This is a genomic window from Streptomyces sp. NPDC020681, from assembly GCF_044334895.1.
GTDB lineage: Bacteria > Actinomycetota > Actinomycetes > Streptomycetales > Streptomycetaceae > Streptomyces.
On sequence record NZ_JBIRTX010000003.1, the window covers coordinates 57672 to 113886 of the forward strand.

General features: G+C 70.0%; 52 protein-coding genes, 1 pseudogene and 1 riboswitch (1 of these 54 running past the window's edge). Of the genes and pseudogenes, 15 read left to right on the plus strand and 38 right to left on the minus strand.

Annotation, left to right across the window (positions count from 1 at the left end):
• Nucleotides 1-21: 21 nt before the first annotated feature.
• Both ACH4YL_RS07420 and ACH4YL_RS07425 read left to right on the plus strand, forming a co-directional pair.
• On the plus strand, nt 22-1071 hold the full coding sequence (locus ACH4YL_RS07420) for an aldo/keto reductase (protein ID WP_398505711.1): 1050 nt from the start codon (nt 22-24) through the stop codon (nt 1069-1071).
• Between the two features lie 97 nt (nt 1072-1168).
• Complete coding sequence (locus tag ACH4YL_RS07425; protein WP_398505713.1) at nt 1169-2335, plus strand: PQQ-dependent sugar dehydrogenase; 1167 nt, start codon at nt 1169-1171, stop codon at nt 2333-2335.
• A 194-nt stretch (nt 2336-2529) separates the two neighbouring features.
• Here the strand turns inward: ACH4YL_RS07425 and ACH4YL_RS07430 are convergent, their stop codons facing one another.
• From ACH4YL_RS07430 to ACH4YL_RS07465, 8 genes are all read right to left on the minus strand, one after another.
• Nucleotides 2530-5592: an AAA family ATPase gene (locus ACH4YL_RS07430; RefSeq protein ID WP_398505715.1), complete on the minus strand. Its 3063-nt coding sequence runs from the start codon at nt 5590-5592 to the stop codon at nt 2530-2532.
• Between the two features lie 48 nt (nt 5593-5640).
• A complete protein-coding gene (locus tag ACH4YL_RS07435) occupies nt 5641-5814 on the minus strand; it encodes a hypothetical protein (protein ID WP_398505717.1) in 174 nt (57 codons plus the stop codon).
• Nucleotides 5815-5980: 166 nt separating this feature from the next.
• Nucleotides 5981-6787: a GNAT family N-acetyltransferase gene (locus tag ACH4YL_RS07440; protein ID WP_398505719.1), complete on the minus strand. Its 807-nt coding sequence runs from the start codon at nt 6785-6787 to the stop codon at nt 5981-5983.
• Nucleotides 6788-6893: 106 nt separating this feature from the next.
• Nucleotides 6894-7445 (minus strand): hypothetical protein, encoded by a 552-nt coding sequence (locus tag ACH4YL_RS07445; protein WP_398505721.1) that lies wholly within the window; start codon nt 7443-7445, stop codon nt 6894-6896.
• A gap of 58 nt (nt 7446-7503) precedes the next feature.
• Nucleotides 7504-8061 carry a GNAT family N-acetyltransferase gene (locus tag ACH4YL_RS07450; RefSeq protein WP_398505723.1) on the minus strand — a complete coding sequence of 186 codons (558 nt, stop codon included), beginning with the start codon at nt 8059-8061 and terminating at the stop codon, nt 7504-7506.
• A 28-nt stretch (nt 8062-8089) separates the two neighbouring features.
• Nucleotides 8090-10294 carry an MMPL family transporter gene (locus tag ACH4YL_RS07455; protein WP_398505725.1) on the minus strand — a complete coding sequence of 735 codons (2205 nt, stop codon included), beginning with the start codon at nt 10292-10294 and terminating at the stop codon, nt 8090-8092.
• 324 nt (nt 10295-10618) lie between these two features.
• On the minus strand, nt 10619-12721 hold the full coding sequence (locus ACH4YL_RS07460) for a phosphocholine-specific phospholipase C (protein ID WP_398505727.1): 2103 nt from the start codon (nt 12719-12721) through the stop codon (nt 10619-10621).
• Nucleotides 12722-12888: 167 nt separating this feature from the next.
• Nucleotides 12889-13473, minus strand: coding sequence for a TetR family transcriptional regulator (locus ACH4YL_RS07465; RefSeq protein ID WP_398505729.1), 585 nt, complete (start codon nt 13471-13473; stop codon nt 12889-12891).
• A gap of 130 nt (nt 13474-13603) precedes the next feature.
• Between ACH4YL_RS07465 and ACH4YL_RS07470 the strand changes: the two genes are divergently transcribed.
• The 3 genes from ACH4YL_RS07470 (at nt 13604) to ACH4YL_RS07480 (ending at nt 16128) form a co-directional block, all read left to right on the plus strand.
• A complete protein-coding gene (locus ACH4YL_RS07470; RefSeq protein ID WP_398505731.1) occupies nt 13604-14464 on the plus strand; it encodes an oxidoreductase in 861 nt (286 codons plus the stop codon).
• Entirely contained in the window at nt 14461-15078 is a 618-nt protein-coding gene (locus ACH4YL_RS07475; protein ID WP_398505733.1) for an NAD(P)-dependent oxidoreductase, read from the plus strand. The genes ACH4YL_RS07470 and ACH4YL_RS07475 overlap by 4 nt, the downstream gene beginning before the upstream one ends.
• A 147-nt stretch (nt 15079-15225) precedes the next feature.
• A complete protein-coding gene (locus ACH4YL_RS07480) occupies nt 15226-16128 on the plus strand; it encodes a hypothetical protein (protein ID WP_398505735.1) in 903 nt (300 codons plus the stop codon).
• Nucleotides 16129-16194: 66 nt separating this feature from the next.
• Here the strand turns inward: ACH4YL_RS07480 and gatB are convergent, their stop codons facing one another.
• From gatB to ACH4YL_RS07520, 8 genes are all read right to left on the minus strand, one after another.
• Nucleotides 16195-17706, minus strand: coding sequence for an Asp-tRNA(Asn)/Glu-tRNA(Gln) amidotransferase subunit GatB (gene gatB, locus ACH4YL_RS07485; RefSeq protein ID WP_398505737.1), 1512 nt, complete (start codon nt 17704-17706; stop codon nt 16195-16197).
• Between the two features lie 16 nt (nt 17707-17722).
• Nucleotides 17723-17965 (minus strand): hypothetical protein, encoded by a 243-nt coding sequence (locus ACH4YL_RS07490; RefSeq protein WP_398505739.1) that lies wholly within the window; start codon nt 17963-17965, stop codon nt 17723-17725.
• Nucleotides 17962-19455, minus strand: coding sequence for an Asp-tRNA(Asn)/Glu-tRNA(Gln) amidotransferase subunit GatA (gene gatA / locus ACH4YL_RS07495; protein ID WP_398505741.1), 1494 nt, complete (start codon nt 19453-19455; stop codon nt 17962-17964). Before gatA ends, ACH4YL_RS07490 begins: the two co-directional genes overlap by 4 nt.
• A 1-nt stretch (nt 19456) precedes the next feature.
• Nucleotides 19457-19753: an Asp-tRNA(Asn)/Glu-tRNA(Gln) amidotransferase subunit GatC gene (gatC, locus tag ACH4YL_RS07500; RefSeq protein ID WP_016642027.1), complete on the minus strand. Its 297-nt coding sequence runs from the start codon at nt 19751-19753 to the stop codon at nt 19457-19459.
• A 239-nt stretch (nt 19754-19992) separates the two neighbouring features.
• Complete coding sequence (locus ACH4YL_RS07505; protein WP_398505743.1) at nt 19993-22119, minus strand: putative bifunctional diguanylate cyclase/phosphodiesterase; 2127 nt, start codon at nt 22117-22119, stop codon at nt 19993-19995.
• A 316-nt stretch (nt 22120-22435) separates the two neighbouring features.
• Nucleotides 22436-24619: an NAD-dependent DNA ligase LigA gene (gene ligA / locus ACH4YL_RS07510; RefSeq protein WP_398505745.1), complete on the minus strand. Its 2184-nt coding sequence runs from the start codon at nt 24617-24619 to the stop codon at nt 22436-22438.
• A 31-nt stretch (nt 24620-24650) separates the two neighbouring features.
• Complete coding sequence (locus ACH4YL_RS07515) at nt 24651-25646, minus strand: methionine synthase (protein ID WP_398505747.1); 996 nt, start codon at nt 25644-25646, stop codon at nt 24651-24653.
• A complete protein-coding gene (locus tag ACH4YL_RS07520) occupies nt 25643-26332 on the minus strand; it encodes an SDR family oxidoreductase (protein ID WP_398505749.1) in 690 nt (229 codons plus the stop codon). The genes ACH4YL_RS07515 and ACH4YL_RS07520 overlap by 4 nt, the downstream gene beginning before the upstream one ends.
• A gap of 62 nt (nt 26333-26394) precedes the next feature.
• On the opposite strand from ACH4YL_RS07520, the gene ACH4YL_RS07525 reads away from it, so the two are divergent.
• Nucleotides 26395-26733: a DUF427 domain-containing protein gene (locus tag ACH4YL_RS07525; protein WP_398505751.1), complete on the plus strand. Its 339-nt coding sequence runs from the start codon at nt 26395-26397 to the stop codon at nt 26731-26733.
• Nucleotides 26734-26800: 67 nt separating this feature from the next.
• The gene (locus ACH4YL_RS07530; RefSeq protein ID WP_398505753.1) at nt 26801-27598 is read left to right on the plus strand and encodes an alpha/beta fold hydrolase; all 798 of its coding nucleotides are present in this window, start codon (nt 26801-26803) and stop codon (nt 27596-27598) included.
• A gap of 29 nt (nt 27599-27627) precedes the next feature.
• Here the strand turns inward: ACH4YL_RS07530 and mnmA are convergent, their stop codons facing one another.
• Entirely contained in the window at nt 27628-28752 is a 1125-nt protein-coding gene (mnmA, locus tag ACH4YL_RS07535) for a tRNA 2-thiouridine(34) synthase MnmA (RefSeq protein ID WP_398505755.1), read from the minus strand.
• A gap of 222 nt (nt 28753-28974) precedes the next feature.
• Between mnmA and ACH4YL_RS07540 the strand changes: the two genes are divergently transcribed.
• On the plus strand, nt 28975-29691 hold the full coding sequence (locus ACH4YL_RS07540; RefSeq protein ID WP_398505757.1) for an N-acetylmuramoyl-L-alanine amidase: 717 nt from the start codon (nt 28975-28977) through the stop codon (nt 29689-29691).
• A 21-nt stretch (nt 29692-29712) separates the two neighbouring features.
• Here the strand turns inward: ACH4YL_RS07540 and ACH4YL_RS07545 are convergent, their stop codons facing one another.
• From ACH4YL_RS07545 to ACH4YL_RS07555, 3 genes are all read right to left on the minus strand, one after another.
• Nucleotides 29713-30876, minus strand: a complete 1164-nt coding sequence (locus ACH4YL_RS07545; RefSeq protein ID WP_398505759.1) for a cysteine desulfurase family protein — start codon at nt 30874-30876, stop codon at nt 29713-29715.
• A 102-nt stretch (nt 30877-30978) separates the two neighbouring features.
• The gene (locus ACH4YL_RS07550; protein WP_398505761.1) at nt 30979-31293 is read right to left on the minus strand and encodes a DUF4190 domain-containing protein; all 315 of its coding nucleotides are present in this window, start codon (nt 31291-31293) and stop codon (nt 30979-30981) included.
• Between the two features lie 21 nt (nt 31294-31314).
• Complete coding sequence (locus tag ACH4YL_RS07555; RefSeq protein ID WP_398505763.1) at nt 31315-31467, minus strand: hypothetical protein; 153 nt, start codon at nt 31465-31467, stop codon at nt 31315-31317.
• Between the two features lie 103 nt (nt 31468-31570).
• Between ACH4YL_RS07555 and ACH4YL_RS07560 the strand changes: the two genes are divergently transcribed.
• The gene (locus ACH4YL_RS07560; RefSeq protein WP_398505765.1) at nt 31571-32185 is read left to right on the plus strand and encodes a TetR family transcriptional regulator; all 615 of its coding nucleotides are present in this window, start codon (nt 31571-31573) and stop codon (nt 32183-32185) included.
• 50 nt (nt 32186-32235) lie between these two features.
• Here ACH4YL_RS07560 and ACH4YL_RS07565 read toward each other — a convergent pair whose 3' ends face one another.
• The 12 genes from ACH4YL_RS07565 to ACH4YL_RS07620 form a co-directional block, all read right to left on the minus strand.
• Nucleotides 32236-33087, minus strand: a complete 852-nt coding sequence (locus tag ACH4YL_RS07565; protein ID WP_398505767.1) for an SRPBCC family protein — start codon at nt 33085-33087, stop codon at nt 32236-32238.
• Nucleotides 33084-33401, minus strand: a complete 318-nt coding sequence (locus ACH4YL_RS07570) for an ArsR/SmtB family transcription factor (RefSeq protein ID WP_398505769.1) — start codon at nt 33399-33401, stop codon at nt 33084-33086. Before ACH4YL_RS07570 ends, ACH4YL_RS07565 begins: the two co-directional genes overlap by 4 nt.
• Before the next feature lie 66 nt (nt 33402-33467).
• Nucleotides 33468-34313, minus strand: coding sequence for a thioesterase family protein (locus tag ACH4YL_RS07575; RefSeq protein ID WP_398505771.1), 846 nt, complete (start codon nt 34311-34313; stop codon nt 33468-33470).
• A 40-nt stretch (nt 34314-34353) separates the two neighbouring features.
• Nucleotides 34354-35013 (minus strand): trimeric intracellular cation channel family protein, encoded by a 660-nt coding sequence (locus tag ACH4YL_RS07580; protein ID WP_398505773.1) that lies wholly within the window; start codon nt 35011-35013, stop codon nt 34354-34356.
• A gap of 107 nt (nt 35014-35120) precedes the next feature.
• Nucleotides 35121-36335, minus strand: a complete 1215-nt coding sequence (locus ACH4YL_RS07585) for an ABC transporter ATP-binding protein (protein WP_398505775.1) — start codon at nt 36333-36335, stop codon at nt 35121-35123.
• On the minus strand, nt 36332-37459 hold the full coding sequence (locus tag ACH4YL_RS07590) for an ABC transporter ATP-binding protein (protein ID WP_398506612.1): 1128 nt from the start codon (nt 37457-37459) through the stop codon (nt 36332-36334). Before ACH4YL_RS07590 ends, ACH4YL_RS07585 begins: the two co-directional genes overlap by 4 nt.
• 145 nt (nt 37460-37604) lie before the next feature.
• Entirely contained in the window at nt 37605-38603 is a 999-nt protein-coding gene (locus ACH4YL_RS07595) for an ABC transporter permease (RefSeq protein ID WP_398505777.1), read from the minus strand.
• 131 nt (nt 38604-38734) lie between these two features.
• Nucleotides 38735-40507: an ABC transporter substrate-binding protein gene (locus tag ACH4YL_RS07600; protein ID WP_398505779.1), complete on the minus strand. Its 1773-nt coding sequence runs from the start codon at nt 40505-40507 to the stop codon at nt 38735-38737.
• Between the two features lie 131 nt (nt 40508-40638).
• Entirely contained in the window at nt 40639-41643 is a 1005-nt protein-coding gene (locus tag ACH4YL_RS07605) for an ABC transporter permease (RefSeq protein WP_398505781.1), read from the minus strand.
• A 444-nt stretch (nt 41644-42087) separates the two neighbouring features.
• On the minus strand, nt 42088-42876 hold the full coding sequence (locus ACH4YL_RS07610; protein WP_398505782.1) for an enhanced serine sensitivity protein SseB C-terminal domain-containing protein: 789 nt from the start codon (nt 42874-42876) through the stop codon (nt 42088-42090).
• 120 nt (nt 42877-42996) lie between these two features.
• The gene (locus ACH4YL_RS07615) at nt 42997-43767 is read right to left on the minus strand and encodes an enhanced serine sensitivity protein SseB (RefSeq protein ID WP_398505784.1); all 771 of its coding nucleotides are present in this window, start codon (nt 43765-43767) and stop codon (nt 42997-42999) included.
• 121 nt (nt 43768-43888) lie between these two features.
• Entirely contained in the window at nt 43889-44557 is a 669-nt protein-coding gene (locus ACH4YL_RS07620; protein ID WP_398505786.1) for an AAA family ATPase, read from the minus strand.
• A 150-nt stretch (nt 44558-44707) separates the two neighbouring features.
• Nucleotides 44708-44805, plus strand: a riboswitch (glycine riboswitch).
• Between the two features lie 149 nt (nt 44806-44954).
• On the opposite strand from ACH4YL_RS07620, the gene gcvT reads away from it, so the two are divergent.
• The 5 genes from gcvT to ACH4YL_RS07645 all read left to right on the plus strand — a co-directional run bounded on the left by gcvT (nt 44955) and on the right by ACH4YL_RS07645 (nt 49920).
• On the plus strand, nt 44955-46070 hold the full coding sequence (gene gcvT, locus ACH4YL_RS07625; RefSeq protein WP_398505788.1) for a glycine cleavage system aminomethyltransferase GcvT: 1116 nt from the start codon (nt 44955-44957) through the stop codon (nt 46068-46070).
• Between the two features lie 61 nt (nt 46071-46131).
• Nucleotides 46132-46506, plus strand: coding sequence for a glycine cleavage system protein GcvH (gcvH, locus tag ACH4YL_RS07630; RefSeq protein WP_398505790.1), 375 nt, complete (start codon nt 46132-46134; stop codon nt 46504-46506).
• 22 nt (nt 46507-46528) lie between these two features.
• On the plus strand, nt 46529-47788 hold the full coding sequence (gene glyA / locus ACH4YL_RS07635; protein WP_398505792.1) for a serine hydroxymethyltransferase: 1260 nt from the start codon (nt 46529-46531) through the stop codon (nt 47786-47788).
• A gap of 151 nt (nt 47789-47939) precedes the next feature.
• Nucleotides 47940-49307, plus strand: a complete 1368-nt coding sequence (locus tag ACH4YL_RS07640; RefSeq protein ID WP_398505794.1) for an L-serine ammonia-lyase — start codon at nt 47940-47942, stop codon at nt 49305-49307.
• Nucleotides 49308-49509: 202 nt separating this feature from the next.
• Entirely contained in the window at nt 49510-49920 is a 411-nt protein-coding gene (locus ACH4YL_RS07645) for an STAS domain-containing protein (protein WP_398505796.1), read from the plus strand.
• A 47-nt stretch (nt 49921-49967) separates the two neighbouring features.
• On the opposite strand, the gene ACH4YL_RS07650 is transcribed toward ACH4YL_RS07645, so the two are convergent.
• Nucleotides 49968-50183: an EF-hand domain-containing protein gene (locus tag ACH4YL_RS07650; protein WP_398505797.1), complete on the minus strand. Its 216-nt coding sequence runs from the start codon at nt 50181-50183 to the stop codon at nt 49968-49970.
• A 112-nt stretch (nt 50184-50295) separates the two neighbouring features.
• On the opposite strand from ACH4YL_RS07650, the pseudogene ACH4YL_RS07655 reads away from it, so the two are divergent.
• Nucleotides 50296-50943 (plus strand): annotated as a pseudogene (locus ACH4YL_RS07655) (GNAT family N-acetyltransferase).
• Nucleotides 50944-50984: 41 nt separating this feature from the next.
• Here ACH4YL_RS07655 and ACH4YL_RS07660 read toward each other — a convergent pair.
• The 5 genes from ACH4YL_RS07660 to ACH4YL_RS07680 all read right to left on the minus strand — a co-directional run.
• The gene (locus ACH4YL_RS07660; RefSeq protein WP_398506613.1) at nt 50985-52184 is read right to left on the minus strand and encodes a YncE family protein; all 1200 of its coding nucleotides are present in this window, start codon (nt 52182-52184) and stop codon (nt 50985-50987) included.
• Nucleotides 52185-52593: 409 nt separating this feature from the next.
• Nucleotides 52594-53097, minus strand: a complete 504-nt coding sequence (locus ACH4YL_RS07665) for an ATP-binding protein (RefSeq protein ID WP_398505799.1) — start codon at nt 53095-53097, stop codon at nt 52594-52596.
• Between the two features lie 262 nt (nt 53098-53359).
• Nucleotides 53360-54127, minus strand: a complete 768-nt coding sequence (locus ACH4YL_RS07670; protein ID WP_398505801.1) for an enoyl-CoA hydratase/isomerase family protein — start codon at nt 54125-54127, stop codon at nt 53360-53362.
• Between the two features lie 86 nt (nt 54128-54213).
• Nucleotides 54214-55461, minus strand: coding sequence for an Ig-like domain-containing protein (locus ACH4YL_RS07675; protein WP_398505803.1), 1248 nt, complete (start codon nt 55459-55461; stop codon nt 54214-54216).
• A 398-nt stretch (nt 55462-55859) separates the two neighbouring features.
• Nucleotides 55860-56215, minus strand: partial view of an Ig-like domain-containing protein gene (locus tag ACH4YL_RS07680; RefSeq protein ID WP_398505804.1) — the end only. 871 nt of this gene lie beyond the right edge of the window; the window shows 356 of its 1227 coding nt (coding positions 872-1227); its start codon lies off the right edge, out of view; it ends in the stop codon at nt 55860-55862.

Consider the following 56215-nt stretch of genomic DNA (forward strand, 5'->3'; position numbering starts at 1 on the left):
CGGCGAGGAGAGGTACGGCAGGTGGAGCGCAGGACAATCGGTGCGGCGGCTCTGGCGGTGGGCGCGGTCGGGCTCGGCTGCATGCCGATGAGCTGGGCGTACAGCAGCTCCCAGCAGCGCGGCGACCGGTCGCTGCGGGCGGTGCACGCGGCGCTGGACGCCGGGGTGACGCTGCTCGACACGGCTGACATGTACGGGCCGTTCACCAATGAACTGCTGGTCGGACGGGCGCTGAAGGAGCGCCGCCGGGAGGCGTTCGTGTCGACGAAGGTCGGGCTGCTCGTCGGTGATCAGCATGTGGTCGCCAACGGGCGTCCGGGATACGTGAGGCGGGCCTGCGACGCGTCGCTGCGGCGGCTGCAGACCGATGTGATCGACCTCTATCAGCTGCACCGCGCCGATCCCGAGGTGCCGGTCGAGGAGACCTGGGGCGCGATGGCGGAGCTGGTCGGCGCCGGGAAGGTGCGGGCGCTGGGGCTGTGCGCGGTGGGGGCGCGTGGGGCGGGGGCGGCGGGGGCCCGTGCCTTCCGGCGCGGTCGGCCGGATGCCTTGGAGCTGCCGGATCCGCCGGATCTGTATGACGGAACGATCCGGCAGCTGGAGCGGGTGCAGCAGGTGTTCCCGGTGAGCGCGGTGCAGGCGGAGCTCTCGGCGTGGTCGCCGAAGGCGCTGGAGCGGCTGCTGCCGTGGTGCGAGTCCCGAGGCGTGGGCTTTCTGGCGGCGATGCCGCTGGGGAACGGGTTTCTCACCGGGACGCTGACGCCTGGGCAGGGTTTCGAGCCGGACGACGTACGGGCGCGGCATCCGCGGTTCACGGCCGAGATGATGGCGGCGAACCAGCCGGTGGTGGCCGGCCTGCGGCGGATCGCGGAACGGCACGGCCCGGGGATCACTCCCGGGCTGGTGGCGCTGGCGTGGGTGCTGGGACAGGGACGGCATGTGGTGGCGGTGCCGGGCACCAAGCGCGAGGAGTGGGCGGTGGAGAACGCGGGGGCGGCGAAGCTGACGCTGACCGGACGGGATCTGGCTGAGATTGCGGGCCTGCCCGCGGCGCGGGGATCGTGGGACTGAAGGGAACCCGATTCGGAAGATCGGGAACCTGAGCGGGGCGAGCGGTGTAGGAACAGTAGTAAGGCAGCTCAAGCCGCCCGTCGAAGGGATCAGAACTGTGCAACGTCCTGCTGTGACGGCCGTGCTGGCCGCTGCCCTGCTTCTGTTCGGTGCCGGGTGCTCGTCCGGTGACGGCAAGGAGCCCGTCGGACAGAAGGCGCCGACGACCACTGCCCCGGGTCCGTCCGGCACCGGCGCAAACGGCTCACCGAGCCCCACCGGTCCACCCGCCAAGGGCTCAGTGAAGGTCGTGTCCACGCTCACCGAGGGCCTGAAGTCTCCCTGGGGTGTCGCCGCGCTGCCCGACGGCGATCTGCTGGTCGCCTCGCGCGACGAGGGGACGATCACCCGCATCGACGCGGAGAACGGCAAGAAGACGGAGATCGGCTCGGTGCCGGGAGTCTCACCGGGCGGCGAGGGCGGACTGCTGGGCCTCGCCATCTCGCCGGACTTCGCCTCCGACCGCCAGGTGTACGCGTACTTCACCACCGAGTCGGACAACCGCATCGCGCGCATGCTGTACGACGAACAGAAGCCGGCGGGCCAGCAACTGGGCGCGCCGGACACGATCCTGCGGGACATCCCCAAGGGCGTGATCCACAACGGCGGGCGGATCGCGTTCGGCCCGGACAAGATGCTCTACGCGGGCACGGGCGAGACGGGTGACACAGGGCTGGCCCAGGACAGGAAGTCGCTGGGCGGCAAGATCCTGCGGATGACGCCGGACGGCCAGCCGGTGCACGGCAATCCCGATGCCGACTCGATCGTCTACTCATGGGGCCACCGCAATGTGCAGGGCCTGGCCTGGGATTCCGAAAAGCGGCTCTGGGCCGCGGAGTTCGGCCAGAACACCTGGGACGAGCTCAATCTGATCGAGCCGGGGAAGAACTACGGCTGGCCACAGGTCGAGGGCAAGGGCGGCAAGTCCGGCTTCGTGGACCCGGTGGCCCAGTGGACGACGGCGGAAGCCTCACCGAGCGGCATCGCCTACGCGGCGGGCTCGATCTGGATGGCGGGCCTGCGGGGCGAACGCCTCTGGCGCATCCCGCTCTCGGGCACGGCCCCGTTGGCGGAGCCCCAGTCGTTCCTCGCGGACAAGCACGGCCGCCTGCGCACGGTGCTGTCGGCAGGCGGCTCGAAGCTCTGGCTCGTCACAAGCGAAACGGACAACCGGGGAACGCCGGAGTCGGGCGACGACAAGATCCTCGAACTGGAGGTGAAGTAACGGGCGTAGGACCGGGTGGGGGCACGGCGCCGGGCGGGCGGTGGGGGCCTGCCCGGAGGCGAGGAGCCCGGTCCAGGGCGGACCCGGGCCGGCGCTCAGCCGCGGCCGGGGTCAGCCGACTCGGAGGCGACCCGCACCGGAGTTCAGCCGGGGCCGAGGCGAAGCCCGGACCGCGGCTCAGCTCGGCCCGGGCCTCAGGCCGATATCTGTTCGCCCCCGGACGGGAACAGCCGCAGGCGATGCGCCAGTGCCGCCGCCTCGCCGCGGCCCGAGACGCCGAGCTTCGCCAGGATGTTGGAGACATGGACGCTCGCCGTCTTGGGCGAGATGTAGAGCTCCTCGGCTATCTGCCGGTTGCTGCGGCCCGCGGCGACCAGCCGCAGGACGTCCTCCTCGCGGGGAGTCAGCCCGAGCACCGGCCCGGAGTCGGCCGCGGCCGGCTCCCCCGTCGGCTCGTCCACCAGCGAAACCCGCGCACGCTGTGCGAGGAGCGCGATGTCCTCGGACAGCGGACGCGCCCCCAGGCCCCCAGCCGTCTCCGCGGCCTGGCGCAGCAGCTCCGCCGCGCGCGCACGGTCCGACGGAAGGAGCGCCTCCGCCCAGCGGAGCCGGATCCTCGCCAGATCGTAGGGAAGGTCCAACGCCTCGAACGCCCCGCCGACCTCCGCCCAGTCGGCGACCGTGTCCTGGCCTTCCGCGCGCCGCAGTTCGGCCCGGACCCAGCGCTCGTGCGCCAGCCACACCGGCACCGCGGTGACCAGCCGTCCGGCCGCCTTGCGGATGCGCTCGAGTGCCTCCGCGCGGCCCGGGTCCGCGGCAGGCAGACCGCGGGTGTCGGCCTCCAGCGTGGCCGCGGCCCGAAGCAGCGGCCAGGCGAACCGCTGGGTGCCGGGCGGGAAGCCGGCCGTCGCGACGCGTTCGAACGTCGTCCTGGCCTCCAGCACCCGCCCCTGTGCCGCGTCGATGCTGAGCGCGATGCTGTCCAGCGGCAGGGAGCTCTGCGGCATCGGGTCCTTGCACCCGAAGTGCGTGTGGGCCGCCGCCAGATACTCCGCCGCCTTCGCCGTGTCGCCGCGCTCGAGCGCCACCGTGGCGAGCCGGGTGGCCGCATAGCCCAGCGGCTTGGGACTCAGCCCGATCCGCAGCGCCCGCTCCGCCGCCCTGAGCGTCTCGTCCCAGTGCCCGAGCGAGTGGTACGACTCGGCGAGGTTGCCCAGCATCCAGCCCTCGGTGTCCAACAGGCCGTACTTGCGGGAGAGTTCGATGCCTTCGGCGAGGACGTCCACGGCCTCCTGCGAACGGCCGATGCCTTCGAGCACGGACGGCAGGTTCACATGCGTGCGGCTCACCAGCGACGGCAGGTCGAGGACGACGGCCCGCTCCTTGACGGCGTACATCTCCGTGAGCCCGGCGTCGACCTGGCCCGCGTCGACCAGAAGGCCGCCGAGGGTGAGGCGGGCGCGCAGTTCGTTGTCCTCCTCGCCGACCATCCGGGCGTACTCGACGGCTCGCTCGGCGGTCGCCAGGCTCTCCGGACCGGGTGCGTGGATCATGCCCCACACGGCCGCTTCGGCGAGCACCTCCGCGTGCACGGCGGACGGCGGCAGTCCGCGCACCAGCTCCTGGGCCTCCGCGAGTTCCGCCCAGCCGTCGCCGCGGCCCAGCGAGGAGACCAGCCGGGAACGCTGGACGGCGAACCAGGCGCTGCGGAGCGGGTCCTCCTCCTCCGCCGCCAGCCGCTGACCGCGCTTGGTGATCTTCAGCGCCCGTTCCCGCTCGCCGCAGAGGCGGCCCGCGACGGACGCCTCGGCCATCACGTCGAGGAAGCGCAACGGCGTGGTGGCGGGGTCGCAGCCGCACGGCGGGTACGCCTCCGCGTAGTCGAGGGGCCGCAGTGCCGACCGCGTGTCGTCGGGTGCGCTGTCCCACAGCTCCATCGCCCGCTCCAGCAGGCGCAGTTGCTCGGAGTAGGCGTGCCGGCGACGGGCTTCGACCGCGGCGCTCAGCACGGCGGGCAGGGCCTTGGCCGGATCGTGCGCCTGGTACCAGTAGCTGGCGAGCCGCATGGCCCGCTCCTCGTCCCGTACGAGCGTCGGATCGGCCTCCAGCGCCTCGGCGTACCGCCGGTTGAGCCGGGAGCGCTCGCCGGGCAGCAGATCGTCGCTGACTGCCTCGCGCGCCAGGGAGTGCCGGAAGCGGTATCCGTCGCCGTCCGGCGTGGCCTGCAGGATGTTGGCGCCGACCGCGGCCCGCAGCGCCTCGATGAGGTCGTCCTCGGACAGCCGGGCGACGGCGAGCAGCAGCCCGTACTCCACGGTCGAGCCGCCCTCGGCGACGATGCGCGCGACCCGTTGGGCGTCCTCGGGCAGGGCCTCGATCCGTACGAGCAGGATGTCGCGCAGGGAGTCGGTCAGTCCGCTGGGGCAGTCCTCGGCGATGCTGCGGGCGAGCTCCTCGACGAAGAACGCATTGCCGTCCGAGCGCTCGAAGACGCGGTCCACCAGGGCCGGTTCGGGCTCGACGGCGAGGATCCCGACCAGCTGGCGCTGGACTTCGCCGCGGTTGAACCGGGTCAGTTCGATGCGCTGCACGGTGCGCATCCGGTCGAGCTCCGCGAGGAAAGGCCGCAGCGGATGGCGCCGGTGCACGTCGTCGGAGCGGTAGGTCGCGATCACCACGAGCCGGCCGCGGCGCAGCGTGCGGAAGAGGTAGGCGAGCAGATGGCGCGTGGACGCGTCCGCCCAGTGCATGTCCTCCAGGACCAGGACGACCGTGCGGTCCATGGCGATCCGCTCCAGCAGCCGCGCGGTCAGCTCGAAGAGGCGCGCCATGCTCTCCTCGTCGTGCCGGCCCTGCGGGCTGCGGTGCCGCTCCCCGAGCTCGGGCAGCAGCCGGGCCAGCTCGTCCTCCTGGCCCGCCGCGGCCGCGGCAAGCTCCTTGGGCAGCCGGCGGTGGAGCGTGCGCAGCGCCGTCGAGAACGGTGCGAACGGCAGCCCGTCCGCACCGATCTCCACGCATCCGCCGACCGCGACGACGACTTCGCGCCGGCACGCCTGGCCGATCAGCTCCTCGACGAGGCGGGTCTTGCCGACCCCGGCCTCGCCGCCGATGAGCAGCGCCTGCGGCTCTCCTGCGGAACCTTCGGCGGCACGCGCGAGCGCGCCGGTGAGCGCGGAAAGCTCACCGGCGCGTCCTACGAACACCGGACTTACGGACCTGGTCTCCACGTCGCCGAGCATCGCACAGCGGTCTGACATCGGAGCGCCCGCGATTGACATGACGGTCATCACCGGAGGCCCGCCGGCTCAGGCGGCTCGTGCGAAGTGTCCGCCGCGCCTTCTCACCTGCCCCTCTGCGTCATCCTTGGCCGAACGCCGCGCGGCACGACGGGCCTTGCGCGCCTGCCGCACCAGGCGCTCGTGCTCGGCCTCGCGGATCAGCTCGGCCTGGCGCAGGTGGGCGATCTCGTACTCGAACATCTTGTGCTCCCTGGTGTGAGATTCTCCGGCTCTTCTGCCGTGCCTCAAATCTCGTCTCCCAGGGGGGTCCGGCGCATCGGGAGGGTGCCGCATCTTCGCGGCGGCGGGGGCCTTAGACGGGCCGAGTTGCCGCCGATCGGGCCCTAAGGCCCCCGTCACCAGGGCCTTAGGAGGCGTTCGCGGGGGCCGGGACGGAGCTGTGCTCGTAGACGTACGGCGTGGTGGTGGTCAGTGCTCTGAAGCCGAGCCGCTGCAGAATCGGGCGGCTCTGGTCGGAGGCGTCGACCTGCAGGAAGCGGTGGCCGCGCGCGGCGGCCTGCAGGGCCCGGTGCGCGACGAGGGCCCGGTAGATGCCGCGGCCGCGCCATGGTGCGAGCGTGCCGCCGCCCCACAGGCCGGCGAAGTCGGTGCCCGGGTTGAATTCCACCCGGGCCGCGCACACCGGCTGGTCACCGGCGAGCGCCAGCGTCATGGCGATGGAGTCCGGTGCCTCGGCGAGCTGCGCGAGGAGTTGTTCGCGCAGCCGCCCCGCACTCGCGCCGAACGCCTGCTCGTGCACCTCGATCATGAGGTCGACGCCCGTCGGGCCGGTGACCGCTTCGAGCCTTACGCCGTTGGGCAGTTCGACGTCGGTCGGCAGGTCGCGGACGTCGGCGACCATCACGGTCTCCTCGGGCTCCGGGGTGAAGCCCGCCGCGAGCAGCCGCGCGCCGAGGTCGCCGGGCCGGTCGTACGCGTACAGCTTCCACTCGAAGTCCAGCCCGAGTCCGCCGAAGTGCCGCACCTGTTCGGCGATGGCGGCGTCGGCGGTGGCCGCCTCGAGGGCGGACCAGACGACGCCGTTCCAGTCGCCGTCGGCGGCGGTGCGCCGCACCACGCCGCCGACCCGCTCGACCCGCGCTCCCGGTCCGTCGGTGCAGGTCATCCGGCGCATCTGGCGGTCGAAGAGTTCGAGTACCTCGTCACGGTCCATCCGCGCATTGCAGCACCGGGACCGAGACGCACACCAATGGATTTACGGCCCGGCCACCGCGAGCCCGGCAAGATCCGGAAGACCGGCAGGATCCAGACGACAGGCCCTAGGAGCCCGCCGACGGCAGGGACAGGAAGAGATCGAAGTACATGCCGATCGAGAACAGCACTCCGAGCGCGCCGAGCGCGGCTCCGGCCACGGCGAAGGCCCGTACCCAGCCCGGCTGCTGCGGCCGGGTGAGGACAACGAGGCCGACGACGAGCGCGAGAAACGCGAAGACGCCGTTGACCAGGGCGGTGGTATGCCAGGCGTCGCCGTAGATCGCCGAGATCTGCTGGGAGGCGTTGCCGCCCTGGGAGGTCTTGATCTGCCCGATCAGCGTCTGGCGCTCGGAAGCGACCTTGCCGACCCAGCTGCCGCTGAGGGCGACGACGCCGAGCCCGGCCGACACGACGCCGGCCGCGGCCGCACCGAGGCCTGAGGCGACAGGCGTCACCTCGGCGTCCTCCGGCGAGTCCGCCGTGTCTTCGGCGTCGTCGTCGAGGCCGGCTGAGTCCGCGACGTCCTTGTCCGTCGCGGACTCAGCAGGCTCCGCGGGAGTCTTCGCGGCAGGCCCGGTCGTCGCGTCTTTGGTCTCTTCGGTCTCGGTGGGGTTCATGAGCCGCACGCTAGGCGGCCCGTATGAGAGTCCCCTTAACGCCCCGGCCCCGGCCTGATCAGCGCCCCCGCAGCTTGCGCCACTCCGGTGCCAGCATCGACCACATCTCCATGTCGTGCCGTACGCCCCGGTACGGATAGGCCCCCCGCAGGACGCCCTCCTTGGTCATGCCCAGCCGCTGCGCGACCTTGATGCTCGCCGTGTTGCCGGTGGCGGCGATCCACTCGACGCGATGCATCCCGCGCTCCTCGACCGCCCAGTCGATCAGCTCGCTGATGGCCCGGGTCACCAGGCCGCGGCCGGCCGCGGCCGGCTCCAGCCAGCAGCCGACCTCGCAGTACTCCAGCGCGGTGTCGAAGATCCGGAAGAGCACACCGCCGACCAGCGTCCCGTCCAGCCAGATGCCGTAGATCCGCCCGGTGTCCGCGGCCTGCTTGTCGGCGTACGACTTCAGGAAGGCGCGGGCCGATTCGAGGTCGGTGTTGACCGTGGGAAGCCCGACGAACTCGCCGATGTACTCCCGCCCGCGGTCCATGTGGGCGAGGAACTCCTCCGCCCGCCACGGCTCCAGCGGCCGCAGCTCCGCCCCGTCCTCGCCGAGGGGTATCGCGAACATCCTTGGTCCTCCAGCCGGTTACGGCCCGTTAGGGCACGAGCTGCCCGTCCTCGCTCGTGCGCTGCTCAGGGATCTTCGCATGCACGCGGTGCTCGGGGGTCTCGATGCTGATGCGCGGCAGCCGCCGGTCCAGCCAGCGCGGCAGCCACCAGTTCGCGCCGCCCAGCATGTGCATGAGCGCCGGGACCAGCAGCGTACGGAGCACAAAGGCGTCCAGCGCGACGGCCGCCGCCAGCGCGATGCCGAACATCGCGATGACCCGGTCACCGCTGAGCACAAAGGCGAGAAAGACGGAGATCATGATCACGGCGGCGGAGTTGATCACGCGGCTGGTTTCGGCGAGGCCGACGCGTACGGCGCGGCGGTTGTCGCCGGTCTCCAGCCACTCCTCGTACATCCGGCTGACCAGGAAGACCTGGTAGTCCATGGAGAGGCCGAAGAGCACCGAGACCATGATGACCGGCAGGAACGGCTCGATCGGGCCCGCTCTGCCGAGGCCGAGGAGCTCGCTGCCCCAGCCCCACTGGAAGATCGCGACCACGATCCCGAAGGAGGAGGCGACGGCGGCCACATTCATGACGGCGGCCTTCAGCGGGATGCCGATCGAGCGGAAGGCCAGCAGCAGGAGCAGACAGCCGAGCGCGATGACGACGCCGACGAAGAGCGGGAGCTTGCCGATGATGATCTCGGCGAAGTCGTCGTAGCTCGCGGTCACGCCGCCGACATGGACCTGCAGGGAGGTGCCGTCGATCGCGGCGGGCAGGGTGTCGTCGCGCAGCCGGTCGACGAGTTCGCTGGTGGCCTTCGACTGCGGAGCGGAGTCCGGCACGACGGTGAGGACCGCGGTGTCGCCGCTGCCGTTGTACATGACCGGACCGACCGAAGCGATGCCGTCGGCCCCGCGCAGCGCCTCGGGCAGCTTGTCCATCGCGAGCCGGTCGTCGGCTCCGTCGAGTCCCGCGACGAGGGTGAGCGGCCCGTTGACGCCGGGCCCGAAGCCCTCGGCGAGCAGGTCGTACGCCTGGCGGGTGGTGGACGTCGACGCGCCGTTGCCCTGGTCGGAGGTGCCGAGGTGGAGCGAGAACGTCGGCACGGCCAGCACCAGCATGACGACCGCGGCGACGATGCCGAGCAGCTTCGGATGGCGTTCCACGAAGGCGGACCAGCGGGCGGCGAAGCCGGTCGGCAGCTCGGGCTCCGGACCGTGCTCGTCGAGCCGGCGGCGTTCGCGCCGGCTGAGCGCCCGCATGCCGATGAAGGACAGCAGGGCCGGCAGCAGGGTCACCGAGGCGGCGACGGTGAGCACGACGGTGAGGCAGGCGGCGATCGCCACGCCGTTGAGGAAGCCGAGCCGCAGGATGAGCATGCCGAGCAGCGCGATGCAGACCGTCGCGCCCGCGAAGACGACGGCGCGTCCGGTGGTGGCCACGGCGTTCCGGGCGGCTTCTTCGACGGGCAGGCCGCGTCTGAGGCCCTTGCGGTGTCTGGTGACGATGAACAGCGCGTAGTCGATGCCTACGCCGAGCCCGATCAGCAGTCCGAGCATCGGCGCGAAGTCGGCGACGGTCATCACGTGCCCGAGCAGCACGATGCCCGCGTATGCCGTGCCGACGGAGACGAGTGCGGTGGCGATCGGCAGCAGGCTGGCGGCGAGCGAGCCGAAGGCGAGGAAGAGGACGACGCCGGCGACGGCCACGCCGACGATCTCGGCGACATGGCCGCCGGGAGCTTCGGTGAGAGCTATGGCACCGCCGCCGAGCTCGACCTGGACGGCGTCGGTCTGGGCGGCCTCGGCCGTGGCGACGACGGCCTTGATCTGCGCCGTGGGTATGTCGTCGGCCTGGTCGCGGAAGGTGACGGCCGCGAACGCGGTGCGGCCGTCCTCGCTGGTCTGGCCGGTGCCCTCGGTCCCGTAGGGGCTGGTGACGGAGGCGACTCCGTCGAGTTCGGCCACCTCGCCGAGCATCCGGTCCATGCGTTCCCGCACGGCGTCCGCGCGGACGCTGCCGGATTCGGTGTGCCAGACGATGGTGTCGGCATCGCCGCCCTGGCCGTGGAAGCCCTCTTCGAGGAGGGCCGTGGCGCGGCCGGACTCGGTGCCCGGTACCTCGTAGTCGTTGGAGTAGGCGGATCCGGTGACGCCCGCCGCCGCCGCGATGCCTGCGAATGCGAGCAGCCAGAGCAGTACGGCTACGAGTCGGTGCGTGATGCACCAACGGGCGATGGCTGCCAACGAAACTGCTCCCTGGGTGGTTCGTGGATCTTTGATCGGGAACAGCCCGCAAAGAACTCAAGACCTACGAAGGAACACTCTCGCAGTAGATACGTGATCGTTTGCCCGATTCGTGGGCTTACTCACGTCGAAGTGGGGTTACTCACAGCCACGTGGAGCCCTTAGGGGGTGACTCTCGGATCTTGCCGGGCTCGCGTGCCCTGGCACGCACATCTGCCGCGTTGTCGTCGGTCGCCATGGCTCCGCCATGACTCCCTCCTCCGCCTTGCAGCTGCACGCACCAGACCCCGCTCACTGATCCGGCCTGATCCGAGAGTCACCCCCTTAGCCGGACACGCTCGGTCGCCCGTTCTCGATATGGCCCATCAGCCGTCGGCGGAAAGCGGCGTCGCGGTCCGCGGTCACCTCGATGTCGTACCAGCCGTCCGCGTCGGCCGCCGAGTGCACGACGGTACGGCTGCGGCCGGGCTTGACCGTGATGGAGCGGGTCCAGTCGGCGAGGTCCTGGTCGTCGACGTAGGCCAGCGGGCGGACGGTGAAGGTGACCGTCATGCCGCCGTCGTTGCGCAGCACCAGATGAAGATCGCGGTCGTGATGATCGATCCGCGTGGTGACCTCGGCCGCGCCCTTGGCGCTGCCGGCGAACTCACGGCGGAAGCCGTTCGGCCCGGTGATCGTGAAGCGGTAGGCGTCGCCGGTAAGGGGCACCGACCATTGCGCCTTACCCCTTACGTCCTTGTGCTGCGGGACGGCGAACTCACCCGCGTACGGATAGAGGGCGAAGTGCGCGCTCGCTCGGCCGCTGTTGCTGAGCGCGACCGTGAAGGCCTTGCCGTCGCTGCTGACCCTGCCGTACGCGTCCGGCTGGTACGGCAGCGGCCGCGCGCGCCGGACCCCCGGCTCCTGGACCGGCATCCGCTGGACCCGCGGCGGCTTCGGCTGCCAGCGGCCGCTGAACGCCGGAATGGCGCCGGGCTGCTCCACATCCGGCTGCGGCCTGCCGCGCCGGAAGTCGAAGGCGGAGGTCAGATCGCCGGTCACCGCGCGCCGCCAGTCGCTGATGTTCGGCTCGTCGATCCCGGTCCACTGCTCCAGGAACCGGATCACGGAGGTGTGGTCGAAGACCTCGGAGCAGACATAGCCGCCGACGGACCAGGGCGAGACGACGAGCAGCGGCACCCGGATGCCGAGGCCGGTGGGCTTGCCGTCCCACTGCTCTTCGGCGAACTCGGGCGGCGCGACGGGCGGCGGCACATGGTCGAAGAAGCCGTCGTTCTCGTCGTAGTTGATGAGGACGACGGTGTGCCGCCACACATCGGGGTGCTTGCCGAGCGCGTCCAGGACCTTGTAGACGATCGTCGCGCTGTGGATCGGCGAGGAGACGCTCGGGTGCTCGGAGTCGATCGCTGAAGGCACCAGATAAGAGACCGCGGGCAGCGTGCCGGCCGCGACGTCCTTGGCGAACTCCTCGGCGAGCGTGCCGGTCGGCGTACGCCGCAGTCCGCGCTCGAAGAGCCGTCGCTCGGCCTTGGTGAGGGTGGCGACGCCGTCCTCCAGGAGGCCCAGCAGCCGCTCGCGCTCCGCGGCGTCCTGCGTGTCCCGGACGGCCGCGTAGAACGACTCCATGAAGGTGTGGCCGCCGGTGCTGGCCAGGGCCTTGCGGGCGATCGTCTTGAAGGTGGTGAAGAACTCGACCTGGTTGTCGGTGAAGTTCTCCCACTCGGTGTACGTCTTCCAGCTCTTGCCGGCCCGCTCCAGGCGCTCGGCGTAGGTGCCCCAGCCGTAGCCGGGGTGGGTGCCCTCGTCGTACGCGTCGTTGTCGACGGCCCGCCTGCCGTCCGCCTCGAAGCCGGTCTTGCCGCTCCACAGGTGGTTGCGGTTGGGGCTCGTCGACGTATGGATCGAGGAGTGGTACGCGTCGCAGATGGTGAAGGTGTCCGCGAGTTCGTAGTGCAGCGGGATGTCACGGCGGTCGTAGTAGGCCATCGTGGCGGCCGACTTGGCGGTGATCCAGTTGTTCATCCAGCCGTCGCCCCAGGCTTTGGCGCCGCCGCTCCAGGAGTGGTCGAGTGCGCCGATGTACTGGAGGTCCTTCTTCTGCGCCTCGGCGGCGTCGCGTACCGGGAAGGGCAGGACGGTGGTGCCGAGCGGTCCGGGCTGCTCGAAGACGGGCCGGCCGGTGGGGAGTTCGATCGCATTGCGGTCGCCGAAGCCGCGTACGCCGCGCAGGCTGCCGAAGTAGTGGTCGAAGGACCGGTTCTCCTGCATGAGGATCACAACGTGCTTGACCGCCCGCAGTCCGCCGGACGGCGGTTCGGCGGCGAGCGCGGTCTGCAGGGACGGCGGCAGCAGTGAGCCGGCCGCAGCCGCGCCGATCGCGCCCCCGCCGATCGCGAGCAGACGCCGCCGTGACATGTCCGTGGCCAAGTGATCCTCCCGATTCCGGTGCTGCAGCGAGGACCGTAATGAGGCCGGATGACCTGAAAAAGACCTGGACACATCGTATGGGTGAACCTACGAGCGCGACGGCGAACATTCGAGCACGCCCCTTGAAGTGACGCGGGCTGGGCACCTTCCCGCGGTCGCCGTGGGCGCTACGCGCTCGGCCCGGGCGGGCGGGTCACGCGGCCGACCGCCACCACCACCGCGTGACGGCGGGCCGCGATCGCGGCCGGGTCGGTCAGCGGGCCGACGGGCTCCGGCGTGCCCTCGCTCCAGGTGCTCGACAGCGCGACGACCAGGTCCAGCAGAACGCGCGGCGGCAGACCCGCGTCGACCTTGCCCGCCGCCTGGGCCGCCGCCAGCGACTGCAGCTTGCCCTGGTTCACGTGCTCCACCATCGGCAGCCCGCGGACCTCGTCCGGGCGCTCCAGGCTGTGCCAGCGGGCGAGCCGCATCAGATGCGGGTGCGCGAGGTGGAAGTCGAACAACTGGCCCGCGTAGCCCGGCAGATCGTCGGCGTTGAAGGGCGCGGCATCGACGATCTCCTCGACCGCCGCCGCGAAGACCGCGTCGAAGAGCTGGTCCTTGCTCCCGAAGTGCACGTAGATCAGGTTCTTGTTGTACCCGGCCGTCGCGGCGATGCGGTCGACGCGCGCACCGGCGATGCCGTGGGCGGCGAACTCTTCGGTCGCCGCGCTCAGCAGCTGCTTCTTCGTCTCTCGGGAGTCTCTGGGCACGACGCCATGGTAACTGACCGTCCGGTTACCTGCCCCGATCCCGGTCCCGGACTGCATCGCTTGCACATCGATGGAGCCGGGCGTACGGTCGAAGTAACTAACCAGTCAGTTATCCGGGAGGGGCATTCTCATGTCTCAGCAACAGGTCTGGTTCATCACCGGCAGTTCCCGCGGCCTGGGCCGCGCCCTCGCCGAGGCCGCGCTCGCCGCGGGCCACCGGGTCGTGGCGACCGCCCGCAAGCCCGAGCAACTCGACGACCTCGTCCGGAAGTACGGCGAGCAGATCCGCCCGGTCGCGCTCGACGTCACCGACGCCGACGGCGCACGCGCGGCCGTCCTGGGCGCGGCCGAGGCGTTCGGCCGGCTCGACGTCGTCGTCAACAACGCCGGATACGGCGACATGGCGTCCGTCGAGGACGTCACCGACGCCGACTTCCGCGCCCAGATCGACACCAACTTCTACGGCGTCTACCACGTCACCCGCGCCGCGCTGCCGATCCTCCGCGGCCAGGGATCCGGCCACATCATCCAGATCTCCTCGGTCGGCGGCCGGGTCACCACACCCGGCCTGGCCGCCTACCAGAGCGCCAAGTTCGCCGTGGAGGGCTTCTCCGAGGTGCTGTCCAAGGAGGTCGCGCCGCTCGGCATCAAGGTCACGCTCATCGAGCCCGGCGGGCTGCGCACCGACTGGATGGGCTCCTCGATGACCATTCCGCCGATCAGCGAGCCCTACGAGCGGACGGTCGGCGCGCTCGCCGCGATGAGGCAGGAGTACGAGCCGCCGGGCGACCCGGTCAAGGCGGCCGCGGTCATCCTCGGGCTCACCACGCTCGACGAGCCGCCGCTGCGGCTGCTGCTCGGCAAGGACGCCGTGCAGCACGCCGCCACCGTGGACCGGGCTCGTACGGAATCGGACGCGCGGTGGCGGGAGTTGAGCGAGTCCATCGCCTTCGACACCACGGCCTCGGTCGCGCCGGTGCCGGGCCTGTGAACATCACCGTCTTCGGCGCGACCGGCCGCACCGGCCGGGCGTTTCTCACCCTGGCCGGCGCGGCCGGACACCACACCGTCGCGCAGGTACGTGACCCGGCCCGGCTGGGCCGCGCGCCCGCCGGCCGCGTGGTCCCCGGCGGCGCCTTCGACGAAGCGGCCGTGGCGGACGCGCTGACCGGCGCGGACGCCGCGGTGATCGCCTTCGGGTTGCGCGGCAACCGCTCCACGCCGCTCTACTCGCGCGGCACCGCGCTGATCGTCGACGAGATGCGCCGCCAGGGCGTGCCACGGCTGGTCGTCGTCTCGGAGGCGGGATACGGACGCCATGTCAGCGGCCGGACGGGCCGCGCCTTCGCCGCCGTCTACCGTGCGACGGCCCGGCCGCTGCTGCGGGAGCGGGACGCGCAGGACGCGATCGTCGAGGGAAGCGGGCTGGACTGGACCGTCGTACGGCCGGGTGTGCTGCACGCGGGCGAGCCGCGCGGCGTACGGCCGCGCCGGTCGGCGCCGTATCTCGGGCTCGCGCCGCGCACCACGTTCACCGACCTGGCCGCGCTGGTGCTGGAGGCGATCGGCGACCCGAAGACCCACGGCAGCGATCTCTATCCGTGAACCGGCCGCCGTCCGAACCGAGATGACGACCACCGAGGGTGATCACTGAATCGAGCCAGTGTCCCCGAGATGCACCCGAGCCGTCCGAAACCGCAAATCCCCACGTACGCAACGGGCGTTGTCAGTGGATGCTGGCACGATGGACGCATGGAGACTACGGGGACCAACCAGCCGATCCTCACGCCATGCGAAGCGGCGGACTTCGCGCTGACGCTGCACGACGCGCCCGATGCGTACGTCGGCCGGCAGCCGGTCCCGGTGCTCGCCCATCCGTCGGGCGCTTCGCTGCGGGAGCGGCGGGAGACGTTCCGCGAGGTCTACGCCGCGATAGTGGCCCGGATCGGCGAGCCGACGCTGTACGGCGGCTCGGCGGACGGGCCCAATGTCCGCTGGCGGGACGCCCGGAGGACCGTGCTGCTCGCCGGAATGCTCCAGGGGGCAACGTTGTCGGTGCACGGCACGGACGCCCTGGAGACCGAGGAGCACCGCACCTTCGAGTGGGGCGGCGCCTGGTCGGCGGACGAGTCGCACGACTTCGAACTGCTGCCGTACACCTGGCAGTTGGACCGCAGCGGTCCGGGTGAGCGCCCGGTGGCGCCGCGCACCGGCGGCCGGATGGCCTCCTGTCTCGAACACTTCCAGATCGCCCTGGAGTTGCTGCTCGATGCCTGGATCGAGCAGCTTCCGGTCCAGGTCGGCGACGACTGGGCGGGTTTCTGTGTGACGAGCGCGGCCGACCGCGGCCGCCAGTTGCAGATTTCGTATGCGATCCAGGACGGGCTGCAGCTCTCCGTCGACGACCGGGACGGCGAGGACAGCCCGGAGCGCGCGCAGCTGATGCGCTCGCGTGGCTGGCACTTCCGGGACCGCGGCTGGTGGCAGACGGAATTCCAGGAGCCCGAGCGGCCGGAGGCTGCGGAGGTGGCCCGGCTGGCGGTGGCGGAGCTGCGGGCGCGAGGCACGAAGGAGCCGAAGGAGCTGCGGGCCCGGGACGTCAGCTGCAAGGACCGTGGCGAGCTGTGGCTGCCGGGCCTGGGCATACGTCACTGACCCGTCGGCGCAACGGAAAGGCGGCCCGCACCGGTTGGTGCGAGCCGCCCACTTCCGTACCGGCGCTCAGCCCTCGCTGACGCCGAGGCGCTCCAGGATGAGCTCCTTGACGCGGGCCGCGTCCGCCTGGCCGCGGGTGGCCTTCATGACCGCGCCGACCAGCGCGCCCACCGCGGCCACCTTGCCGCCGCGGATCTTGTCGGCGATCGCCGCGTTGCCCGCGATGGCCTCGTCGACGGCGGTGCCCAGCGCACCCTCGTCCGAGACGACCTTCAGGCCGCGCTTGTCCACGACGGTGTCCGGGTCGCCCTCGCCCGCGAGCACGCCCTCGATGACCTGACGGGCCAGCTTGTCGTTCAGGTCACCGGCGGCGACCAGCGCGGTCACCTGGGCGACCTGCTCCGGAGTGATCGGCAGCCCGTCCAGCGCGCGGCCGGACTCGTTGGCGTTACGGGCCAGCTCACCCATCCACCACTTGCGGGCCGAACCGGAGTCGGCACCCGCGTCGATCGTGGCGACGATCAGATCGACCGCGCCCGCGTTCAGGATCGACTGCATGTCGTGCTCGGAGATGCCCCACTCCTCGCGCAGCCGGTTACGGCGCACGCGCGGCAGCTCGGGCAGCGTTCCGCGCAGCTCCTCGACCCATTCGCGGGCCGGCGCGACCGGGACGAGGTCGGGCTCCGGGAAGTACCGGTAGTCCTCGGCCTCTTCCTTGACCCGGCCGGACGTCGTGGAGCCGTCGTCCTCGTGGAAGTGACGGGTCTCCTGGATGATCGTGCCGCCGGACTCGAGCACCGCGGCATGCCGCTGGATCTCGTAGCGGGCCGCACGCTCCACGGAGCGCAGCGAGTTGACGTTCTTGGTCTCCGAGCGGGTGCCGAACTTCTCGACACCGTGCTTGCGCAGCGACAGGTTCACGTCGCAGCGCATCTGGCCCTGCTCCATGCGGGCCTCGGAGACGTCGAGCGCCCTGATGAGCTCGCGCAGTTCGGCGACGTACGCCTTGGCGACCTCGGGCGCACGCTCGCCCGCGCCCTCGATCGGCTTGGTGACGATCTCGATCAGCGGGATGCCGGCGCGGTTGTAGTCCAGCAGGGAGTGGGACGCGCCGTGGATACGGCCGGTGGCGCCGCCGACGTGCAGCGACTTGCCGGTGTCCTCCTCCATGTGGGCGCGCTCGACTTCCACGCGGAAGACCTCGCCGTCCTCCAGCTGGACGTCCAGATAGCCGTTGAAGGCGATCGGCTCGTCGTACTGCGAGGTCTGGAAGTTCTTCGGCATGTCCGGATAGAAGTAGTTCTTCCGGGCGAAGCGGCACCACTCGGCGATCTCGCAGTTGAGCGCGAGGCCGATCTTGATGGCCGACTCGACGCCGATCGCGTTGACGACCGGGAGTGAGCCGGGCAGACCGAGGCAGGTCGGGCAGGTCTGCGAGTTGGGCTCGGCGCCCAGCTCGGTGGAACACCCGCAGAACATCTTGGTCTTGGTGCCGAGTTCGACATGGACCTCGAGGCCCATGACGGGGTCGTAGCCGGCGAGAGCCGCTTCGTACGACACCAGTTCAGTGACGGTCACGGTGAAACTTTCCCTCTCAGCCCAGCAGGACGTCGTCGTCGCCCAGGCGCTTCAGCTCGCGGTAGAGCAGAGCCAGGCCGGTGACGATGGCGGCGGCGGATACGGCGGCGTCGATGAGCCGGAGCGTGTCGTTCTCGGCGCGGGCCCTCTTCACCTGCTTGGCGACGCTGACCGCGCCGAACGCGGTGGTGCCGATCGACAGATAGGTACCGGTCTTGGACTTCTTGAAGCCCTTGGCCTTCGACATTGCACTACTCACAGCGACGGTGCCTCCTCCAGCAGCGGGTGGCCCCACTTTTCCACGAAGGCGGCCTCTACGGCGGCGCCGACCTTGTACAGCCGGTCGTCCTTCATGGCGGGGGCGATGATCTGCAGGCCGACCGGGAGGTTGTCCTCCGGCGCGAGGCCGCAGGGCAGCGACATCGCGGCGTTGCCGGCCAGGTTGGTCGGGATGGTGCACAGGTCCGCGAGGTACATCGCCATCGGGTCGTCGGCGCGCTCGCCGATCGGGAAGGCGGTGGTCGGCGTCGTCGGCGAGACGATGACGTCGACCTGCTCGAAGGACTTCTCGAAGTCCCGGGTGATGAGCGTGCGGACCTTCTGCGCGCTGCCGTAGTACGCGTCGTAGTAGCCGGAGCTGAGCGCGTACGTGCCGAGCATGATGCGGCGCTTGACCTCGTCGCCGAAGCCGGCCTCACGGGTCAGCGCGGTGACGTCCTCGGCCGAGGTCGTGCCGTCGTCGCCGACCCGCAGGCCGTAGCGCATGGCGTCGAAGCGGGCGAGGTTCGAGGAGCACTCGGACGGCGCGATCAGGTAGTACGCGGAGAGCGCCAGGTCGAAGGACGGGCAGTCCAGCTCGACGATCTCGGCGCCGAGCTTCCTCAGCAGCTCGACGGACTCGTCGAAGCGCTGGATGACACCGGCCTGGTAGCCCTCGCCGCGGAACTGCTTGACGACGCCGACGCGCATACCGCTCACGCTGCCGTTGCGCGCGGCCTCGACGACCGGGGGGACCGGGGCGTCGATGGAGGTCGAGTCGAGCGGGTCGTGACCCGCGATGACCTCGTGCAGCAGCGCCGCGTCCAGGACCGTACGGGCGCAGGGCCCGCCCTGGTCGAGCGAGGAGGAGAAGGCGACCATGCCGTAGCGCGAGACGCCGCCGTAGGTGGGCTTGACGCCGACGGTGCCGGTGACGGCGGCGGGCTGGCGGATGGAGCCGCCGGTGTCCGTGCCGATGGCGAGCGGCGCCTGGTAGGAGGCGAGGGCCGCGGACGAGCCGCCGCCGGAGCCGCCGGGGATCCGGGTCAGGTCCCACGGGTTGCCGGTCGGGCCGTACGCGCTGTTCTCGGTCGAGGACCCCATGGCGAATTCGTCCATGTTGGTCTTGCCGAGAATGACGACGTCGGCCTCCTTGAGCCTGCGCGTCAGAGTGGCGTCGTACGGCGGGATCCAGCCCTCGAGGATCTTCGAGCCGACGGTGGTCGGGATGCCCTCGGTGGTGAAGATGTCCTTCAGCGCGAGCGGCACACCGGCCAGCGGGCCGAGCTTCTCGCCGGCGGCACGCTTGGCGTCGACGGCGCGGGCCTGCGCGAGCGCGCCCTCGCGGTTGATGTGCAGGAAGGCGTGCACCTTCTCGTCGACGGCCTCGATCCGGGCCAGATGGGCCTCGGTGACCTCGACCGCGGTCAGTTCGCCTGCGGCGATCTTCCCGGCGATCTCGGCCGCGGTGAGCTTGGTGATGTCGGTCATGTCAGTCCTCCCCCAGGATCTGCGGCACCTTGAAACGCTGCTGCTCCTGAGCCGGAGCGCCGGAGAGAGCCTGCTCGGGGGTGAGCGAGGGACGGACCTCGTCGGCGCGCATGACATTGGTCAGCGGCAGCGGGTGGGAGGTCGGGGGTACGTCTTGGTCGGCGACCTCGGAGACGCGGGCGACCGCGCCGATGATGTCGTCGAGCTGTCCGGCGAAGTGGTCGAGCTCTTCGTCCTTCAGCTCCAGACGTGCCAGCCGGGCGAGGTGGGCGACCTCCTCGCGCGTAATGCCAGGCATGCAGCGATCCTCAGGGGTGAGTGTGTGGTGTTTGGCCCAATCCTATGGGGCACGGGGGGCTGCGAACGAAACGGTTAGCCGCCGGGGGCGGGGGCTCGGCGGCGCGGCACGCCGCGTTCGCGGCCGTGCGGGGGCTCCGGCACGCGTGTCCCGCGTCTCGAGAACCGCGGGATCGGGCGGACGTGGGCGAGGGGCTCGGGGGCCGGGGGCCTGTGGCCGAAGCCCGCAGGAAGTGACTGTCAGGGCACTACTTGGCCGGTCGGCTCGTCCGCGTCGGCGTCCACGTCCGCGGATTCCGCGAGCTCCTCCTCGCGGTGCCAGCCCCGTTCACCCCTGGCCCGGAGCCATGCCGTCGTCTCCTGCGGCGGCATCGCGGCTGCGACCAGCCAGCCCTGGACCGCGTCGCAGCCCAGATCGCGCAGCCGCTCCCAGGTCTCGTCGTCCTCGACGCCCTCGGCGACGACCAGCAGGCCCAGCGAGTGGGCCAGGTCGACGGTGCAGCGGACGATCTCCGCGTCCTCGTTGTCGACCGCGAGCCGGGCCACGAAGGAGCGGTCGATCTTCAGTTCGCTGACGGGCAGCCGGCGCAGGTGGACGAGGGAGGAGTAGCCGGTGCCGAAGTCGTCGAGTGACATCTTCACGCCGTGGTCGGCCAGCCCGGCGAGTGTGTCGGCGGCCCGCTGCGGGTCTTCGAGCAGCACATGTTCGGTTATCTCCAGCTGGAGCGCGCCTGCCGGGACGCCGTGCCGGGCGAGCCGGGCGGCGACGGATCCGGCGAAGCCCGGCGTGTGGACATCGCGCGGCGAGACATTGACGGCGACGGGGACTTCCAGCCCCTGGGCCCGCCATTTGGCGACCTGCGCGAGGGCCGTGTCCAGTACGTACTCGGTGAGGTGCGGCATCAGGCCGGAGGACTCGGCGATCGCGATGAACTCGTCGGGCGGGACCCGGCCGCGGTCCGGGTGGACCCAGCGGACCAGCGCCTCCAGACCCGCGACATGGCCGTCGAAGCGGACCTTGGGCTGGTAGTGGAGCTCCACGTCGCCGGCGTCCAGGGCGCGGCGCAGGTCGCCCAGCAGGCCGAGGCGGTCCGGTGTGTTGCTGTCGCGCTTGGACTCGTAGACCTCGACGCCCGTACGGTCCCGCTTCGCCTGGTACATGGCCACGTCCGCGCGCCGCAGCAGCCCCTCGGCGTCCTGCGCGTGGTCGGGGAACACGGCGACGCCCGCGCTGGCCTCCAGCACGAGCGTCAGTCCGTCCAGGTCGAGCGGCGAGGACAGGTCGGCCACCAGGAGGCGGGCGACGCGCTGGGCGCTGGTGGTGGAGTCGGCCGTCGGCAGGAGCACGGCGAACTCGTCGCCGCCGAGCCTGGCCGCCTCCGCGCCGCGCGGCAGCGCGAGCCGCAGCCGGTCGGCTATCTGCACCAGCAGCCGGTCGCCCGCGAGATGGCCGAGCGTGTCGTTGACGGAACGGAAGCGGTCGAGGTCGATCAGTACGAGAGCGGACCGGGCCCCGCTGCCCTCGGCGTCCTCCAGAGCGGCCCAGGTGCGCTCCAGCAGCCACTGCCGGTTGGGCAGCCCGGTGAGCGGGTCGCGCAGTTGCTCCTCGGCTCTGGCGCGGGCGATCCAGAGCGTCGAGTCGAGGGCGATCAGCGGCACGGCGAACAGCGGCAGCAGCAGCGGCATGGCGATGGCGACGACACAGATCAGTGGCGCGATGCCGAGCAGCGCGACCGCGACAAGGCCCTGCCGGAACAGTGCCGTACGAGCGACGGTGGGCAGGCCGCCGCTCTGCGGCGCCAGCACGTACCACAACAGGAGCCGGGTGACCGCGAGATAGGCCGTGGCCGCCAGGATCACTTCGGGTGCGGCCTCGATGCCCCACTCGGGTGGTTCCCACGGCTGTTCGACGCTCGGCGACACACCGAAGACCTCAAGGACGAGCGCGGCCACGCCGATGCCCAGGATGTCAACGGCGCCGTGCAGCAGGCCCTGTCGCCAGCGGTTGCGGCGGGCGGCGCCGACCAGGGCCACGACGGCCAGGCTGACCAGCCCGGCGGGCACCCAGCCGAACAGCAGCAGGACCGCGAGTGTGAGGGCCGCGCCGGAGCCGGTGCCACCCCACCAGCGGTCGCGGCCGAGGGCGACCAGATGGCCGACGATGATTCCGGTGAGGACGGCGAGCGACCAGCCGACCGCGCCGCTCGGGAAGAGCGCGTCGTGCCGGCGGACCGTGGCGACGACTCCGGTGACGAGCACAAGTGCGGCGGACACGACGACGACGGCGTGCAGCCCCGGCATCATGCCCGCAAGGGCCGCGAATCCACGCGGCCGTGAGACCGGGGCGGCGCTCTCGGTCGGTTTCATTCCCGTCCCTCTCACAGCCGGCGGTGCCCATGCCTCGCGATGGCTCCCCTTGTCATGCCACCACGACTGAATTCCCACCACGCAGCCGTGCACGACAGGCGCACGTCTCAACAGTAGGCCGCAGGAGGCTTTGACGGGCAGCGCTCTACAGCTCTTGCCCGAATGAGACCCGGCCACCCTTATCCATCTGCTATGCGCCGAACGGGTGACCTGTACCGGTCGTTCCGGCTCCGGTTCCGGCGTCCGAATCCCGCCCTGCGCGCCCCCTGCGGCTCCTCTTGTGAGCCCCCTCCAAGCCCCGCGCACGCCCCCTCCGTTACGCCTCAGGAGGCACAGCGGCCTCACGGGCTGCATCCGGTCCCTGGTCGAGCAGGACGGCGAAGCCCTCCTCGTTCAGAACCGGCACCTTCAGCTGCATCGCCTTGTCGTACTTGGAACCGGGGTTGTCACCGACCACCACGAAGGCCGTTTTCTTCGAAACAGAACCGGCCACTTTCGCGCCGAGGCTCTGGAGGGCCTCTTTTGCGCCATCTCTGGTGTAGTTCTCCAGCGTGCCGGTGACGACGACGGTGAGTCCTTCGAGCGGCCGGGGCCCCTCGTCCTCGCCGGAGCCCTCCTCTTCCAGCCGGACGCCCGCCTCCCGCCACTTGCGCAGGATCTCCCGGTGCCAGTCCTCCGCGAACCACTGCTTGAGCGAGGCGGCGATGATCGCACCGACGCCTTCGGTGGCGGCGAGTTCCTCCTCGGTCGCCTGGTCGATCCGGTCGATCGAGCGGAACTCACGCGCCAGCGCCTCCGCCGCGACCGGGCCGACATGGCGGATGGAGAGCCCGGTGAGGACCCTGGCGAGCGGCCGGTCCTTGGCCGCCTGGATGTTCTCCAGCATCGCGACCGCGTTCTTCTTCGGCTCGCCCTGCTGGTTGGCGAAGACCGTCGCGATCTTCTCCTCGCCCGTCTTCGGGTCGCGCTTGGGCAGTCCGCTGTCCTGGTCCAGGACGTACGCCTTGATGGGCAGCAGTTGCTCGACGGTGAGGTCGAAGAGGTCGCCCTCGTCCTTCAGCGGCGGCTCGGCCGGCTCCAGCGGCTTGGTCAGCGCGGCTGCCGCGACATAGCCGAAATGCTCGATGTCCAGCGCCCTGCGGCCCGCGAGATAGAACAGCCGCTCACGCAACTGGGCCGGGCAGGAACGGGCATTGGGGCAGCGCAGATCGACATCGCCCTCCTTCATCGGCCGCAGCTCCGTGCCGCACTCGGGACACTCTGACGGCATCACGAACTCCCGCTCGCTGCCGTCCCGCAGGTCCACGACCGGGCCGAGGATCTCCGGAATGACGTCACCGGCCTTGCGCAGCACCACCGTGTCGCCGATGAGCACGCCCTTGGCCTTCACCACGTCCTGGTTGTGCAGCGTGGCGAACTCGACCTCGGAGCCTGCCACCTTGACCGGCTCCACCTGGGCGTACGGCGTGACGCGCCCGGTGCGGCCGACGCCGACGCGGATGTTCACCAGCTTGGTGTTGACCTCCTCCGGCGCGTACTTCCACGCGATCGCCCAGCGCGGCGCCCGCGCGGTGGAGCCGAGCCGGCCCTGGAGCGGGATCTCGTCGAGCTTGACGACCACTCCGTCGATCTCGTGCTCCATGGAGTGGCGGTTCTCGCCGAAGTACGCGATGAACTCGCGGACGCCCGCCAGCGAGTCCACCACCTTGTTGTGCCGGGCGGTCGGCAGGCCCCATTCGCGCAGCAGGTCGTACGCCTGCGAGAGGCGGTCGATGTCGAAGCCGACCCGCGCGCCGATGCCGTGCACCACCATGTGCAGCGGAAGGGTGGCGGTTACCTTCGGGTCCTTCTGGCGCAGTGAACCCGACGCGCTGTTGCGCGGGTTGGCGTACGGCTGCTCCCCCGCCTCCACCCGCCGCGCGTTCAGTTCCTGGAACTTGTCCATCGGGAAGAAGACCTCGCCGCGGATCTCCACGAGGTCCGGGACACGGTCGCCCCGCAGCCGCTCCGGGATGTCGGCGATGGTCCGCACGTTCGGAGTGATGTCCTCGCCGACGCGGCCGTCGCCGCGGGTCGCCGCGCGGGTCAGCCGGCCCTTCTCGTACGTCAGGTTCACCGCGAGCCCGTCGATCTTCAGCTCGCACAGGAAGTGGAAGTCGGAGGTGCCGACGTCTCGTGCGACGCGCTCGGCCCAGGCGGCGAGTTCCTCCTCGTCGAAGGCGTTGTCCAGCGAGAGCATCCGCTCGCGGTGCTCGACCTTCGCCAGATCCGTCTCGTACTGCCCGGAGACCTTCTGGGTCGGCGAGTCGGGCGTACGCAGCTCGGGGTACTCCTCCTCCAGCGCCTCCAACCGGCGCAGCAGCCGGTCGAAGTCGCCGTCGCTGATGACCGGCTGGTCCTTCACGTAGTACCGGAAGCGGTGCTCCTCGACCTGCTCGGCGATTTGGGCATGCTGCTCCCGGGCTTCTGCGGGCAGTGCCTTCTGCTGTTCGCCAGCCACCGTTGTGTCCTCCCGATTCCCAAGCAACCCACTACTCAGGGTTGTCTGCGAGCGATCTCGCGGCCCGGACGCAGTGGGCGAGCGCGGCGCGGGCATACGCGGGCGATGCACCCGCGAGACCGCAGCTCGGAGTGATCACCACGGACTCGCTCAAAGTCCCCGGATTCAGCCCCAGCCTGCGCCACAACGTCCTGACACCCATGACGCTACCTGCCGGGTCTGACAATGCGGCGTCAGTGGACGGCACGACTCCCGCGAACAGCTTCGTACCGCCTTCGACCGCCTCACCGATCGTCTCCTCGTCACGCTCGGTGAGGAGTTCGAAATCGAACGAGACGCCCGCGGCTCCGGCCCGGCGCAGCAGCGCGAACGGCACGTCCGGCGCGCAGGAGTGGACGATCACGGGGTCCTCGCTCACGCCGATCACCTCGCGCAGCGTCGACTCGACGAGCTGCCGGTCCACGGACCGGTGTGTGCGGTATCCGCTCGCGGTCCTGATCTGTCCGCGCAGCACGGCCATCAGCGACGGCTCGTCGAGCTGCAGCACCACCTGTGCACCAGGCACCCGGCGGCGTACATCCGCCAGATGCGTACGCAGTCCTTCCGCAAGCGACTCCGCGAGGTCCCGGACGGCGCCCGGGTCGCCGAGCGCGGCTTCGCCGCCCCGCAGCTCCAGGGCGGCGGCGAGCGTCCACGGGCCCACGGCCTGCACCTTCAGCGGACCCTCGTAGCCCTGGGTGAACTCCTCCAGCGCGTCGAGGTCCTCGCCGAGCCAGGAAACGGCCCGGCGGGTGTCCCGGCCCGGCCGGTCGCTGATCCGCCAGCCGCTCGGCTCGACATGCGCGTACATCTCGACGAGCAGCCCGATGGTCCGCCCGATCATGTCGGCGCCGGGCCCGCGGGCGGGCAGTTCGGGCAGATACGGGAAGTCGTCGATGGAGCCGGCGACGGTCTTGGCGGCCTCGCGGGCGTCTCCGCCGGGCATGGATCCGACGCCGGTCGCGGGGCCGAACAGTGCGCTGCTCATCGTCCCGGCCGCACCGTCAGGTCGTTGATCTCGGCGTCCCGCGGCAGGTCGATCGCCGTCAGGATCGTCGTCGCGACGGACTCCGGGTCGATCCAGCGGGACGCGTCGTACTCCTTGCCCTCCTGCGAGTGCACCTTGGCCTGCATGGGGCCGGCCGTACGTCCCGGATAGACCGAGGTGACCCGTACGCCGCTGCCGTGCTCCTCGTGGCGCAGCGAGTCGGCGAGCGCCTTCAGCCCGTGTTTGGAGGCCGCGTAAGCGCCCCATTCCGCATGCGCGTTGAGGCCCGCGCCCGAGTTCACGAACAGCACATGGCCCTTGGCGACCCGCAGTTGCGGCAGGAAGAGCCGGGTGAGCTCGGCGGGTGAGATCAGGTTGGCGTTGAGCTGCTGGTGCCAGGTCTTGGGGCGCAGCTCGGCGATCGGTCCCAGGTCGACGATGCCCGCGATGTGCAGCAGCGAGTCGAGCCGGTCCGGCATCGGCTGCATGCCGAGCGCCTTGGAGATGCGGTCGGGGTCGGCGAGGTCGGCGACCAGGGTCCGGGCGCCGGAGAACTCGCTCGCGAGCTCCTTCGCACGGCCCGCGTCGCGTGCCAGCAGGATGAGCTCGTCGCCGCGCGCGTGCAGCCGGCGCGCGACGGCGGCGCCGATGCCGGAGCCGGCGCCGGTGATCAGGTGTGTAGCCATGGGAACCATGCTCGCACCCCGGACCGGGGAAGAAGCCGGCCGCCCACGACGCTGCATCTGTTATGACTCAAGCACCCACTGGACATCGCATCACCGTCGAGCCCGGCACGACTCATGTCCGGGTCCTGCGCAACGGCGTCCTGATCGCCGAGAGCCGGCGGCCGCTGCTGCTGCGCGAGACCGGTTTCCCCGTGCGCTACTACCTGCCGCCGGAGGACGTGCGCACCGAACTGCTCACGCGTTCCGGCACCCACAGCCACTGCCCGTTCAAGGGCGACGCCGACTACTGGTCGCTGCCGGACGCGCCCGATCTGGTGTGGGCGTATCCCGAGCCGAAGGCCCAAGTCGCGCAGATCAAGGACCACTTCTGCTTCTACGAGACCGAGGTCGTCGAGGACTGACCGGAGTCCGGAGAAGAATCCCGGGCACGAGCGATGAGTTCCGCGACCGGCTCCAGTCACCCCTCTTATGGACAAGACGAGCAGGACGCTGGACAAGGCGGAGTCGGGGGACGGCACGCTCATCGCTTACGAGCAGCGGGGCGACGGGCCGCCGCTGGTTCTGGTCAGCGGGGCCCTGTGCACGGCGGCGACCGACGCGCCGCTCGCGGGGCTGCTCGCCGCGCGTTTCGGTGTCTTCACCTACGACCGCCGCGGCCGGGCCGGGAGCGGTGACACCGCGCCGTACGCGGTGGAGCACGAGATAGAGGACCTGGCGGCCGTGATCGTGGCGGCGGGCGGCAGCGCCTGTGTCCACGGCATGTCGTCGGGCGGCGCGCTTGCGCTGCGAGCGGCGGCCGCCGGGCTGCCGATAACCCAGCTCTCGGTGTACGAGCCGCCGTACAGCCCGACGGTGAAGACGGACGAGGAACCCGCGCCCTACGAGCGCCGGATGCGCGAGCTGCTGGCCGAGGACAGGCGCGGTGACGCGCTCGCGCTCTTCCTCGGCGAGGCCGGGATGCAGCCGGACGTCGTCGACGGCATGCGGCAGACGCCGATGTGGGCGGGCATGGAGGCGCTTGCGCACACGCTCGCGTACGACCACGACGTGATGGGCAACGGCGCGGTACCGGCCGCGATGCTGCGCGGGACAGGCACGCGGGTGATGGTCGTCGACGGCGGCGCGAGCCCGTCGTGGCTGCGGGAGGCGGCACGCCTGGTCGCCGAGGAACTGCCGCGCGGCAGGCACCGCACGCTGACGGGCCAGACGCACGAGGTGTCGCCGCAGGTGCTGGCTCCGCTGCTGACGGAGTTCTTCACGGCGTAGCCCGCCCGAAGCGCCGACGGCGCCGGGGCTCAGGCGACCGAGGCCGTCGCCCGGCTCGTCGTCGCGATCGTCGCCGAGCCCACCACACGCGTGCCGTCGTACAGCACGATCGCCTGGCCGGGCGCCACGCCCCGCACCGGCTCCGTGAAGGACACCTGGAGCTCGCCGCCGACCAGCTCGGCGGTCACCTGCGTCTCGCCGCCATGGGCCCGCAGCTGTGCCGTGTACGTCCCCGGGCCCGCCGGAGGCGCTCCGCACCAGCGGGGCTTGATCGCGGTCAGGCCCAGCACGTCCAGCGCGTCGACCGGGCCGACCGTCACGGTGTTGTTCACCGGCGAGATGTCCAGGACGTAGCGCGGCTTGCCGTCGGGCGCCGGGTGGCCGATGCGCAGGCCCTTGCGCTGACCGATGGTGAAGCCGAAGGCACCCTCGTGCGTGCCGAGCTTGGCGCCCGCCTCGTCGACGATGTCGCCCTCGGCCGTGCCGAGGCGCGAGGCCAGGAAGCCCTGGGTGTCGCCGTCCGCGATGAAGCAGATGTCGTGGCTGTCGGGCTTCTTGGCGACCGCAAGACCGCGGCGCTCGGCCTCCGCCCGGATCTCGTCCTTGGTGGTGAGCGTGTCGCCGAGCGGGAACATCGCGTGCGCGAGCTGACGCTCGTCGAGCACGCCCAGCACATACGACTGGTCCTTGGCCATGTCGCTGGCGCGGTGCAGCTCGCGGCCGCCGTCCTCGCCGGTCACGACCGTGGCGTAGTGCCCGGTGCAGACGGCGTCGAAGCCGAGCGCGAGCGCCTTGTCGAGCAGCGCGGCGAACTTGATCTTCTCGTTGCAGCGCAGACAGGGGTTCGGCGTGCGGCCGGCCTCGTACTCGGCGATGAAGTCCTCGACGACGTCCTCGCGGAAGCGCTCGGCGAGATCCCAGACGTAGAAGGGGATGCCGATGACGTCCGCGGCACGGCGGGCGTCGCGCGAGTCCTCGATGGTGCAGCAGCCTCGCGCACCGGTGCGGAAGGACTGCGGATTCGCGGAGAGAGCCAGGTGCACCCCGGTCACATCGTGTCCGGCTTCGGCGGCACGGGCGGCGGCGACGGCGGAGTCCACGCCGCCCGACATAGCGGCGAGCACACGGAGCGGGGGCTGGGAAGTCTGAGTCATAGCCCTACCAGAGTAAGGGGCAAGGGGGTGTCTTTGGGATCGGGCCGGATGAGCGAGCGGGGTCTGGTGCGGTGCATCGCAAGGCGGAGGAGGGAGACGACGCGGAGCGTCGGCGACTGACGACAACGCGGCGAGGTGCCGTGCCAGGGCACGCGAGCCCGGCAAGGTCCCAAAGACACCCCCTAGGGAACCAGGAGCTCGCGAGTATGCGTTGAAGTGCTCATGGGAAGCGATGCGAAGCGCGGCACAGGTGGCGGGACCGGCAAGAAGCGGGGCGTGAGCCGGCGGGCCGTGCTGATCGGGGGCGGGGCCGTGGTGCTCGGCGCGGGCGCGCTGGCGCAGGACGAGCTGCGGCGGATCTGGTGGCGGATGCCGGGGATGGCCAAGCCGCGGAAGGAAGGTGAGCTCGATCACCCGGGCGCGGAGTGGACCGCCGCGTCCCGGGCGAACTGGCGGCTGGCGGACCGGCCCGACGACTACACCATCGACCGCGTGATCATCCATGTCGTCCAGGGCAGCTATCCGTCGGCGCTGCGGGTCTTCAAGGACCCGGGCCACGGAGCGGCGACGCACTATGTCGTACGCAAGGACGGGCATGTGGCGCAGATGATCCGCGAGCTGGACGTGGCTTTCCACGCCGGGAACCGCTCGTTCAACGAGCGCAGCATCGGCATAGAGCACGAGGGCTTCGTGGACCGGCCGCAGGGCTTCACGGCCGCGATGTACAGCGCGTCGGCGCTGCTGACGGCGGGCATCTGCGTGCGCTACGAGATCCCGGTGGACCGGAAGCACATCATCGGGCACGTCGAGGTCCCGGGCACGGACCACACGGACCCGGGGCCGCACTGGGACTGGAACCGCTACATGGCGATGGTGCACAAGGCGATGCCTACGGCGCGCCGGGTGCAGGCGAGCGCGAAGGCGGACCAGCAGGACTAGCAGGGCCGGCGGACCGCAGGACTAGGTCAGACCGGCCGTACGCGCGCGTTCCACCGCCGGGCCGATGGCCTCGGCGACCGCATCCACATCCGCCTTCGTCGAGGTGTGGCCGAGGCTGAACCGCAGCGTCCCGCGCGCCAGGTCCGGGTCCGTGCCGGTGGCGAGCAGTACGTGGCTGGGCTGCGCGACGCCCGCCGTGCAGGCGGATCCGGTGGAGCACTCGATGCCCTGCGCGTCGAGGAGCAGCAGCAGCGAGTCGCCCTCACAGCCGGGGAAGGTGAAGTGCGCGTTGGCGGGCAGGCGGTCGTCCGGGTCGCCGCCGAGGATCGCGTCGGGGACCGCCGTACGCACGGCCCGGATCAGCCCGTCGCGAAGTGCGCCGATGTCGCGTGCGAACTCCTCGCGCCGCTCGGCGGCCAGCTTTCCGGCCACCGCGAAGGAGGCGATCGCGGGCGCGTCGAGGGTGCCGGAGCGGACATGGCGCTCCTGGCCGCCGCCGTGCAGGACGGGGACCGGGCTGTAGTCGCGGCCCAGCAGCAGCGCGCCGATGCCGTACGGGCCGCCGATCTTGTGTCCGGAGACGGTCATCGCCGCGAGTCCGGAGTCGGCGAAACCGACCTCCAGCTGACCGAAGGCCTGGACGGCATCGGCATGCAGCGGGACCCCGAACTCCGCTGCCACGGCGGCGAGTCCGGTCACCGGCATGACGGTGCCGATCTCGTTGTTGGCCCACATCACGGTGGCGAGCGCGACATCGTCCGGATTGCGCTCGATCGCCTCGCGCAGTGCCTCGGGGTGCACCCGTCCGTACGAGTCGACCGGCAGATACTCGACGGTCGCGCCCTCGTGCTCGCCGAGCCATTCGACGGCGTCGAGGACGGCGTGGTGCTCGACGGGGCTGGCGAGGACGCGGGTCCTGGCCGGTTCGGCGTCGCGCCGCTGCCAGTACAGGCCCTTCACGGCGAGGTTGTCGGCCTCGGTGCCGCCGGAGGTGAACACCACCTCGCTGGGCCGCGCGCCGAGGGCCTCCGCGAGCATCTCGCGGGCCTCCTCGACGGCGCGGCGGGCCCGGCGTCCGGCGGCGTGCAGCGCCGAGGCGTTGCCGGTGACGGTGAGCTGCGCGGTCATCGCCGCGACGGCCTCCGGCAGCATCGGAGTGGTCGCGGCGTGGTCGAGGTAAGCCATGGTGGCCTCGATTCTACGAGGCCTGGCGGGGGCGCGGACGCCGCGCAGGGGGGCACGGGCGTGCGGGGCCCGTTCTCCCCCGTACTTCGGGCCGTCGCGAGGTCAGCCGCCGAGGCTCCAGGCGACGGTTCCGTTGACGGTGACAAGCACGGCGAGGACCGCGAGATCGGCCAGGCCGAGCGCGAGTCCGAGCAGTGCGCGGCCGCGGCGTGCGGTGCCGCGCCAGAGGGCGATCGACGCGAGCACGACGGCGATCGGGCCGAGCAGGATGTTCATCACGAGCAGGCCGACGAGGCCGAGGATGAAGGCGGCGACGGCCATTCCGTCGGCGTCCCGGCGGGAGTCGGTGCCGGAGTCGCTGCTGGGGTCGGCGCTGGAGTCGTCGCTGTGCCTCTGTGCGGTGGCGATGAGTTGCATGGCTGGTTCGGCTCCTTCCGGTCAGTGGTGACGGGCGCGGCGCTCGCGCACGGCGAAGACAAGCAGCCAGACACCGATGACGGAGCAGGCCACGACGGTGACGGAGAGGGGGAGTTGGGCCACGGCGCCCAGCAGGATCCCCAGGAGGAGCAGTGCTGCGACGAGGGCGATCATCGTCTTCCTTCCTCATTCCGGGTGAACACTTGGGAGTACGACTGTTCACTGACTCCTGAGTCTAGCCTTCCGTTCTCCGGAGAACGGTTGTTTACTGAATGTCATGAGTCACACCGTCGGAATCCGCCAGGCCCAGAAGCAGAAAACCCGTCAGGCCCTCCTGGACGCAGCGCTGCAGCTGCTCGAGGAGCAGAGCCTGAGCAGCCTCGGGCTGCGCGAGGTGACCCGGGCCGTGGGTGTCGCGCCGACGGCCTTCTACCGGCACTTCAGGGACACGGCGGACCTCGGAGTGGCGCTCGTCGAGGAGGCGCTCGGCAGCCTTCACGCCACGATCGGCGAGGCGCTGGAGGAGAACGGCGACGATGCGCGCATCGACCGGACAGTGGCGCTGATCGCCGAACTCGTCCGTGCGTCGCCGGCACATGTCCGCTTCATCGCGCGCGAACGGCACGGCGGAGTGCAGCCCGTACGGGAGGCCATCGGCGAGCAACTGCGGCGGTTCGCCGAGGAGGTGGCCGCGGCCTTCGCCCGCGAGCCGGAGCACGCGGGCTGGAGCGAGGCGGATCTGCGGATGCTCGCGGGGATATACGTGGACCACATGGTGATGACCGCCAGCTCGTTCCTGGAGGCCGGGCCCGAGGCGCAGGAGCAGGTCGCCTCGCTGGCACGGCGACAGCTGCGGCTGATCAGCCTCGGCCGCGTTCACTGGCTGGACTGACCTCGCGCTCCTGCCCGAGCCCGAGGCCGCCCAGGAGCGCCCAGGAGCGCCTAGGACGCCTGCAGTCGCGCCGCCAGCGCCTCGATGCGGGACTGCCAGGCCGCCAGCGCGCCGGCTGTGTCGAAGTCGCGCGGGCCCGTCTGAGTGAGGATCAGCCGCGGTCCGTGACCCGTGCCCTGGCCGAATTCCCAGCGGACCTCGCCGTCGGGATGCCAGGCGTACGCGAGCAGTTCGGGCGCACGCACCTCGGTGACCGGTCCGGCCGGGACCTTGTCGGCGGTGAACCCTTCGGGCACGGGCGCGCCCTCGACCGGCTCGGCGCCCGCGGTCAGTTCGGCCCAGACCGTCTCGGCGGGCCGTACGAGCTGGCGCTCGAAGCGGACACGACGGCCGTCCGCCGTCTCATCGGCAGTGCCGCGCGCCAGGTCGAACTGCCGGACGTACGCCTCGTGCAGTGCGCCGCCGGTGTCGCGCGCGACATCGACCTTCTCGCCGTCCAGCAGCTGGGCCAGCCCCGTCATGCACACATGCCAGCCGGAGGCGAAGCTCGCGGCGCCGAAGCGGTCGCCGAAGGTGTGGACAAGGGTCAGCAGCGAGCCCTCGCCGTCCGCGGTGATCTCCCACCGCAGATGGTCGTCGCCCCAGGTGAAGGCGAAGACATGGGGCTCGTCGGCGTCGGTGACGGCGCCGGTCATGCTCGGCTCGCTGTCGCCCGGGAAGGAGAAGCCCATCGTCCCGCCGGGCCGCAGCTCCACGCTGACCTCGGACGGGAACCACCGGGCGAGCTGGGCGGGTTGGGTGATCGCGTCCCAGACCTTCTGCGGCGGATGCGCGATCCGGCGCTCCATCCGCAGCGCGGTCCGCCCGTCCGCGGTGGTGAGGGTGTCGGGTTGCGGTGTCATGGGGACTCGTCCTCCATCGCGTCGAGATGGCGTTCGAGCGCGTCGAGGCTCCCGGACCACAGGTGCCGGTAGTGCGCGAGCCAGGCGTCCAGCTCCGCGAGGGGCTCGGGCGTCAGCTCGTACCAGCGGCGCTGTGCGTCCTGCCGGACCCGTACGAGCCCGGCCTCCCGAAGCACCCGCAGATGCTTGGAGGTGCCGGGCTGGCTGAGACCGAGCCGGTCGGTGAGCTCACCGACCAGATGCGGACGCTCCAGGAGCAGATCGAGGATCCTGCGCCTGCTCGGCTCCGCGAGCACGTCGAACGGTATGGGCATACCGCGAACATACTCTCCGAGTTATATAACCGCAAGGGAATGAACCCTCGCGAATCCCCTGCCGACTCAGCCGCGCGGGGCCTTCGCCAGCTGGCGCGACTGGGCCACCAGACGGCCCTCGCTGTCCCAGACCTCCGCGTCCTCCTCCAGGAACCCGCCGGCCAGATTGCGTGTCGTGACGGACACGCGCAGCGGGCCCGGCGCCGGGCGGCAGCGGACGTGCGTGGTGAGTTCGACCGTCGGGGTCCAGCCCTTCAGGCCCAGATCGAAGGAGGTCGGCGGCAGCGCGTCGACCGTCAGCAGCAGCGAGAACGGATCGGCGGGCCGGCCGTCGGCGAGCGAGAACCAGGCTCGTATCTCTCCCTTTCCGGACGGCGCACCGACCGCCCAGCCGACGGTCGCCGGGTCGAGCTTCACATCCACCCGGTACGAGATGGCGGGACGCTCGATGGGCGCGGGACCGTCCGACGGGCCCAGGCAGTGCTCCAGCGGCGGGATCTCCGGCGCCTCGGCCGAGGTGCGGACCTCGTCGGTGAGCTCGTTCAGGTCTCCGTACGCGGCGAGGACGCGGATCCGCTCGACCTCGGAGCCGTCCTCGGCGTACTGGAAGAGCGACGCCTGGCCGGTGGAGAGGGTACGGCCGGTACGGATCACCTCGGCGCGGATCACCGCGGGACCCGGCTCGGACGTCGTCAGATAGTGCGCCGAGACCGTGAAGGGATCGGAGTGCGGCAGCGCCTCGCCGAGGGCACGGCCGAGAAGGGCCAGCAGATAGCCGCCGTTGACCGCGCGGCCGAATGTCCATCCGGCCGAGAGTTCGGCGTCGTAGACGCCGGGGGCGCGGTGAGTGACGGCGGTGTCGCGGTCGAACTCACTGTCTCCGATGGATGCCTGAACAGCTGCCTGTGCCATAGCGAAACCGTACAGCAGTCTATTACTGAGCGGTAGCTTTTTAGGCTTCCTCGACGGAGGAGGAACGCCGGTTCCAGGCGCGTGGCGCGCGCCAGTGGAAGTGCATGGCGAGCAGGCGCAGTACGAACGCGGTGACGACGGCGAGCGTGCTGGTGACCGCGTTGAGCACGTCGTAGTGGATGCAGAGCACGGCCATGGTGGCGCCGACGATGGCCGGTACGGCATAGAGATCGCGGTCCCAGCGCAGCAGCGACGGCACCTCGTTGGCCAGCACGTCACGCAGCACACCACCGCCGACGGCGGTCGCGAGGCCGAGCGCGGCGGAGGCGGTCAGGTTGAGCCCGTATTCGTACGCCTTGACCGTGCCGGTGACGCAGAACAGCCCGAGGCCGGCGGCGTCGAAGACATTGACTCCGGCCTGGATGCGTTCGACCTGCGGGTGCAGAAAGAAGACGAGGCCGGTCGCCACGAAGGGGGTGAGGAAGTAGCCGAGATCCGTGAAGGCGGCGGGCGGTACGGCCCCGATGATCATATCCCGCAGCAGCCCTCCGCCCAGCGCGGTGACCTCGGCGAGCACGGCGATGCCGAAGACGTCGAAGTTCTTGCGTACGGCCAGGAGTGCGCCGGAGATCGCGAAGACGAAGATCCCGGCGAGGTCGAGCGAGTGCTGGACGGATGGCGTGAACAGTTCATGGAGCACCGGACGATTGTGCCGTGTCCGGGAGTGCGGCTCTGCCGCGGCCAACGCCGGAGGGGCCCCGGTCGGAGCCCCTCCAGTGTTCGAGAACCGGGCCGAAGCCCGTATGCCTACTCCTTGGCGGAGTCCTTGGCCGCCTCCGGATCAGCGGCCGCCTCCGGCTCGGGAGCCTCGGTCTTCGCGAAGGCGTCGGCCGCAGGGGTCTCGGCGGTCGCCGACTCCGCGGCCTTCGGGGTCGCCTCGACGATCTCTATGGCCTCCCGTGCCGACGCCAGCGCCACGTCCTGCGGCGCCCGGTCCGGGGCGTTCTCCGGGTGGTGGCAGGCGACCTGCTGGCCCGGCTTCAGTGCGATCAGCGGCGGTTCCTGCGTCTTGCAGAGTTCCGTCGCCTTCCAGCACCGGGTGTGGAACCGGCAGCCCGTCGGCGGGGAGATCGGCGACGGCACGTCGCCCTTGAGCAGGATCCGCTCGCTCTTGCCGCCGCGGCGACGCGGGTCCGGCACCGGGACCGCCGACAGCAGCGCCTTGGTGTACGGGTGCATCGGCGCCTCGTACAGCGACTTGCGGTCCGCGAGTTCCACGATCTTGCCGAGGTACATGACCGCGATGCGGTCCGACACGTGCCGGATCACCGACAGGTCGTGCGCGATGATCACATACGTGAGACCGAGCTCGTCCTGGAGGTCGTCCAGCAGGTTCACCACCTGCGCCTGGATGGAGACGTCCAGCGCGGACACCGGCTCGTCCGCCACGACCAGCTTCGGCTTCAGCGCGAGCGCTCGCGCGATGCCGATGCGCTGCCGCTGGCCGCCGGAGAACTCGTGCGGGTAGCGGTTGTAGTGCTCGGGGTTGAGGCCCACCAGCTCGAGCAGCCGCTGGACCTCCTTCTTGACGCCGCCCTCGGGCGTGATGCCCTGGAGCTTGAACGGCGCGGAGACGATCGTGCCGATCGTGTGCCGCGGGTTCAGTGAGGAGTACGGGTCCTGGAAGATCATCTGGACGTCGCGCCGCAGCGGGCGCATCTTGCCGACGCCCAGGTGCGTGATGTCATGACCCTCGAACTCGATCCGCCCGCTGGTCGGTTCGAGCAGCCGCGTGATCAGCCGGCCCATCGTCGACTTGCCGCAGCCGGACTCGCCCACCACGCCCAGCGTCTCACCGGGGCGCACGTCGAAGGTCAGCCCGTCGACCGCCTGGACGGCGCCGGCGTGCCGCTGAAGCAGCCCCTTCTTGATGGGGAAGTGCTTGACCAGGCCCTCGACCTTCAGCAGCGCGTCAGGCGCGGCCGATGCCTGCTCCGGGATCTTCACTTCGTTCTCGTTCACAGCTTGGGCGCAATCTCTTCGGTCCAGATCCGCGTCCGCTCGTCCTGCGACAGGTGGCAGGCGGAGAAGTGCCGGCTGCCGACCTTGTGGAGTTCGGGGCGGACGGTGCGCGTCAGGTTGTCCTTGGGCAGATCGGCGTAGGGACACCGCGGGTTGAAGGCGCAGCCGTCGGGGATGTTGATGAGGCTGGGCGGGGAGCCCTTGACCGGGATCAGGCGCTCGGTCTGGTCGCGGTCGATACGCGGCATCGAGCCGAGCAGGCCCCAGGTGTAGGGGTGCTGCGGCTCGTAGAAGACCTTCTCGGCGGGACCGCGCTCGATGCACCGGCCGCCGTACATCACCAGGATGTCGTCGGCCAGTTCGGCGACCACGCCCAGGTCGTGGGTGATGATGATGACCGCAGAGCCGAACTCCTTCTGCAGATCCCGGATCAGGTCGAGGATCTGCGCCTGGACGGTCACGTCCAGCGCGGTCGTCGGCTCGTCGGCGATCAGCAGCTCGGGGTTGTTGACCAGCGCCATGGCGATCATCGCGCGCTGCCGCATGCCGCCGGAGAACTCGTGCGCGTAGTTGTCCACACGCTTGTCGGGCTGCGGGATGCCGACCCGGTCGAGCAGTTCGATCGCCCGCTTGCGGGCGACCTTCTTGTCGACGTCGTGGTGGACCTGGTACGCCTCCACGATCTGACGGCCGATCGTGTAGTACGGGTGCAGCGCGGAGAGCGGGTCCTGGAAGATCATCGCCATGTCGCGGCCGCGGAGCTTGCGCACCTCGTCCTGGTCGGCGCTGAGCAGCTCCTTGCCGTCCAGCCAGACCTCGCCGGAGATCTGCGCCTTGCGGCGGCCGTACTGGCCCGCGGTGTGCAGGCCCATGATGCCGAGCGAGGTGACGGACTTGCCGGAGCCGGACTCGCCGACGATGCCGAGGGTCTTGCCCTTCTCCAGCTGGAAGCTGAGGCCGTCGACGGACTTGACGAGTCCGTCGTCGGTCGGGAAGTGGACCTTGAGGTCGCGTACTTCGAGGAACGCGGTGGGCGCCGGCGAACCCACGGCCGCGGGCTCACCGAGCGCGGTCCCGGTGACCGGAAGCTCGCTCCCGGTCTCGTTGCCGCGGGTCTCGTCGATGTCGGGAAGCTCCTCGCCGAGCTTCTTGTCCGGGCTGGCGCCGGGGTCCTTCACTGCGACTCACCTCGCCATGTCGTGCTGGTCACGCCGGACTGCCGGTCTTTCCGGCCGGGGGTCCGGGGGTTGCCCCCGGGATAACACAGCGTCATCCGATCCTCACTCGCGGGTCGATGACGGCGTACAGCATGTCCACGAGGAGGTTCGCGACACAGATGAACAGGGCCGCGAAGAGGGTGACGCCGAGGATCAGCGGCAGGTCCTTGGTGCTGATGGACTCGATCGCGAGCCGGCCGAGGCCCGGCAGGTTGTACGTGGACTCGGTGAGCACCGCACCGCCCAGCAGTGCTCCGAGGTCCAGGCCGAGCAGGGTCAGCACGGGCGTCCAGGTGGAGCGCATCGCATGCCGGCCGATGACGACCCGTTCCGTGAGGCCCTTGGCGCGGGCCGTACGGATGTAGTCCTCACCCATGATCTCCAGCATGGTGGCCCGGGTGAGCCGTGCGTACATCGCCGCGTAGAGGAACGCGAGAGTGATCCACGGCAGGATCAGTGTCTGGAACCACTGGGCCGGATCGTCCGCGAACGAGGCGTACTCGCCGCTGATCCAGCCGAGCTGGTAGCTGAAGATGGCCAGTGACAGCAGACCGGTGAAGTAGATCGGGAGCGAGACGCCGGCCAGTGCGACGGTCATCGCGGCCCGGTCCCAGATCGTTCCCCGGCGCAGCGCCGAGACGACGCCCGCGGCGACACCACCGACGACCCACAGCAGGCAGGCGCCGGCCGCGAGCGACAGGGTGACCGGGATCGCCTCGGTGAGCTGCGGCCAGACCTCCTGCTCAGTGCGGAAGGAGTAGCCGAAGCAGGGGGCCGGACAGTGCGTGACATCCGCGCCGTTGGTGTAGTCCCGTCCGGCGAACAGGCCCTGGACGAAGTGCCAGAACTGCACCAGCACAGGGTCCGAGAGGCCCAGCTTCTGCCGGATGCCCTCGATGGAGGCGGGGTCGGTCTGCTTCCCGGCGAAGAGATACGCCGGGTCGGAGCCGGCCCACTTCGGGAGCACAAAGAAGATGACGAAGGTCGTCAGGGTCACGACCATCAGCATCATGGCGACGGCGAACAAACGCCGGATGACATAAGCAAGCACTGTGCGCGGCCCGGCAGCGGCCCGGAGATCCCGGATTACGGGGTCCCCGGGCCGCCGCCCGAGGCCATCACCTGCCCTTCGGGACTGGCGGTTTGGGCGATGGTGGGGTGTGACTCGTCACGAAGGACGGACTACTTGACGACGCCGAGCGAGACGTAGTCGTACCGGCCGTTGTACGCCGCCGTGGAGTAGGCGTTCGTGAGCCGGGAGCTGCGCCACGTGAAGTTCTTCTCGTAGATGAACGGCATCTGGACCGCGAGGTCCGCAACCGCGTGGTTCATCTGCGTGTAGATCGCAGCGGCCTTGGCCGGGTCGGTCTCCGCGAGAGCGTCGTCGAAGAACTTGTTGATCTTCGGGTCGTTCGTCTCGGAGACGTTGTAGTTACCGTTGGCGACGATGAAGCGGCCGTCGACCAGCGGCTGCGAGAAGCCCTGGCCGGTCGGGAAGTCGGGACCCCAGCCGGTCATGACCAGGCCGAGACCGCGCTTCTTCACCACAGCCGGCGAACCGGTGATGCTGGACGACTCGGCGCCGTCGATCGGGTCCACCTCGGCCTTGATGCCGACCGCCTGCAGCGACTGCTGCAGCGCCTCGGCCGTCTGGACCTCACCCGGGTTGTTGCTGCGGGCGCTGATGTTGGTGGAGAAGCCGTTCGGCTTGCCGCACTTCGTCAGGGCTTCCTTGGCCTTGGCGACGTCGGGCTTGCCGCCGCGCGCCAGGATGCCGTACGGGTCGTAGTCGTCCGAGCCCTTGATGGACTTGGGCAGCATGTTCGTGGCGATCTCGCCGCCGGCGTCCGGGCCACCGCGGACCGTCTGCATCGACTTGTAGTCGGCCGCGTAGATGACGGCCTTGCGGCACTCGATGTTGTCGAACGGCGCGACCTTGGTCGCGATGTCGACGTACCGGATGAAGCTGGTCTCGATGTTGTCGACGTTGTCCTTGTGCTGCTTGAGCGCCGTGGTACGTCCCGACTGGGACATGCCGGTGGCGTTCATGTCGACGTCGTACTCACCCTTGATGAGCAGCTGGTCGATCGCCTCGATGTTGGAGTTGACCGTGATCGTGATCTTGTCCGGCAGCGCCGCACGGATCGGGTCGGAGGCCTTCTGCCACTTGTCGTTGCGGACAAGGACAGCGCCCTTCTTGGGCGTGTAGGACTCGAACTTGTACGGGCCCGAGGAGAACGGCTTCAGCTGGTACTTCGCCGCCGTGTCCTTCTCCTTCTTCACCGGGGAGCCGGCCGGCATCGCGAGCATCTGCTCGAAGTCACCGTTGGGCGTCGCCAGGTTGAAGACGATGGTCTTGTCGTCCGGCGTCTGGATCGCCTTCAGACCGAGCTTGTCCGGGGTGGTGTCCTTGTACGGGCCCTTGTACTCGGTCTTGGGGTCGAGGACCTGGCGCAGGTAGGACGGGCCGCCGGTGATGACGTCCGTGGCCCAGATGCGCTCGATGCCGTACTTGATGTCCTTGGAGGTGATCGGCGTGCCGTCCTCCCAGGTGATCCCGTCGCGCAGCTGGTAGGTGTAGGTCTTGCCGCCGTTGGAGACAACACCCTTGGCCTTGGCCAGGTCGGGGACCAGTTCGCCGCCCGCGGCGCCCGGCTTGGGCGCGTAGGAGACCAGCTGGCGCGCGTAGAACCGGGAGAGGTCCCACGTGAAGCCGTAGTACTGGCGCTGCGGGTCGGTGGAGTCGAAGTCCTGCTTGCCGATGAACTTGAGCGTGCCGCCCTTCTTGGCAGACGCGTTGGCAACGCCCTTGGTACCGGCGTTGTATCCGGCGGCCTTGCCGCCGCCATCCTCGTCGTTGGAACCGCCACCGCACGCCGCGGTGGCCGTAAGGGCGGCCACGACGAGCGCCGCACCGGCGATCCGCCGGGTCCTCGACGAACGTAGGGAGTTCATTGTTGCTGCAACCTCCGGGATAGCGCGGTTCTTGGCTTGACGCCGGGGAACCATCTGGGAGCCGCCTGACGTGTGTGGCAGGGGCACGTTCAGTTGTCTGCGGCCGGACGGCGCCGCGGGGTGTGTGGCCGTCAACGGGTGCCCTTGGGGTCGAGCGCGTCCCGCACGCCGTCGCCGAAGAGATTGAAGGCCAGTACCGTCACGAAGATCGCCAGGCCTGGTACGACCATGAAGGTCGGGTCGGACTGGTACGTGTCCACCGCCGTGGAGAGCATCTGTCCCCAAGAGGCGGTCGGCGGCTTCACACCCGCACCGAGGAAGCTGAGCGCCGCTTCGGTGAGGATGTTCGTGGGGATCATCAGCGTCGTGTAGACGGTGATGGGGGCGACCAGGTTGGGCAGCAGCTCCTTGAAGAGCACATAGCGCTGACCGGCGCCCAGGCTCCGGGCGGCCTCGACGTACTCCTTCTCGCGCAGCGACAGGGTCTGGCCGCGGACGATGCGTCCGACGTACGGCCAGCCGAAGAAGCCGATGACGGCGACCAGGATCGCGATGCGCACGGTGCTGCCGGTCATGCCCAGCAGGTCGTTCGGGAGCACCGCGACCAGCGAGATGATGAAGAGCAGCTGCGGGAAGGCGAGCAGCATGTCCATCACGCGGCTGATGACCGAGTCGACCCAGCCGCCGAAGTAACCGGCGACGATGCCGAGGACGGTGCCGAGGAGCACGGCCACGAGCGCCGCGAGGAACGCCACGAGCAGCGAGATCCGGGCGCCGTAGACGACGCGGCTGAAGACGTCGCGGCCGTTGCCGGGCTCAACGCCCAGCAGGAAGTCGGAACTGATGCCGCCGAAGGATCCGGTCGGCGTGCCGAACAGCGGGTCGATCTTGTCCTGGTGGAACTCATTGGGTGGGTGGCCGAACAGGTCCACGATCAGCGGCGCGAAGATGGCCACAAGCACCAGGAAGATCACGACGATCCCACCGGCAAGGGCCAATTTGTCCCGCTTCAGGCGGGTCCAGGCGATCTGTCGTAGCGATCGTCCTTCAACCGACTTTTTGACTACATCCGCCGCGACATCGACGGCTGCGGCCCTGTCCGCTTCCGTGCTTGTGTCGTGCAATGGTGCCGTCATCGTGGTGGGGACCCCTCTCGGCCGGTGGTTACCGGCCCGTACCCGCCGCTGTAGCGGCTTCGTTCACAACATCTGGTGCACGTGGAGCTTTTGGTACGAGACGTACGCGTGAAGCGCGCCGTACACGGGGGCGAATATCCCCTTGCTGCGGGAGTCTTCAATGGTCGCGCGATCACCCGCCAGACCCCTTGGGGAATGTTTGCTCAAACGTGATGCGTAGAGAGGGGTTCCGTTATCCGGACGGCGGCGGCGACTGAGCGGAACGCCATCTGCCTTGCATGGGGCGAAAGTTGACCGAGTGTCGCATTTGTCCACACCCGAACGGCCCTTGCGATTCGAAGGGTGTCGATGGTTCAGGCACGCACATTCAGGCGACGATTGCCGCCGGGAGGCACGCAACGGGAGTGGAGAAGGTGTGCGCGCCCTTCACATCCGTGATGATGATCAGCGGCTGTGGGGAGGGGGATAGCCGTAGCCGCCGCCGGCCGGCGGCGCTCCATGGGCGTCCCGGTCGTAGAACGGACGGGCGTTCGTCTTCAGCCACATCGTGACCGGGTCGTATTCGTCGGACATCGCGACCGTGGAGACCGGCAGACCGTCCGGGACCGCGGCGATCGACTGCTGCATCATCGCGCGCACCGAGTCCACCGACTGCCTGCCGGTGTCGTACAGATCGAGCCCGATGGCCAGATACGGAGCACCGAGCGCGGGCTGCACCCAGGCGCGGCGCAGCGAGCGGATCGCGGGCGTGCGGTGCGCGTTCTGCGAGAGCAGGGCGTAGAAGTGCGGGATCTCGATGGCCGGCTCGGACAGCCGCAGAGGTCCGGCGGGCATCCGGTCGAGGCCGGTGGCGATCCGGCGCAGGTCGGGCCACGGAATGCCGACTCCGCCGCCGGGGGCGTGCGGGTTCAGCCAGATGCCCCAGCGGTCGGGGTAGAGGGCGCGGGCGATGTCGACGCCGCTGACCACTTCGTGGGCGCGGTTCCAGCCGGAGGCGGAGAGCTCCTGGGCCGAGGTGACGCACGGCGCATAGCCGACGCCGGCGATCTCCATGTTCCCGTACTGGGCGTCGGGGGAGCCGGCCCGGCCGTGCCAGAGCAGCATCCAGACCTGGCCGCTCGCCGGGTCGGCGAGCGCCTGCAGCAGCGCCTCGTACGCGTCATAGCGTCCGGGGGTCACCTGGCGCAGCATGTGCTCGACCTGCCCGGCCGCCGCGGTGCCTGACGCACTCACCCTGGGTTCCGCCCCTCTTCGATCCACCCGGCACACAAGTGCGGCGGGTCCGGACTGGCCATGAAACCAGCTTAATCGCCCGTACTGACACCGACTTGACGGCAGGGCGTCCAGGACGTCCTAGACGGCGTGTCGTTGGTAGAAGGGCCGGACCCGCTCCAGCATCCACTCGCCGACCGGGTCCTGGGCCACGTCCAGCAGGACGAGATTGACCGGCCAGCCGACCTGGACCCGGCCCAGCGCACGGCCGAGCGCGTCCATCGGTGCGTTGCGCTCGGCGGCCTCCCAGGAGGAGAGCTGGACGCCGACGAAGAGTGTCGGCGGCTCGCCCTCGACGGAGGCGAGCGCGCGGCGGGCCGTGAGGACGACGCCGGACGCCTCGAACTCGCCTGCCGCGGCGGCGAGGAAGTCGACCGGCTCCTCCTGCCAGTCCGGCTCCCAGAGCCGCACCCGGCCGCCGGTCGCGGGACCGTCCAGCGGCGTACGCCCCATCCGGCACAGCTCGGCGACGGCGGGCGGCGGCAGCGGCGCGCCGACGGTGCCGCCCGGGTTCACGGCGATGCCGAGCTGCGGCGGCAGTCCGCGGGCGAACTCGCGGGCGGGCGCGACGGTGAAGGACATATGGCTGCCGACGCAGTGCAGGAACTGCTGCTCGGAGCTGAAGACCGGGACGTACGCGGCGCCGTCGATGTCCATGGTCGGCAGATCGAGGTTGGGGCTGTCGGGTCCGCCGCCGTTGGGCAGCGGCACCCAGACGTGGCTGCGCCCGAGCACCTCGACAAGCCGGCCGCCGGAGGCGGGGTTGCCGAGGGACGCGGCGAGCACCTCTTCGAGCTCGTTCGCCGGCCACCCGCTGTACGGATGCGGATGTGCCTGCTCCGGTATCTGCATGTGCGGTCCTTCCCCCCCGGGTTCCTACAGCGCTCGCCACCGACCCTAACGCCGGGCGGTGACGGCCGTGTGCGGGGACCCGGGCCGGGGACCGGGCGCGGGCCACAGGCCCGCACCCGGCTCAGACCGCGTCGAAGCCCACCCGGCCCAGCGCCGTCGCCGCGTCGCGGTCCAGCAGGATCGCGGACGCGCAGCCCGCCGGCAGCCGGCCCGACTCCGCGTCGGCGATCAGCCGGCCGACCGCGCGCCGGTGCCTGGCGAAGGCGTAGCCGGACACGCCGCGGCCCCGCTCCCGCTGGCCCTGCCGGGCGACCCGGGCGGGGACGTCGAGCAGCACCAGGTGCAGCGCGCTGCCGCGGCGCCGCGCCTCGCGGGCCAGCCAGCGCCGCACCCAGGTCTGCGTGCCGCAGTCGTGCACCACGACGCTCTCGCCGGAGCGCAGTGCCCGCCGCAGCCCGGCGTAGTGCGCGAGCCGCACGAGCGGGCGGTAGACGGCGTACGGCAGGAACCGCGGCATCCGCCCGTCCCAGAAGTCCCTGGTGTCCTGCGAGTCGATCCGCCGGCCGCCGGCCGCGCGCCTGATCAGCGTGGACTTTCCGCTGCCGGGCAGGCCGGAGACCACCACCACGTCACCGGCGGCGAACACCAGGCTGTGCGGGCTGCGCCCCGAGCGGTCTCTCAGGTCACGCAGCACCGGCGCGGGCGCCCTCAGCATGTCCTGTACGGGCACCTGCGCATGCGCGGGCATCCCCGCGGTCGTCACGTATGCACCGGACTGCTGCAACGTCATCGCCCTCCCCCTGTTGGGTCACCCCACACGCTTGCCCATGGAGCGTAAAGAAATGGTAATGGGACACAACCGATTTGCAGCTGAGGACCGCATACCCCACGCAGCCGCGATGCGTGCAATGATGTGCGCGCCAACTGCATACCGGCCGCTTGAATCCACGCGGGAGAGTCCTGGCCACTGTGTGCGCCGGGCGCCGAAGGAGCAAGTCCCTCCCTTGAATCTCTCAGGCCCCGTACCGCGTGTGATGAGGCAGATCTGAAAAGCGAGCCGCTGTCGAGTGGCTCCACCCAAGGTGCAAGTCACGACCACCAATACGTGCGGTCGAGACGAACCTCTCAGGTTCCGATGACAGATGGGGAGGATTGTCCTCGCCGGCCATGCCCTGGGAGCCACATCAATGAGCAATGCCCCCCGTCTCACTGCCCTCGATGCCGTGCATCGTTCGCTCGGCGCGACCATGACCGACTTCGCGGGCTGGGACATGCCGCTGCGGTACGGCAGTGAGCGCGACGAGCACACCGCGGTCCGCACCAAGGCGGGCCTGTTCGACCTCTCGCACATGGGCGAGATCACCGTCACCGGAGACCAGGCCTCGGACCTCCTGGACTTCGCGCTGGTCGGCAACATCGGCGGCGTCGCCGTCGGCCGCGCCCGCTACACCATGATCTGCCAGGAGGACGGCGGGATCCTCGACGACCTGATCGTCTACCGCCTCGGCGAGACCGAGTACATGGTCGTGGCCAACGCGTCGAACGCCCAGATCGTCCTGGACGCCCTGGTCGCCCGCTCCGAGGGCTTCGACGCCGAGGTGCGCGACGACCGCGACGCGTACGCGCTGATCGCCGTCCAGGGCCCCGAGTCCCCCGGCATCCTGAAGTCGCTGACCGACGCCGATCTGGACGGGCTCAAGTACTACGCCGGCCTGCCGGGCACGGTCGCCGGAGTTCCCGCGCTGATCGCCCGTACCGGCTACACCGGCGAGGACGGCTTCGAGCTCTTCGTCGAGCCGCAGTACGCCGAGAAGCTGTGGCAGGCACTGACCGAGGCGGGCGCTCCGGTCGGTCTGGTCCCGGCCGGTCTGTCCTGCCGCGACACGCTGCGCCTGGAGGCGGGCATGCCGCTGTACGGGCATGAGCTGACCACCTCCCTGACCCCGTTCGACGCGGGCCTGGGCCGGGTCGTGAAGTTCGAGAAGGCGGGCGACTTCGTGGGCCGCGCCGCCCTGGAGGCCGCCGCCGAGCGTGCCGCGTCGAACCCGCCGCGCAAGCTCGTCGGCCTGATCGCCGATGGCCGCCGCGTCCCCCGCGCCGGCATGACCGTCGTGGCCGGCGGTCAGGTCGTCGGCGAGGTCACCTCGGGCGCGCCTTCCCCGACGCTCGGCAAGCCGATCGCCATCGCCTATGTGGACGCCGCACACTCCGCCCCGGGCACCGATGGCGTCGGCGTGGACATCCGCGGAGCGCACGAGCAGTACGAGGTCGTCGCGCTGCCGTTCTACAAGCGCCAGAAGTGATCCTCAGCACCAGTCACCGCCCGTTCACCAGCACTCCCCCGCGTACAGGAGAATTCAGGTCATGAGCAACCCCCAGCAGCTGCGCTACAGCAAGGAGCACGAGTGGCTGTCGGGCGCCGAGGACGGCGTCTCGACGGTCGGCATCACGGAGCACGCGGCAAACGCGCTCGGCGATGTGGTGTACGTACAGCTTCCGGAGGTCGGCGCCACCGTGGCCGCGGGCGAGACCTGCGGCGAGCTGGAGTCGACCAAGTCCGTCAGCGACCTGTACTCCCCGGTCAGCGGTGAGGTCACGGAGATCAACGAGGACGTCGTCAACGACCCGTCGCTGGTGAACTCCGCCCCGTTCGAGGGCGGCTGGCTCTTCAAGGTGCGAGTGGCGGACGAGCCGGAGGATCTGCTCTCCGCCGACGCGTACTCCGAGTTCACCGGCTGACCGAGACCCCAGGGACTTCCACATGTCGCTTCTGAACACGCCCCTCCATGAGCTGGACCCGGACGTCGCCGCCGCTGTCGACGCCGAGCTCCACCGTCAGCAGTCCACCCTCGAGATGATCGCCTCGGAGAACTTCGCTCCGGTCGCGGTCATGGAGGCTCAGGGCTCGGTCCTCACCAACAAGTACGCCGAGGGCTACCCCGGCCGCCGTTACTACGGCGGCTGCGAGCACGTCGACGTCGTCGAGCAGATCGCGATCGACCGGATCAAGGAGCTCTTCGGCGCCGAGCACGCCAATGTGCAGCCGCACTCCGGCGCGCAGGCCAACGCGGCGGCGATGTTCGCGCTGCTGAAGCCGGGCGACACGATCATGGGTCTGAATCTCGCGCACGGCGGGCACCTGACCCACGGAATGAAGATCAACTTCTCCGGCAAGCTCTACAACGTGGTCGCGTACCACGTCGACGAGCAGAGCGGCCAGGTCGACATGGCCGAGGTCGAGAAGCTCGCCAAGGAGTCCAAGCCGAAGCTGATCATTGCCGGCTGGTCCGCCTACCCGCGTCAGCTGGACTTCGCCGCCTTCCGCCGGATCGCGGACGAGGTCGGCGCGTATCTGATGGTCGACATGGCGCACTTCGCCGGTCTGGTCGCGGCCGGTCTGCACCCGAACCCGGTGCCGCACGCCCATGTCGTGACCACGACCACGCACAAGACGCTCGGCGGCCCGCGCGGCGGTGTCATCCTGTCGACGCAGGAGCTCGCCAAGAAGATCAACTCGGCGGTCTTCCCGGGTCAGCAGGGCGGCCCGCTGGAGCATGTCATCGCGGCCAAGGCCGTCTCCTTCAAGGTCGCGGCCTCCGACGACTTCAAGGAGCGCCAGCAGCGCACGCTGGACGGCGCGCGCATCCTGGCCGAGCGCCTGGTCCAGGACGATGTGAAGGCCGTCGGTGTCGACGTCCTCTCCGGAGGTACGGACGTACACCTGGTCCTCGTCGACCTGCGCAACTCGCAGCTGGACGGCCAGCAGGCCGAGGACCGCCTCCACGAGGTCGGCATCACGGTCAACCGGAACGCCATCCCGAACGACCCGCGGCCGCCGATGGTGACCTCGGGCCTGCGGATCGGTACTCCGGCGCTGGCCACGCGGGGCTTCCAGGAGGACGACTTCCGCGAGGTCGCCGACATCATCGCCGAGGCGCTGAAGCCGTCCTACGACGCCGACGCCCTGCGCGGCCGGGTGTCGGAGCTGGCAGCGAAGCATCCGCTTTACCCTGGGCTGTAACCACCTGAACAGCCTGAACAGCCTGAAGGAAAACAAACGGGGCACCGCAGACACTTTCCGGTGAATGCGGTGCCCCGCACCACGCACCGACCGTTCGTTCTTCTGCACCACCCTGGCAGACAACGGCGTCTACCAAACCTAGGAGTCACCCGTGGCCATCTCGGTCTTCGACCTGTTCTCGATCGGCATCGGCCCGTCCAGCTCCCACACGGTGGGCCCGATGCGCGCGGCCCGGATGTTCGCCCGCCGGCTGAAGAACGAGGGCCTGCTCGCCCACACCACCGCGATACGGGCCGAGCTGTACGGCTCGCTGGGCGCGACCGGGCACGGCCACGGCACACCGAAGGCCGTACTGCTGGGCCTGGAGGGCAACTCTCCGCGCACCGTCGACGTCGAGACCGCCGACGAGCAGGTGGAGCGCATCAAGGCGAGCAAGCGGCTCAATGTCCTCGGCATGCAGGAGATCGGCTTCGACTTCGACGAGGACCTGGTGCTGCACCGCCGCAAGGCGCTGCCGTACCACGCCAACGGCATGACGGTCTTCGCGTACGACGCCTCCGGCCAGGTCGTCCTGGAGAAGACGTACTACTCCGTGGGCGGCGGCTTCGTGGTGGACGAGGACGCCGTCGGCGAGGACCGGATCAAGCTCGACGACACCGTGCTGAAGCATCCCTTCCGCACCGGCGACGAGCTGCTGCGGCTCGCCCAGGACACCGGCCTGTCCATCTCCGCGCTGATGCTGGACAACGAGAAGGCCTGGCGCACCGAGGACGAGATCCGCGAGGGCCTGCTGGAGATCTGGCGGGTCATGCAGGCATGCGTCTCGCGCGGCATGTCCCGCGAGGGCATCCTGCCGGGCGGCCTCAAGGTCCGCCGCCGCGCGGCCAATTCGGCCCGCCAGCTGCGCGCCGAGGGCGATCCGCTGGCGCACGCGATGGAGTGGATCACTCTGTATGCGATGGCCGTGAACGAGGAGAACGCCGCGGGCGGCCGGGTCGTCACGGCCCCGACCAACGGTGCGGCCGGCATCATCCCGGCGGTGCTGCACTACTACATGAACTTCGTGCCCGGCGCCGACGAGGAGGGCGTGGTCCGCTTCCTGCTGGCCGCGGGCGCGATCGGCATGCTCTTCAAGGAGAACGCCTCCATCTCCGGCGCCGAGGTCGGCTGCCAGGGCGAGGTCGGCTCCGCCTGCTCGATGGCCGCGGGCGCGCTCGCCGAGGTGCTGGGCGGCACTCCCGAGCAGGTGGAGAACGCCGCGGAGATCGGCATGGAGCACAACCTCGGCCTGACCTGCGACCCGGTCGGCGGCCTGGTCCAGATCCCGTGCATCGAGCGCAACGGAATGGCGGCGGTCAAGGCCGTGACGGCGGCGCGGATGGCCATGCGCGGCGACGGCAGCCACAAGGTCTCGCTGGACAAGGTCATCAAGACGATGAAGGAGACCGGCGCGGACATGTCGGTGAAGTACAAGGAGACCGCGCGCGGCGGTCTCGCGGTGAACATCATCGAGTGCTGAGGCGCGAGAGAAGATCGTGAACTCCCGGACAAGTCAAGGCAGTTCACGAGAATTCACCAGTACGAGGGAGTTTTTCAAGCTCCGAACGTTTCTTCTCCAACACGGGCCACAATCCCGGCATTAACCTCACAGCCGGTTCGCCCCGGTCCATGGCGGCCAGGTCAAGCTCGCTGCATCCGCGCCGCGACAAGGAGACAAAGCCATGACCGAGGGGCTGACTTCCCGGTCCTCCGACTTACGCGCTCCACTGCCCGGCCCCTTCGGCCGCGTCTACCGGAGCCGGGACCGCACCGTCGTCGAACTGCACAGCGAGATCGACATCGCCGCCGCCACGCTGGTGGGGGCGTATCTCGACGTGGTGACCGCCATACGGGCCCACGAGGTGGTGATCGACCTCAGCCAGGTGGAGTTCTTCGACTGCTCCGGTCTGGCGCTGCTGTGCCGGGCGCGGCGGCGCATCGCCGAGAACGGCGGGCAGTTGTGGGTGGTGTGCGACCAGCCGGCGATTCTGCGGGTTTTCCGGGCCGGCGGCGTACTGAACTCGTTCCGGCTGCTTACGACACTCGCCGAGGCGCTGGACGCCGAACGGCCGGCCGCCGAGCCGCAGGAGTGATGCCCGTGCGGCTCCCCGACGGCCGGGGAACCGCACACGCGGGCGGGTCAGGCCTTGTTGAGCGAGTCCCAGAACTCCTCGAAGGACAGCTGTCCGTCGCCGTCGCCGTCCTTGGTCTTGATCACTGCCTCGGCGACCGTCTCGGTGACATTGAAGTCGCCCAGCTGAGCCATCACGCTCTTGTACTCGGCCGCCGTGATCAGGCCGTCGCCGTTCAGGTCGTACCGGTCGAACGCCCTGCGCGCCTCTTCGATGTCCACCACTGCTTCCGCCCCTTCTTGCTGCTGACTGACGCAGGTCAGATTAACTGCCGCGCGTCCTACAGGGAGAGTCCGCCTCCCCGAGGGCGGAGACTCGAGAAGAGGAGCGTGCGACGTGTCAGGAACGAGTGAGGCTCTGGCCGGGATACTGGCCGCGGCGGCGTGCGGAGAGTATCCGCCGCCGGACGGGTCGACGACCGTGGTCGGGCAGCCGAACGCCCGGGACGCCGGAGTGGTGGCGTTCACCGCACACTCGGTGATCTTCACGGACGAGGATCCGGAGTGGGTACGGGCCGAGCTCGCCGCCACCCGTTCCGACTCGCTGGCCGCCGCGATGAACCCGTCGTTCCTGGCCGCCCTGATGGCACGTACGGGCCGCTCGATGAACACCATCGATCTGCTGACGGTGGCCCGCGCGCTGCCGGGCAGACCCGAGCTGGAACTGCACGAGATCGAGGACCCGGAGCATCCACGCGTGGCGCGGGCCCTGAAGTTCCGTGACGGCGTGCGGGTCTGGGCGGCGGACGGCGGTGTGCTGGTGCTCGGCCGGGGTGTGGCAGGCCGCTGGGAGAGCGCGATCTAGGTGGACGAAGGCGTACGCGGCCGGGGCCTGGGTGCCGCGCTGGCGCTGGCGGCCCGCCATCTGGTGCCGGACGACGTGGTGTGGGCGCAGCAGTCGCCGGGGAACGCCCGCAGTGTGCGGACGTTCCAGACGGCGGGCTTCAGACCGGTCGGCTCGGAGGCGCTGCTCGTGGCCGGCTGACGCCCCGGGGCACCCGACCGGCCTGATCCAGACGACAGGCCCTAACGGAAGACACCCGTATGACCGAGCGAGTAGCGGCCTGGCTGCGGATAGACCGCGAGTCCGTGCGGGCCGCTGCCGACCGGGATGCGGGCCAGCTGTCTGCCGGTGGTGGTGTCGATCGCGTACACCTCGGAGTGGTAGCGGCCGGACAGCCACAGCACCTTGCCGTCCACCGAGACCCCGCCCATGTCGGGGCTGCCGCCGTTCGGCAGCTGCCACTTCTTGGTGAGCCTGTTCTGCCCGAAGTCGAAGACGGAGATGGAGCCTTCGCCGCGGTTCGGGATGTACATCTCCTTGGAGTCACGGCTGATGTAGAGGCCGTGGGCGCCCTTGCCGGTGGGCAGCAGCCCGGGCATGCCGAACTTCTCGCCGTCGAGCACCCATACGCCGTGCGCCATCATGTCGGCGATGTAGAACGTCTTGCCGTCCGGCGAGAGCTTCACGTCCTGCGGCATCGCGCCGTCGAACGGCAGCTTCTGCTGGCCGATGACCTCCATCCGCTCGGTGTCGACCTTCAGCAGTTCGCCGGAGAACTCGCAGGAGACGATGAAGTACCGGCCGTCGGCGGAGAAGTCGGCGTGGTTGACGCCGTAGCAGGAGACCGGAGTGGTCTTGACGCGGTTCATGGTGTGCGGGTCGCGGAAGGAGAGTTCGCGGTCCAGCGAGGCCATGACGACGGCGTACTTGCCGTTGGGCGTGAAGTAGAGGTTGTACGGGTCGTGCACCTCGACCGCCTTGCCCGCGACGCCCGTAGCCGGGTCGATCGGGGTGAGCGTGTGGCCGCGGTTGTTGTTGACCCAGAGCGTCTTCATGTCCCAGGACGGCACGACGTGCTGCGGCTGGATGCCGACCGGGATCGTCTCGATGACCTTGTACGTCGTCGGGTCGATGACCGAGACGGTGTTGGAGTTGGTGTTGGGGACATAGATCCGGGACGGGAAGCTCCGGACGGCCGGCGCGAGCCGGTTCGGCCGGTTCGCGGCGTAGACGTCCTTGGGATCCAGCACCGGCGGCATGCCGGGCAGTGCCTGCGGGACGGCCTTCTTCGGCTGGGCGGGCCGGACGGCACCTTCGGTGCCGCGGGCCTGCGGCGGGGTCTCGGTCCGGTCTGCGGGCGAGCCGCACCCGGCGAGCAGCACGAGCAGGACGCCCGCGAACAGCGCGGTGACCCGCTGGGTGAGGTGGGTTCTCGGGTGCATCAGGTCGGCTCCGTCGTGCAGAGCCCCGCGGCGATCGATCGAGGTCACGAGCAAGCACAGTAGAGGCGAGATGAGCGAAAAGTAATGATTGTCCCAATTAAGGATCCCCGCGGGTCACCTCGCGTCCGACGGCCCTCACGCCGCACGGATCAATGAAAAGATCCGCGATTACTCATATCTACTCACTATTTGCCAGGCGAGTGGCCGACCTCACCTACGATTCACTTTCTATCTGTCACACACTGATGGCGTATGTCCAGGTATGGGCTTTTGGCGATGGAGCCGCGTTCTGCCATAGTCGGTGGCACGACCCCCCTTGACCCGGGCCAGGTCGTCGAAAGCTGCCGTGGATACACCCCCCCAATCCACGGCGCTCCACGAAAGCCCCCTTCCAGGGGGCTTTCGTGTTTCAGCGCTCGGTGACCCGCATCTCGAACCAGGTGTCCTTGCCGCGCGGCAGCAGGTCCACGCCCCACCGGTCCGAGAGCTTGTCGACGAGGAAGAGGCCGCGGCCGCTGATGTCCATCTCCTGGACGGGCATCAGGCACGGCAGACCGCGCGACGGGTCGCGGACCTCGATCCTGATCCAGCCGGGACGGCGCTTCATCCGCAGACCGAAGACCCGCGCTCCGGTGTGCCGGACGGCGTTGCCGACGAGCTCCGAGACGAGTAAAACGGCCCGCTCGGCGGTCTGCGCGGGGAGCGCCCACTGGCGCAGCACCACGGCGTGGGTCAACCGGCGCGCGGTGGCGGCGGATTCGGGGCGGGAGGGAAGTCGGACTTCCTCGTCGGTGGGATCGCCGAACAACTCCAGGACCTTGAGCGCCTGTTCGTCCTCGACCGCGGACATCCACCGCACCGCAGGAGCGCTGCCGCGCTGTCGCGGCTGTTCCACACCTTCGAGGCCCGCCATGCACCCATCATGGCGTGGGCACGCCTCTGGCGTGGCCGTTCCAACGAAATAGGGCCCCCGGAATCGGTCGTTCCGGGGGCGCCTGCTGGCATATGACTCCGGCCCCATGCGGACCCTCATACCCATCCTGAGCTGCACTGACGCATAGTTGATGAATGATCACCAAGCGCTACACGACAGAGCGGTTTAAGACTCCCTTAAGACTCAGCTAAGCCTCACACATGGTTGACGCGGGGCGCGAAACTGTCCAACTGACCAGAATTCAGAGGAACTTGGCCTTGCCCGGACCTTCCTCCACAAAGCTGCGCATCCCGCGCTCCCGGTCCTCGGTCGCGAACAGGCCCGCGAACCAGTTCCGTTCGACGGCCAGACCCGTCTCGATGTCCGTCTCCAGACCCACGTCCACGGTTTCCTTCGCCGCACGCAGCGCCAGCGCCGGGCCCTGTGCGAGCTTGGCCGCCCAGGCGCGCGCCTGCTCGTACACCTCGTCCGCCGGGACGATCCGGTCGACGAGACCGAGCGCCAGCGCCTCGTCGGCCTTCACCTGGCGGCCGGTGAAAATCAGGTCCTTGGCCTTGGACGGACCGATCAGGCGGGCGAGCCGCTGTGTGCCGCCGGCGCCCGGGATCAGGCCGAGCAGGATCTCCGGCTGGCCGAGCTTCGCGTTGTCCGCGGCGATGCGGTAGTCGGCGCAGAGCGCCAGCTCGCAGCCGCCGCCGAGGGCATAGCCGGTGACGGCGGCGACGACGGGCTTGGGGATGCGGGCGACCGCGGTGAACGACTCCTGCAGCGCCCTGGACCGTACGACCATCGCCGCATGGTCCATGACCTGCATCTCCTTGATGTCCGCGCCGGCCGCGAACACCTTCTCGCCGCCGTAGAGAATCACGGCCCGTACGTCGTCGCGGCGGCCCGCCTCGTCGGCGAGCTCGCGCAGCCGGTCCTGGATGGCGATGTTCAGCGCATTCATCGGCGGGCGGTCCAGTCGGATGGTGCCGACGCCTTCGGAGACCTCGAGGGAAACAGTCATGAGGCGAGGTTAGCCCTCGTTAACGCGGACGGGCCCGGTGCTGTTGCTCACAGCACCGGGCCCGTCGTACGCAGTACAGCGGAGCGTTACTTCGTCCAGTCCGCCCAGGACATGTTCCAGCCGTTCAGGCCGTTCTCCGGGGAGATCTGCTTGTCCTGGGAGTTCTGGACGATCACCACGTCGCCGATGAGCGAGTTGTTGAAGAACCAGGCGGCCGGCGTGGTCTTGCTGTAGCCGCCGCGGACGTCCCTCAGGCCGACGCAGCCGTGGCTGACGTTCGCCGAGCCGAAGGTCCCCGACGAGGCCCAGTAGTTGCCGTGCACGAACGTGCCCGAGTTCGACAGGCGCATCGCGTGCGACACGTCCTTGATGTCGTACTCGCCGCCGAAGCCGACGGTGGCGCCGTTCATCCGGGTCATCTTGTACTTCTCGCTGATCACCATCTGGCCGTTGTACGTCGTGGTCGACGGCGCGCCCGCGGTGATCGGAATGTCCTTGATCTGCTTGCCGTCGCGGACGACCTTCATCCGGTGCGACTTGGCGTCCACGGTGGAGACCTGGCTGCGGCCGACGGTGAACGACACCGTCTTGACCTGCTCGCCGTACACACCCTCCCGGCCCTCGACGCCGTCGAGGTTGAGCTTGATCGTCACCTTGGTGCCCGCGGCCCAGTACTTCTCCGGACGGAAGTCGAGGCGGTCGTTGCCGAACCAGTGGCCCTCGACGGGCACGGAGGGCTCGGCGGTCACCTTGATGGCCTTCTCGACGGCCTCGGGGTTGGTGATGCCACGCGTGAAGTTGATCGAGACCGGCATGCCGACTCCGACCGTCGAGCCGTCCTCCGGCGTGTAGTGCCCGATGAAGGTGTTCTTCGGCACGAGCGTGGTGAAGCTGGTGTCCTTCGCCGACTCACGGCCGTCCGCGTCCTTGGCGACCGCGTGCACCTTGTACTTGGTGGAGCCGGCCAGATGCTGCGACGGCTCCCATGTCGCGCCGTCCGCCGAGACCTTGCCCTCGATCGCGGTGCCCTTGTCGTCCTGGACGGTGACCGTCGTCAGCTTGCCCTTGGCCGCGCTGACCTTCAGCGCACCGCTGGTGGCGACCGACTTCGCGCCGTCCTTCGGCGCGATGGTCACGACCGCCTGGGAGGCCGCGTTCTCGACCTTCCCGCCGTCGTTCTTGCCCTTGCCACCGTCGCCCTTGTCCGAGGCCCCGCCCCCGCAGGCCGTGACCAGCAACAGCAGTGCGCCCAGCACCAGAGCCAGCAGACCGGCGCCCCCACGCCCTCCGCGACCGGCCCTGACCGACGCCCCCGATATCGGCTGCCCGTTCAAAATGGTCTCTCCCCTCGCACGGCCTGGCCCCGCCACGGCCCGCACCCCCGCGCGCCTCACGCACGCACTGCGATAGATAATCACACCGGGGGTCGTTGATCCTCTACACGAATGTCACCGTTCAGTCCCAACATGTCCGCTGAGCTCAACTGAGACACCTCGGACCGAGGTCGGATCAGACGTGCGAGGGGTTACGGGTCGGGCAGGGCCGGGGAGTGTCTTCAAAGTAGCGTCGTCCGCCCGAAGGGCGGGCCCGGCGGCATCTGGTGCGTGCGATCGCAAGGCGGAGGAAGGAGCCCACGCGGAGCGTCGGCGACTGACGACAACGCAGCGAGCGTGCGTGCCAGACGCCGCCGGGCAGACGGGACTTTGAAGACACGACCCAGATCAGGCGGGGGTCAGTTCAGTGCGGAACCAGCTTTCCACGCCTTCCAGCCGAGGTTCCAGCCGCCGAGACCGTTGCTCGGGTCGACCTGCTTGTCCTTCGAGTTGACCACTTCGACCACATCGCCGATCAGCGTCCGGTCGAAGAACCAGCCGGCCGGGGTGTCCGCGCTGCCGCCCTTCACATCGCGCAGGCCGACACAGCCGTGGCTGACGTTCGCCGAGCCGAAGGTCTCGGACGCGGCCCAGTAGTTGCCGTGCAGGAAGGTGCCCGAGTCGGTCAGCCGCACCGCGTGCGGCACATCCTTGATGTCGTACTCGCCCTTGCCGTTCCGCTTCTTGAAGCCGACCGTCGCGCCGTTCATCCGGG

What these genes read in the sequence shown, in the direction of transcription:
- ACH4YL_RS07430 (WP_398505715.1), bottom strand. Translation starts at nt 5,592, where the DNA reads ATGTCAGACCGCTGTGCGATGCTCGGCGACGTGGAGACCAGGTCCGTA.
- ACH4YL_RS07435 (WP_398505717.1), bottom strand. Translation starts at nt 5,814, where the DNA reads ATGTTCGAGTACGAGATCGCCCACCTGCGCCAGGCCGAGCTGATCCGC.
- ACH4YL_RS07440 (WP_398505719.1), bottom strand. Translation starts at nt 6,787, where the DNA reads ATGGACCGTGACGAGGTACTCGAACTCTTCGACCGCCAGATGCGCCGG.
- ACH4YL_RS07445 (WP_398505721.1), bottom strand. Translation starts at nt 7,445, where the DNA reads ATGAACCCCACCGAGACCGAAGAGACCAAAGACGCGACGACCGGGCCT.
- ACH4YL_RS07450 (WP_398505723.1), bottom strand. Translation starts at nt 8,061, where the DNA reads ATGTTCGCGATACCCCTCGGCGAGGACGGGGCGGAGCTGCGGCCGCTG.
- ACH4YL_RS07470 (WP_398505731.1), top strand. Translation starts at nt 13,604, where the DNA reads ATGTCTCAGCAACAGGTCTGGTTCATCACCGGCAGTTCCCGCGGCCTG.
- ACH4YL_RS07480 (WP_398505735.1), top strand. Translation starts at nt 15,226, where the DNA reads ATGGAGACTACGGGGACCAACCAGCCGATCCTCACGCCATGCGAAGCG.
- gatA (WP_398505741.1), bottom strand. Translation starts at nt 19,455, where the DNA reads ATGACCGACATCACCAAGCTCACCGCGGCCGAGATCGCCGGGAAGATC.
- gatC (WP_016642027.1), bottom strand. Translation starts at nt 19,753, where the DNA reads ATGCCTGGCATTACGCGCGAGGAGGTCGCCCACCTCGCCCGGCTGGCA.
- ACH4YL_RS07505 (WP_398505743.1), bottom strand. Translation starts at nt 22,119, where the DNA reads ATGAAACCGACCGAGAGCGCCGCCCCGGTCTCACGGCCGCGTGGATTC.
- ACH4YL_RS07515 (WP_398505747.1), bottom strand. Translation starts at nt 25,646, where the DNA reads ATGAGCAGCGCACTGTTCGGCCCCGCGACCGGCGTCGGATCCATGCCC.
- ACH4YL_RS07520 (WP_398505749.1), bottom strand. Translation starts at nt 26,332, where the DNA reads ATGGCTACACACCTGATCACCGGCGCCGGCTCCGGCATCGGCGCCGCC.
- ACH4YL_RS07525 (WP_398505751.1), top strand. Translation starts at nt 26,395, where the DNA reads ATGACTCAAGCACCCACTGGACATCGCATCACCGTCGAGCCCGGCACG.
- ACH4YL_RS07530 (WP_398505753.1), top strand. Translation starts at nt 26,801, where the DNA reads ATGGACAAGACGAGCAGGACGCTGGACAAGGCGGAGTCGGGGGACGGC.
- mnmA (WP_398505755.1), bottom strand. Translation starts at nt 28,752, where the DNA reads ATGACTCAGACTTCCCAGCCCCCGCTCCGTGTGCTCGCCGCTATGTCG.
- ACH4YL_RS07540 (WP_398505757.1), top strand. Translation starts at nt 28,975, where the DNA reads ATGGGAAGCGATGCGAAGCGCGGCACAGGTGGCGGGACCGGCAAGAAG.
- ACH4YL_RS07545 (WP_398505759.1), bottom strand. Translation starts at nt 30,876, where the DNA reads ATGGCTTACCTCGACCACGCCGCGACCACTCCGATGCTGCCGGAGGCC.
- ACH4YL_RS07550 (WP_398505761.1), bottom strand. Translation starts at nt 31,293, where the DNA reads ATGCAACTCATCGCCACCGCACAGAGGCACAGCGACGACTCCAGCGCC.
- ACH4YL_RS07555 (WP_398505763.1), bottom strand. Translation starts at nt 31,467, where the DNA reads ATGATCGCCCTCGTCGCAGCACTGCTCCTCCTGGGGATCCTGCTGGGC.
- ACH4YL_RS07560 (WP_398505765.1), top strand. Translation starts at nt 31,571, where the DNA reads ATGAGTCACACCGTCGGAATCCGCCAGGCCCAGAAGCAGAAAACCCGT.
- ACH4YL_RS07565 (WP_398505767.1), bottom strand. Translation starts at nt 33,087, where the DNA reads ATGACACCGCAACCCGACACCCTCACCACCGCGGACGGGCGGACCGCG.
- ACH4YL_RS07570 (WP_398505769.1), bottom strand. Translation starts at nt 33,401, where the DNA reads ATGCCCATACCGTTCGACGTGCTCGCGGAGCCGAGCAGGCGCAGGATC.
- ACH4YL_RS07575 (WP_398505771.1), bottom strand. Translation starts at nt 34,313, where the DNA reads ATGGCACAGGCAGCTGTTCAGGCATCCATCGGAGACAGTGAGTTCGAC.
- ACH4YL_RS07600 (WP_398505779.1), bottom strand. Translation starts at nt 40,507, where the DNA reads ATGAACTCCCTACGTTCGTCGAGGACCCGGCGGATCGCCGGTGCGGCG.
- ACH4YL_RS07605 (WP_398505781.1), bottom strand. Translation starts at nt 41,643, where the DNA reads ATGACGGCACCATTGCACGACACAAGCACGGAAGCGGACAGGGCCGCA.
- ACH4YL_RS07615 (WP_398505784.1), bottom strand. Translation starts at nt 43,767, where the DNA reads ATGCAGATACCGGAGCAGGCACATCCGCATCCGTACAGCGGGTGGCCG.
- ACH4YL_RS07620 (WP_398505786.1), bottom strand. Translation starts at nt 44,557, where the DNA reads ATGACGTTGCAGCAGTCCGGTGCATACGTGACGACCGCGGGGATGCCC.
- gcvT (WP_398505788.1), top strand. Translation starts at nt 44,955, where the DNA reads ATGAGCAATGCCCCCCGTCTCACTGCCCTCGATGCCGTGCATCGTTCG.
- gcvH (WP_398505790.1), top strand. Translation starts at nt 46,132, where the DNA reads ATGAGCAACCCCCAGCAGCTGCGCTACAGCAAGGAGCACGAGTGGCTG.
- glyA (WP_398505792.1), top strand. Translation starts at nt 46,529, where the DNA reads ATGTCGCTTCTGAACACGCCCCTCCATGAGCTGGACCCGGACGTCGCC.
- ACH4YL_RS07645 (WP_398505796.1), top strand. Translation starts at nt 49,510, where the DNA reads ATGACCGAGGGGCTGACTTCCCGGTCCTCCGACTTACGCGCTCCACTG.
- ACH4YL_RS07660 (WP_398506613.1), bottom strand. Translation starts at nt 52,184, where the DNA reads ATGCACCCGAGAACCCACCTCACCCAGCGGGTCACCGCGCTGTTCGCG.
- ACH4YL_RS07665 (WP_398505799.1), bottom strand. Translation starts at nt 53,097, where the DNA reads ATGGCGGGCCTCGAAGGTGTGGAACAGCCGCGACAGCGCGGCAGCGCT.
- ACH4YL_RS07670 (WP_398505801.1), bottom strand. Translation starts at nt 54,127, where the DNA reads ATGACTGTTTCCCTCGAGGTCTCCGAAGGCGTCGGCACCATCCGACTG.